The organism is Haemophilus sp. Marseille-P9675 (genome assembly GCF_916862695.1).
GTDB lineage: Bacteria > Pseudomonadota > Gammaproteobacteria > Enterobacterales > Pasteurellaceae > Haemophilus > Haemophilus haemolyticus_K.
The window spans coordinates 57,672-106,469 of sequence record NZ_CAKASP010000004.1 but is presented as its reverse complement, the minus strand read 5'-3'; the positions used below and the strand labels follow the sequence as shown (position 1 = coordinate 106,469).

Sequence of the window (48,798 nt, the reverse complement as noted above, 5' to 3'; positions counted from 1 at the left end):
TGATTTGTTTTTTACCAGCATCGGTAATATTGCTTAAATTCTTATCCGCTGCATTATCAATTTTATCTTTAGTGGCATCATCCAATTTAACGGTTACATCTTTACCACTTGCGGTTGTGGTTAAGCCGTTTTCACCTTTGATATTAAACTTCATCCCACCTGCATTGGTTAATGCCTGAGTATCTGTACTACCTGAATCACTTCCTAAAGAGATGTTATTGTCGCCGATTTTACTATCAACTGAATCTACTTTAGCTTTTGTCGCATCATCCAATTTTAATGTAACGGTATCACCTGACGCAGATGCAGTTAATCCGTTGTCACCTTTGACCTTAAACTCAATGCCTCCCGATTTATTTAAATCTTGTTGATCGGTTGAAGTTGAATCATTTGTCGCGGATAGTTTGATTTTGTTATTTTCAATTTTATTCGCAATTGAATCTACAGCTGCTTTCGTGGCATCATCTAATTTAACTGTTACATCCGTACCGCTGGCTGTTGTAGTCAAGCCATTTGTACCTTTCACATTAAACTGTAAACCACCAGTTTTATCTAACTGCTGAGCATCAGTGTTCCCGGAATCACCACCGAGTTTAATATTATTATTTGCGACTTTATCTAACTGTGATTTATTAACCGCATCAGTTGAATTTGTTCCCGCTGCTAAATTTGTGATTGGTTTATTGCTCATATCAATGCCGCTAGCATTGGTTACAATGCCGCCAACAGTGGTGCTATTTAAACCTTTCAAATCTTTAGCTAATTTAACCCACAATTTGCCGTCTTCATTGTTTACACCAATGTTCTCATTAGTTAAAGCAGCTTTATCTGCACCACCACGAATATCTAAACGATTGTTAGCTATGCTTTGTTTGATGACCTTAGTATCATCCACATTTGGTTGGACTGCATTATCACCCGCATAATTTAAGAACGCGCCTGTCGTTAAATTACTCAAAACACCATAAAGTTGTGAACCATTAATTGCATCAGTAGATACATTGCTCACCTCACCTGCCGCAACGTTTTTTATTTGACGCTCAAAGCCAGCAGAACCTACAGAAACAATATCTCCTTCTGCAGTATCTGCACCACCAGCCCATGAATAAGTAATCCCATTCACCACTGTTTGAGTTTGTTTAGTTCCTACTTTATCTGTAATTGAACCGCCACCTAATGCTACTGAGTTATCTCGATTTGCTGTAGCGCCAGAACCGATAGCAACAGCATTTACTTTACTTGCTGTAGCTAATGTCCCCATACTTACACCAAGCTCAGCTGCAGTTGCTTTCATACCTACAGCGACAGCAGCATCCGAAGCTTGTGTTGGCGTCCAACGAGGAGACAAAATATTTTTCCCTGTTAAATCAGTAAAAGCATCCTTTATAGTCGCTTTTTTAGACTGATCATTTTTAGGATTAGTATATGTAATTTCTTTTGTTACAGCCTCATCTACATCATCCCCACCAATTGCTATAGAAGAATCACCATAAGCATAGGCATTACCACCAATAGCAACAGATTGAGTCCCTCTAGCCCAAGCACCATCAGGTTTATTTTCAGAGCTACCATTTCCACCACCAATCGCTACTGACTGAGAAACTTTTTTACCTTTCTCACCCACTCGACTATTGGTACCGATAGATATATTAAAACCACTGTTAGTTAGATCAGAACCATATAATGAACCATTATTTTCTGTTCGTCCTGCACCTCTACCTATAACAATCTCATCACCACCTAATGCATTCGCTTTAGAGCCGATAGCAATAGAGTTACCTGAGGCTTTTGTACTACCTGAGTTGACATTAGAACCTGAAGTAGACTCAATATTCACCGCAGCTTCAACCCCATTTAAACTGAATAAAAGTGCGGTTGCTCCCAAGAAAGTCTTAATAGTATTACTTGAACTTGCTTTCTTATGTGCTTTAGTTAATTCAGAAACGGCAACCCAAGATTGTGTTGAGTGATTCCAGACTACACGGAAAATTTGATTCATAGATGTCTTCCCTATTAAAGATTAAAAGGTCATAAAAACTGAGGGCGATCTATTTATCATAAACCGTCCCACACCTGAAAAATACGCGCGCATAGTAACAGCGAAAAAATATAAGTCAAGTAATTTAACCTAATGTTTACATATGTAAACATTTTCACACTATATCACTAATATAGTGTGAAAAATAATTACTTATAAAAACAAAAAAGCTCGTCAAATTTGACGAGCTTTTTTTAACTTACATAAAACTGTATAAATACAAATTACGCGCGTTTGAAGTCAATGTGAACCAATTTCAAAACACAAAAATTTTATAAATAAAATCATACTATTAAAAATCTATAACGCCTGTAATTTCCGAAACTGTACACGTTTTTCCGAAATTAAAAAAGTTACAGGGCTATAATAATGCTATTTTTAAATTAAAATTTGAGAAACAAAACGCCCTTTAAACTATCATTAAAGGGCGTTTAAATTAGATATAAGAAACAGCGGAATTACCCGCCGTTTGTCTTAAACCCTCTCAGGCCAAGGATCGGATGTTGTCCACATCATAGCGGGCGGTCTTAGATTTTTTGGGCCAATGTCAGGTATTGCATCATTGCCTTTTACTTTAGGGTCGGCGTGGTATGGGGTAAATCTCATAAAATTAGCATCGCCTACCCCTCCCACATAAATACCTGCAACTGCTCTGTTGGTGTCATCATCAAACAAGCTAAATCCACAAGAGTCATCTGATCTAAATCCAAGAGGAATCCCACTTGTACCAATAACTTCAACTCGACCTGCTTGTCTAGGTTTAAAATCTTTTTCGTTTTTACCCAAATAACCAAACAGCCCCCAAGATAACCCGCCCATGTGGCAGGTCACAAAGTTTCCTTGACGACGAAGTTTAATATAAGCACCGGGTTTTAGGTTTTTGGTTGCAACAGTAACTAAACCTGTATCACCATCGATAACCACCCATTTCTTATTTCGTTTTTGCCATTTCCAAGCTCCGACTCCACCGCCATCTGATGACTCATAGATAGTCCCGTTAGGCTCATTGCCTTTTATTTTGGGCTCCTCTCCTGTTATTTTGTCACCTGTTGTATCGGGCTTATCAGGGCGACCTCTACCAAGCACAACGGTTATGGCTTTAATATCTCGCCCGATTTGTTCAATCACCTCGGGCAGTTGTTGTAAAAGGCTCATTAGCTATTTTTCCCTTTTTGATAAGCCGCTTTTAGGTCCATTCCATTTAGTGCATTAATTTGCTCAATCACGCCATCTAAACTCTGTTTAAACTCCGTGAGTTTAGTTGTTAATGCCTCAGGGGTACTGCTCCCGCTTGCTTTAAGTTTGCGTAGTTCTTCTGCGAGCTCACGGAATGTATCTAAATCTGCTGATACCTCACCGCCTAACAGGTCATTTTTAAGCTGGGTTATCTTTGTCTCAATTTGAGCCAAAATATTTTTGTCTTGCTCGCCTAAGTAAGTTGCAAATTCGGTTAATAATTGCTGGATTGTTTGTGTTGTCATAGTCGTCCTATTTTGTAGTTGAGTATTAGATCATTGATATTAGGGATTACAGGCATGTATTGTTGGTTGGTTAATTTAACCCTGAATACCTTCTTGCCTATTAGTTTCACCTTTATTTTGGGTTTATCTCTAACTTTGATCGTTATTGTTTTATCCACTAACCCACCTCTCTGGTCACATCTGCTAATAGAGCAAAATCTCCCCCAGCTAACGTGCGTACTAGTTGATTGCCGTCAATGCTTTGCAAATCCCATTTAGCATTTTCCCAAGTGGCATTTTCGGTTTTGTCGTGGCTTATACTGACCTTAATCAGGTTATTCTCGACAGTAATATCACCAGTTTTAGTGGAGAGTTTGATGATTGGCTCACCTTTCTTAGTTGGCTTAATATGCAAATCAAACCGATAACCACTAAAATCGACCGCACTTTCATCTTCGTGCGTGACTTCAAACGCCCACCCTTCATCGTCTCCACGGATCATTTCCAAGTCGATTGTTTCCATTTCCCCTCCAATAAAAAACCGCCCGTAGGCGGTATCTCTAATAATTAGATGATTAGATAACAATCTGTCCTTGCTCTTTTAAGTAAGCATAGATGCGTCCTAGATCGATTTCCTCCGTTGTTTTGCCAATGTCATCTTGAGTTAATGGCTGTCCAAAAATGCTTTTTGCTGCGGTTGGATCAATCCATTTATATTCCGAGATGATCGGAGTAAAGTCTGTCACTGCACCATCATTGTCTGTGCCAGTACCAAGTACATATTTAGCATTAATTGAGCCGTCCTCTTGTCTTGAGTATGCAGCAATCACTGAATACATTGGGTTTAAGATTTTGTTAAATGTTGTCATAGTTTTGTCCTTATTTAGATAAAAATAAAACCCAATCGATTGACTGGGTTACGGTTGCTTAAAATTCGGCTATAAGCAGGAGTGGGTTAATTATGCTCAGGTTTGAGTAATATTCGCTAGATTGCGACGGGAAAGAATGTTTTCTACCAGGGATGGGCGCAAATTCAGTTGTGGCTAAAATTTTAACAGTTCCATCTTCTTTTACGACAGGAATAACCTCTCCGGCTTCAAACGTGGCTCGCTGATTCCACGATCGGCATAAATCATAATATCCAAGAGGTGAAACTAGGACAAACTCATTATCCCCTAATTTTGTTGAACTGCCCTTTTCTATATTAGACTTAACATGATTAAGATCACCATAATTAATTTTAGATGAACTTAAAGCTGTATTATGGATACGCAAACGCTTTGCATAACCTTTACTGCTATTACAATACTTACAATTTCCGCTCTCATCATAAACTGCAATACCATATTCTGGCACATTTTTTATTCGTTTTAGAGGGACTACTATTTTTAATCTTATTCGAGCGCTTTTTAAGCTTTGATTATTAAAATATCTCCCATCTAACCAGTGGTAAGTATAAGGATTATAAATTTTAACTCCCTCAAAGTTTTCATAGCTAGAAGCAATGGTAGAGACTATTCTAATTTGAAATTTACCATTATATTTTCTAATAAATGGTCGGTAATAATAAAAAAAGCCATCTATATTAAATTTATCGTAGTGCTCCCCACTAGTTTGTTTCTGACCATCAAAATATTTAATAAAACTTCGATTAGCGAAAACAAGAATCTCATCTTCCGAATAGTCATTCGCATTAAGAATATCGCCATTTGGAATGTCCCACCATCCTTGTGTTAATTGACCACTTACGTCAATGTCATGAACGCAAACAAGTAGCTTTTCATCTGTCATTGAAAAGTTTTTCCCAAAAAGTTGAATCCCAAACTTATCCATAAATCACCCCATTACAAGAACGGTTATATTATTGCCGTATGGTTTATTTCGGCAGTGTACCCACTCCCAGTGCAGTACTTTACCTTCAATGCGGAATTTTGGTAGCAAGCTATCGTTACCAAATGTATAACCGCCTGATACAGTATAGACCGCAGTTAAAATATTATCTTCATAAGACTTACTGCCATTTTGTCCGTAAGGAATTGTGAATTTATCTACTAGTAAAACAGTTTTACTCGCAAGATCGAACGTTTGACCGTTTTCATATACTTCAATCCCATACATTCTGTCACCGCCTTTTGATTTTTTCTTTTTTCGATAAAAGAAAGCCACGGCAATAACCGTGGCGATAATTAAAACAAGAATTAAATAGATCATCTTAGTTTTCCTATTTTTAGTCTCGGTCTCCCACTAGTGTCATAAACAATGATGTTTTCATTGTTCATCACAAGCCCTACATTGCCTTGATTAGCCCTCATCTCGACTTGCCCCTGGTTACTCACCTTGAACCGATTGTTAATATTAATCGATCCGCCTGTAATATCACCAAGATCTGCACTAATTGCTGATAGACTAGTTACGTTTAATTTATCGGCAGTAAGCGACCGTGTGGCAACGTGGTTTGCACCAATACTGTTAGCCGCAACGTGTTTAGCCATCACCGCCCCAGTTGCAATCTCATTAGTGGTAACACTATTAGCCGCTAATAGCTCGGTAGTGATTGTTCTGGTTATGATAGAGCCACCATGTATTGAGGTTACACCTGCATTTTGCCAAGGACTTGGTTGAGTTGTGTATTCTGTACACTCTTCAAGCATTGGACGGGCAACTCGAAGATGTTTATTTGTCTCATTGCTATTTGAAATAATCCAGAATATTGGTATTACTTTAACTGCATTATCTGGGACTTTAAACTTAACAGATGCCCTCTTTGTATAGCCCGTTAAACCGCCATTAAAAGAGTAACCGTTGATAACACCTGTATCAAAATCCTTATAGCCCCCATCTTTGTAGAGACATCTAGCCGTTAGTTTTGAGCTAGCTCTATGTACACCAATGTAGGCAGATAACATATACCAACCGCCACTATTAACAGCCACAGATTCCATTGCAACAGTCGCCTGTGCCGATAAATCGCCATCAATACTGAATATCAACTGGTTTTCGTTTTGCAGGTATGATGTCAAACCCCAAGCATCATTAGCCTGTTTTGAGCTTGCTCTAAAATTTTTACCATTTGAACTCATCCATGAAAAGCAACCATGTGGCAATCCATTATCCTGCACGTTTGCGAAAATTGGGTTATAGAGCAAATTCCCACCTAACCCAATTGCTAACTTATCCGCTGTAACTTCGCCTGCCGCTAAATGATTGGCTCTTACTGCTCCAGCTTGCAACGCTCCAGCTCCAATTGTGTTTACACCAATCTGATTAGCTTGCAACGTGCCAACTAATTGAGTTGTATTGATTCGTATGCCGTTTACATCAACCCCATTTTCGATGTATTTACTTCCGTTCCAAGTGTATAGTTTTCCGTCGGCCGTATTATAGACTTGCTTGTAGCCTATAAATTTATTGACGTTTAACCCTGTTACGGTTTTAGTCATTTCAAGGTTTCTAGCTGGCAACGCAGTATCAATTACCTCATTTACAATGTTCTGAGATAGCTTTTTATTCAGCACCTCTAATTCGGCATCAATATCTACCGCACTTTCGCCTTTAATCCCTGATTGCTGATTAAATGGGCCAACATTCACACCACGAGCATGTCGCAACCAGTAATATCTAACCTGTTTTGCGCCAACTTCGTGCGTGTACATTCTTGCTGTGACTTTCGTCAAACGTTTGGCTATTTTAATGTCATCTGTTTCACTGGTAAAAATTTCTGTTGCCGTCGCATCATCAACCCAATCCCACTCAAGCGTGATATTACCCAGACCACCAGTTGTTCTTACGCCTGTTGGTGCTGGCGGTTTATTGATGGTAAAAGTCTGAGTTTTTTCACTCAATAACTGTCCATTCTCATTTTTAACTTGGATAAGGACGCTATAATCTCCGTTTTCGAGACCGTCTATATTAAGATTGTGAGATTGTTGCCCTAATCGCACGTCATATAGCACACCGCCTTTATAAATGCGGATGTCGTATTTTACGATGCCATTACCGCCAGTCACGCTACTGTCAACTGATACGCTACCATCTGCATTTACTGCCACACCAATGTTACTAATTTGCGGTGTAGTAAGTACGGTCGTTCCTACTGGCTCAAACTTGGCGCCATTATCAACAATAGCCTCTTTTTGTGGCTCGTGTTGTAACGCCATAATGGTGTACTTGCCTTTATCCTCCTCTTTTACAGATAACGCCTTAAATAATTGGCTTGTTACTTGTTGAGTAGTCAAAGACCATACGCCGTATAGCTCCAAACCTAATGGCGGTTGATCGAGTGTTACCTCTGCACCATTGACTGAGATAATCTTAATATTTTGATGTTTAGCATTGGCATTGATATAGCTAAGATAACTATTACCGCTAAGGGTGATTTCACGGTCTAATGTAACGGTCGTGCCATTAATAGCTAAAACTCGACCACCAATATTAGTACCTGCATAGTGCGTATCAGCGACTTTGATAATGTCGCCAGGGATATGCATTAACCCTTCTGCGCCAACAGTAAAGGTAACGGTTTTGGTTTCTAGTTTTTCTGTTTGCAACAACCATAAGGCAGTGCGGTGCGCTTGCCCTCTTGATGTACAGCCAAAAGCCGTGATTTTCTTAACGTTTAATCCGTGCTTACGAATTTCTTCGTCATCAGAAACATATTCAATCGCTTTCTCGTAGCTATTCTCTTTATCCGCGTATTCTACTTGGATTGCATTATGGCGGGATTTTCGAGCCGAAAATGTATAACTAAATCCGCTCTCATCCACATTGGCATTTGTATAAGTCCAAACTGGATCTACAGGTCTATCCATTACCACGGTTAGCTGCTGACCATTCCAAACTGGCATTGCACGGAAAATTGAGCAAATATCATTAATAACTTGATAAGCGGATCGTTGCTCTGTCAGCCAAACATTACAAGTAAATCTTGGCTCTTGCCCACCAAATCCATCTGGCACTAATTGGTCACAATATTGAGCGACTTGATATAACGCCCATTTATCCGCACCAAACTCACCAAGTCTTCCGCCCAAGCCATAGCGTTTATTTGTCACCACATCATAGAGCACCCAAGCGGGATTATCCGTCCAATCAACCTTAAATGTACCATCCCACATACCGGTATATTGACGAGTACGAGTATCATAATTGCTTGGTACTTTTACTTTTAAGCCAAGTAGGTCATAGGTACGAGTAGGGATATTGCTAAAATATTCAGAGTCAAATTTAACCCCCATTAAAGCTGTGTTTGGGTAAGTAAACTCCGTATCAATAATCTCTGTATAGCTAGACCAAATGGTATTATTTTGCAGTCTCTGTGTTGTGCTATCGTCTGTAGTCCGTTCCACCTTGACAATAAATGGTACGCTAGGCAGATTATCAAAAGTATGATGTTGCAAATACTGAGAGCTATATTTGCCGCTAATTGACACAGGGTAAGTTCTTGAGCCAATAGTAATGATAAAGTTTACGGATGTTCCGTTAGTGTCACCATTATCTTCTTGTTTAAAAAGCGATTGGACACCAATGGTCAAGCGTAATCGAGATACTTTGCTATCGGTCACGGTTCTTGTAAGCGGTAGATTTTTCTTAACTAGAGTGCCTACACCCACCTCTTTTTCTGAGGTGTTAAACCCAGCCATTAAATCCTGTACTTGGCCACCTACACGCCCCTCTACCTGCACATTTTTAAAATTATAAGAGCCGTCTTTGTTTTGTACTGGTGTTTTGTCAAAATAGATGGATTTCATTCCATCGGCTAAACCGTAAACTTCGCCCTCTGAAATTACTTCAACAATTTTGACAAGTTGCTTACTTCTTCCGCTCTCTTTTGCCTCGACTGGAGTATGACCACCGCCGCCACGACCTTTACCCATTGAAAACTCCTTAAATTTCAGTATCCATCGTTTCTACACCCTGAGATATGATGAGAGAGCCTACTCTCATTCTCCCATACGCCAATGGCATAGGTTTTCCCTGCGCTGTCATATTCGACAGATTTGAAAATGCCGTAGATTGTTTCTTTTCTTTTTCAGTGCCCATTTTCATCTCAGGCATTTTTGTGAGCATCTGAGCAACGCCACCCAATAATAGAGATGCCCCAACAGAGCCAACTATCCAAGCCGCATTGGTACTAATAATGCCAGCAAGCGGACCTAAAGCGATTGCACCCGCAATAATTGCGACACCCGCAATCACACCAAATAATCCGCCACGTTTTGAGCCTTTTAAAACAGGTGTAAAATGGACTGTTGCATCATCTTTTAGTTTGTGACTCAGCCCTTGCTCGAGATAGCGATTATCAAAGTAGTCTCGCCCTACTCGCACGGTAAACAATCCTTGCTGGATGAATTGGCGCAATTTAGGGATTTGGCTCGTTAAGGCTTGGACTATCTCTGCCGTAGTCTGGCAATCTAGCCTAAATTCAGATCCAAACTGTTTAAGGCTACCGTAAAATCTAACGTTGACCATGCGTTATATCTCCAAATACTATGAGTGTGTTTAAGCCAATATCCATCATATAAATCACGCTTGGATAATCGTTTTGGTGCATGATGAAGAACCATTTGATTACCGACATAAATTGCTGCGTGATTGGGTACATCAGCCCCGATGTTGATTAAAATAACATCGCCTATTTGTGGCTCTTTTACCTGCTCAAAACCGTGTTTTGCCATGTTATCTAGGTAGAGATTAAAGCCATCTTCCCACCAGTAATCGTCTCGTTCAAAATCAGGCAAGTTACAACCAGATAAGCGGTAAAAATCTCTAAATAATGTGTAGCAATCCATTTCACCGTGTTTAAAATCACGGCCAATTAAAAATGGGATTTTCGGAAAAATATGGATTTGCTCATCACAAACTAACCAAAAATCTAACTGGCTATAGAGTTGTGTTTGTAAATCTGCTGGTGATAGTTTTGGCTCGCCTTGTGGGTGTGAGTGGACTAAGGCTAAAACCTCGCCTTTATCACTTGCTGCAATGTAATCTTCTGGCGAGATTTCAAAGTGGCTCTCTTTATCTTCTGATACGTTTTCGCAAGGTATAAAGACTTTTTCACCACCCACTAAAACAATAAAACCGCAACTTTCTTGCGGTTCTTTTGATTTTGAGTATTTAATTATCTCGTTATGTAATTTGCCGTCCATTGTTACCCCAACTTATCAACGCTAACAAATCCACCATAGTTATGCGTATTGTTTCTCAACTTGCATCCAGTCAATAATCCACTGCACTTATCCTTTTTAGGATCTGCTGTCGGTTGGTCTTTTTCATCTGCAATCGCTCTGCCTGTATAGCCACACTCAACGCTACGATATAGCCAACTACAAGTAGATGTAATCATTCTTGCACCAATTAATGCGTTGTCGGTTTCAGATGGCAAAGCCAGTGTAAATTGAGCAATATCTCGATTTAATGAGGATAATTGCTCAATCACAAAGTAACTTAACGCCTCTTGCGTTGGATCTGCTTTTTTATTGCCGTTTGTAAAATTAACCGCATCAAGATAGTGCATATAGACTAATCTGCGTCTGACAATCCCACCCAAACATTGATCAAAGCGGTTACAAAGTGCGGTAATAAATCCGTTAATATTTCCCAGAGTGAGAGTTGGTCGATTACTTGGGCCATTACCTGACATTTCAAAACCATCTGCTTTTACGGCAAATGGCTCAAATGTTTTGCTTTGCCATACGATAGATTGTGATTTCTCATTGGTGCCAGCATAAAAGCGATATAACTCGCCATTCATGCCGTCATTATCTTTCAATCCTCGCAAATCCACTTCAAACAGCTCAATGAGCGCATTTTGTTCGAGTTTGGCGAGGTCGAGTTTGAATTGGTTGCTGATGAGTTGTGGCATTTTTACCTCAATAAAAAACCGCCCATAAGAGCGGTTGTTTGTTAATATTGTTGTGTCTGTTCGGTGTGACAGATTTTGCCGTCACAGTCTTGATTAAGATTTAGGGCGTGCGCCATATACACCACAAATGCACACACAAGCGTAATGATTAATTTGTTCATTTTCTGTTCCTTTTGTCGGATTTTAGGTGTGAGAATCCGCCGCAGGCTTAAAAAAAGTGCGGTCGGATTTTGTGGTGTTTTTAGAAATCGATTTTGACAGCTTTCTGGTCAAACTGGCGCAAGTGTTTTAATGCTCGCCAATTTGTCATTGGGTCAATCTCAAACTCTTGTGTAATGCGATTTAAGATTTTGTTTGTTGAGCGTAACACGCTTAAATATTCGTAAGCCTGTCCATAGATTTGCCCGCTCATGTTCGAGCCTAAAACGTTAAAGGCTTTTTCAATATGTTGGAAAGTGCCGACGCCACGTTTGAAAGCGAACCATAACCAAATAAGCTGTTGGAGTTCGTACTCGGTAAATTCAAAAGAGAATTTCTTTTCACTGCTAGGTAGTTCAGGATCAGTGATTAATTCCCCTTCTAAAATTATTTTGTGAACATACTCTACTGCTTCAGGGAGTTGTTCAAGGGTTAAATCTTCGATTGATTCCACATTAAAGCGTTGATGGACTAAATGATAAGCATCAGAATAAATTAAGCCTTTCTTACTCACCAACATATTTACGGCATTGCGTAAGCCTGTGCGATCATCTACCGTAGTTTTACGCTCTGCTTTACCATTAAACCAATAATCATGTAACGCTTGATAACACTCTTTTTTGTATTTGATTAATGTGTCACGGATTTCTGGGTTACAACGATTAATATCAATACCAAATAGCCAGCCGTTTAGGTATTGAATAGGAAGACATAGCATTTCACGATTTTTCCCATCTTCTGCAACCGTGGTTATGATAACCACAGTTGAACATAATACTTCATCTCTCACTATTCTTTGGCGTTGCGCGCGCCAGTCAATGCCGATATTTTCACAAATAGGCTTCATAGCAACATAGTGATTGCCATTTTGTTCAACGGTAATTAATGACTGATTGTTGAATGAAATTGTTTGGGTTGAAATTTGATTAGACATAGAATGTCTCCTTTGGATTTTTTTTACGAAATTAAGATTTACCCTAAATAGGGTGCCAAGAGGTTCGTAAACCGTCCAAAGTCGGCTGGAGTTATTCCCCGAAGGTCTTTTATTCCTCGCCCTCTCGGCATAGATAAGATGTGGTTATGCGTAATGAATGTTTAATGGCAATAAACAAACAAGGTTACTAAATTTCACGCATAAAAAAACCGCTATGCTTTCGGGAGCGGACTAACCGCTTTGGATTTAAGGCTACGACACCTTGAGCAGATAACTATCTGCTTGATAAAAATCATAATGAAAAAGCCCCTTGGGTGTCAAGGAGCTTTTTGTAATTATTCACTTTTAATTTTGGGCGTTCGTCTATGGATTACAACTACTTTACTTTTTTCAGGATTTTTCTGCTCAAGCAATTCAACTTTCTTATATTCAATCTTCGTTTCTCTTGCGAGTGCAATAGCAAAACGATATTCAGCATTGGCTTTGGAATTATGTTCGTTAATTTGATTTAATCTTTCTCTCGCTAGTTGCTTTTCTTCCGCAGTAATTAACCTCACTTTTGAACCATTAACATCTCTGATCCATTTTCTACGAACAAAACGTTTTAAATAGCTAGGTGAATCTAAATAATATCGCATAGCACTTCGAACCACTTTTGATAATTCATCATCACCAAGTACGGCAAGCATATCATCGATAATTGTAGGAACTAATGGTTTAGTATCGAAAAAGACATTTGGGAACCGTTCTTTTAACTTAGCTAAATTTGCTTTGATATTATCTTTTCGACCCATATCTTACCCCATAAAAAAACAGCTTCTATTGGGAAGCTTTTTAGTTAAGGTTTCTGACGCCTATTGAGAGAATGTTACTACGCTGATTTCCTGATATCAATTAGAATCCTAATAGAGGCTGATTTAATGCTACCATCTCTGTCTCAGAAAATGAAAATTCAATCCGGTAATAAGTAAAAAAGTTTGTCAATTGATAATCTCCACTATAGGTAAAATGAACTTCATTAGACTTTTCAAACCCATCATAACAAATGACATTTGAATAATTCCTACTCAATTCTTCTATAGTTATCAAAAATTGTTGGCTTTGTACATCAAACCATTTTCTCAATGAAAATTGAGGATAATTCTTGCATAAAAGCTCCAATGCCGATTTCTTAACAATTACAACGCAATTTTTCATCATTTACCCCTTATAAAATTTTGTGCTTGCCTCTATGTGGGGATAAAATATGAAAGTTCAATCTACAATTGATACAATAATTCTGTTTATTTATTTTTAGTAAAAACTATTTGAATGCCATAATTACATCAGGCAGCTTCCACCAAATCACCGCTATAAATAAGCAAATAATCACTGTATAAGCGAATCGGCGTGCAATAGGTTCTTTTGAAATTACTTCTAGCATTTCATAGAATAAAGCTAATTCCGAAGCACGCTGCGCCAATGGCAAAACCAACCGCTGCAATAATTGCTGCACTTGCTAGCATTTTCCCTGCAATGCCTGCATCTTTTTCACTCATTTTTCCACCTACCTTAACTTGATGTTTTGGTGTATACTTAATCAAAATTGCTCCTTAGTTGGTTAAACTTGGAATAAGGGGTAAATAAAAACCCCGAACATTGCGAGTGTTCGGGGTTTGTTTTTTTATCTAAAAACTACACCACTTCTTCAAAGGTGCAGCTGATTTCCGTGTGTCTTTTAGTGACGGTTTTTGACCATTTCGGGCAAACGACTTTGATTAAATCGCCATTTTCGTATTCACGAAAGAAAAATGCCGTGACGCCACCATGCGATGTTAAAAAGCGGTCAAATTCGACCGCACTTTTGTGATTGAGCTTGTATGTCAGGTTAAATTTGCGAAGCAGCGGATTTAGTCCGTCCACCATCCGCTGTTGATAACCATCGCCAAAATTAATCACTTTTCGTCTAGGTTCTTCCTCTACAGTGTATTTAGGCTGAGGACACCAAGATAATGTTTTTAATGCCATGTTTACTCCTAAGATAACAATCCACCAGGGCGCATATTCTTCTGCAACATTGTTCCCGCTTCTGCTTGCGCAATTTGTCGTACTAATTCCACGGTGATTTCAAGCTGTCCATTTCTTGATTGTTGGCTTACCGTTGCATCCATCGGTTCACCGTTATTAATCACCTTAACCGCTATATCCCCTGATGATTTAGGTTGATAAGCCATAGTTGGCAATCTTGGTACGCCGACTCCACCACCATTAGCAAAACCACGACGCACAGAACCGTAATTAAGATGATCTAAAAAGCCACGGCCCAAACGAGCAGTGGCTTCTTTTGTTATGACGTATTCGCCCTTATGTACAATACCAGCTGGCGTATATTTTCCACCATCACCAGTGTAACCACCAGTGGCAAAACTCATCGTTACTGATTGAATATTTGAAACGATACTGGCAGTTTGACTTGCTACCCGTGCATATTCAACTAAATTTGCTGGATAAGGTAATTTTGCTGCTTCCGACAAAGCTAACTGGATATTGATAATACTTTCCGCAATAGCGAAAGCTTTACTTGCAGCAAACATAGCTTTATAAGCAGATGACTGTTGGCCTGCAGCATTAGCCATTACACCAGCCATCGTGTCAAAAGCTGAACTCATCATCTGCGTCGATTGCGCATAATAATCTGATTCCTTCTTCTGCCGCTCCAAATCATACTTATCTTGAATTTCTTTTTTGCGACGCTGATATTCTTCCTCCGACAATAATTTCTGCTCATTGCCGCTTTGCATTGCCTCCAGCAAGGCTAAATCGCGAGTGCGTTGATTCTCGATCTCCTGATTCGGATCGAACTGAGCACGAAATTGTGCCAATGGATCGACCGCACTTTGTGACATCTGTTGCGCATAGTCAAACTGTACTCGATTCGAGGCTTTCGCCGCTTCACTTTGGTTGATCTGCCCTTTCTCGTATAATTCCTGAATAGATTTTAGTTCATCATCACGATTAGCTTTCAACAACTTTTCTGGCGCATATTTGCCAGCAAGCTCTAAACGTTGGCGAGCAAAGCGTTCTGCAATAGCCGTTTTTGCGGTTTCATATTCTTGATACGATACCACACCTTTTTTATTGTGTTCTTCCAACCGCTGGAACATTCGCGCTTGCTCTAATTCAATTTCGCCTAAACTAGAACTGTTTTTCTTGCGAATTTCATCGTAGAAATTAAGCCAGCTGTCGCGTGCATTTTCACCTGATTTGGCAGATTTTCTTTGTGTTCTGTTTTGTCTATCGTCCCACTGCTTTGAATATTTTTCATCCAAAGCATTGTAAGCCTCCATATAACCATCATTTTTGACGGTAATCCCTGCACTATCCAAATCTCGACGAGTATTTAATGCAACCCAATCTTTTTTGGATTTAGCATTATTAATTTCATTCTGCAATTTTGTGCGGTCTATAAAAGCTTGGGTTTTATCATCAATATTTAAGGCTTGCGGAGATTTTCCAGATAATGCGTCACGATAGGCTTGATTAAAAATCAATAACCCATCTGCGCCCTCTCTTGCTGCATCGCCTACATTTAACAACTTACTCATCATTCCCGCTAATGGTGGCTGAACATTAGCGGCATTATTCGCCACAATGAGCATTGATGAATTAAATGTTTGTACGTTTTTATCGGTGCGCAATAACTCAAACCCAAGATTGCTTAAAACCGCATTAGTTTCATTTTCAGTTGTTGTTGCCAACTGTGATGAAATAGTTTCACTCACCCCCATTGCGTCATTGAGTAGGCGTTGTTTTTCTTCCAAATCTGCGGTAACTTTGGCTTGTTCTCGCATTGCAGAAGCAATTTTCTCACCGTAATTTACTAATGAGAAACCTTCGTTGTTTTCACTTTGCGCTTGATAGGTTTTTATGGCTGCCGTTAAATTGTCATAACGTTTTTTTAGTTCTTCAATTTGTTGTTTTCGGGCGATAATGTTTTCTTCAAGTTTGGCTTGCTCTGCACGAAGCTGCACACCGTTCATTTTCTCTAAAGATTTCGACACTTGCTCAAGATTATCTGAGTAAGCTAGTGCCGTTTCTTTGGCTCTTTCTGCTTCTTGTCGCCACTCTAATAAATAGCCAGCCCCCAAAGAAAGCCCAACCGCCAACGCACCAATAGGACCACCAACTAATCCTAATGCACCACCTAATAAGCGCCCTGCTGCACTGGTATTGCGTTTTGCAATGGCAAGGTTTTTATTCGCGGCTGCTTCCGCATTAATCGCAATGGTTAATTTTTTTGCCTGTGCTTCTGCCAATGTTTTAGCCGCAAGCAATTCCGCTTCTGTTCGTGCGTGTGTGATTTTAAGTTGGATTACGCTCATTTCCGCTTGAGCTTCTGCGCGTAATGCTGCTGTTCGTTTTACTTCAGCTTGCGCTACTTCTGATGCAACAAGCGCTTGTTTACGACTTTCGGCAATAAATCCGTTAAGCTTTGTTGCACCGACCGCCGCGCCGAATGTCCCCATTACGGTTGCCGCTACTGTTAAATGATGACTGAATCCATTAATGATTTCGGCTGCAGTTCGGCTGACACCTATCGCATTGTCTGTTTCACCCACCCATTTAACTGTTGCCGTACTTAAATTTTCTAACGCAGCAGAAATTGTTAAAATACGTGAGCCAAATTGACTATCTACGCTACTTTTTGCTCGCTCTAATGCTGGAATAAGTACATCTGTAGTCAATTTCCCTTCTTCCGCCATATTGCGAAGTTCGCCAGTTGTAACGCCTAAACCGTCTGCTATCGCCTTTGCCAATCCTGGTGTTTGCTCCATAACGGAATTAAATTCATCACCACGAAAAACGCCACTACCGAGAGCCTGTCCAAATTGCATTAGTGCCGCTTGTGCAGATTCTGCGCTTGCACCAGACATTGCAACAGCTTTTGATACAGTTTCTGTCAAACTTGCGACCTGTGCTTGGCTAATTTTTAAGGCTTCTGCATTTTGAGCAAAGCGTTGATATACACCAGATGTCGCTTGGATACTTTGGTTTGTTTTAAGTGAAATATCAAAAACAGATTCTAACCCGCGCGCACTGTTAATTGATGCGCTTTCAACTAAACGAAGTTTATTTTGAATTTCAGTGTAGCCATCAGCATAATTTTTTAGTTGAGCAATTCTTCCACCAGCAAAACCAGCCCAAAAAGTACCTCGAGTGAAATTATTTAAATTTTGTGCTGCTTTCTCAATATTATTGAGATATTGAGATGAGCGAACTGAAAATTGTTTCGCTCTATTTTGCGCTTTTCCTAAATTTTGCTGAAAGCGCGCCTGATCTAACGTTAACTGAATATTTAATTGACCTAATAAACCAGACATACTTTATCCTTTAAAATAAAAAGGCCCACCGAAGTGAGCCTTTTCAAAAATGTAACTTAATTATCAAACAGAACTTTATTATTTGGACTGAATGCCAAAAAGTTTATTCCATTTATCTTCCCGAGTCAGTTTTTTATCTAAAACAATTCGAATGCAGTAAATCAAAGGAATCAACGATACTGCAAAAGCGAATACTGCTCCCCAAGGGAAAGAAGGAGTATTCAAATAACCACAAAAACCAGCAAAACCAATAATTAAAGCAATAACAAAAATAATACCCATAGAATCAAACAAAAAATCAAAAAAACTATCAATAAGCCATTTCATATTCTCTCCTTGGTTATTTTTTTATCATCGTACGATATACACATATAGATTTCTTTAGAAACTTATAATTTAATTAATAATAACATATTTCACACGATTCTTATCTTGTTCAGCTATCCTTAGTTTATTAATACGATTATTTTCTTTAATAATAGCTACAACAAGACAAGTTGCGAAAATAGCAACATATACACCCAAAAAAGCGAGAATATAAGTAAAATCAACGTCAAATAAAAGGAATAATGTTCCTAATGCAATAAGCAGTATAAAAAAGCATTTTGCTGTAAATTGAATGAAATCACACAATATGTTTACCGCCTTCTATAGGTTGAAAGTAACTGTCTTTCCTGTGGGTAATTCAACCGATAAATTTAACACGCCACCCATTGCTTCAATGTAACGTTTAACTGATGATAATTTAATGTCATTTCCACGTTTTTCAAGGGCAACAACTGAAGGCTGAGAAATACTTAATGCTTCTGCCATTTGCTTTTGTGAAAGCTCTAATTCTTCACGAATACGGTAAAGTTGTAACTCCATTCGCATATCGTCTGCCATAGCTTTCACTTTCTCTTGCTTTTCAGCTGGAAGATTATTCATCAGATCTTTAAATTTCACGCTCATTTTCTTGCTCCTTAGTTAATTCAGAAAGGTAATCATCATAGGTTTGTTCCGCTAGGGCAATCATCTCTTTGTAAAAGAGTTTTTCTTTCTTGCCTTTTTTATCTCCACCACATAAAACAATCGCTTGTCTGACAGGGTCGAAAATATAAAATAAACGGAATACCGATAATTTAGACTGTACTCGCAATTCTTTTAAATTGGTATATTTAGAGCCTTGCAGCGTATCCGCATAAGGTCTGCTTAATTGTGGACCTTCTGTTGATAATAATTCCAACGCCGCATAGATTTTTAATACGTCATCTTCTGCCAGCGTTTTTAACCAGTTAAAAAGTGGGTCTTGTAAAATTACTTCCCATTCTTGTTTCATGCAGCTATTACCTTTCTTATTATTTATATAGATTTTAATCTATATAAAATACAGGAGCAATAGATAATTTAACGATTTGCTAAATAATCAGCCACTCCATCATCATCCATTTTTTCTTGGTAAAACGGCATAAAATCAGATAATTCTGGAACCTTAGATTTAGAGGCTCGATTTATCATAGCAAGCAAATGTGAAACTTGTGCAGTACGATAATCCTCTCGCCATAATCCAAAAGGCTGTTCCTGATAAAACATTTCGTATTCTTGAAGATGATGCTCTGGCATTTGTTCGATTTCCTCAAGAGTTTTGCCGAGCGAAAGAGAAAGGTTTAGTTGGAACTTTCGTCGGCTGGTAAGTTTTTTGGCTCAAGCTCCGCAATGGCTTGGCTTAATTGTTCAAATACCGCCTTATCAAGTGCCGAAAGTGCGGCCAAATCCTCAGGATTTTTAGCATCAAATAAATTATTGCCTTGTTCATCACAAAGTCGAGTAGCTAATGTTCGAGTTAATCGATTAGGATCGTAGATTTTTGATAGTTGCTCAGTGAGAGTTATTTCATCGTTGAAAGCTAATGTAATGCCCTGCTCTTCAGCGATGCGAATTAACTCTTGTTGCTGTCCATAAAGGGCTTGATTCATTTCACCAACAGTAAACTCACGGATATAATAATTCTCACCATTAATAATGATTGGGGTAATTTTAGGCTTATTGGCTAAAAGTTTTTCACGTAGATTCATTATTTATCACCTTTGTTTTTAATTGAATTAATAATATTTGGGAGTCGCCAAGCGATGATGAAACATACGCCTAACACTAAATAAGCTAAGATCGTTTCCCATAACCCATATTGCATAGCTTGCTCCTTGAATAAAGGAAGAAAGTTAGTTATAATTTCCAATGAAGTTTATTCCTTTTAAGTATGGTTTAATTGGAATGAAAAACCCCGAGAGTTCGCTGCTTTCGGGGTTTTGGTTTTTATAAGGTGCGGTCAAAATTCACCGCACTTTGCGGCTATGCTGGTAAGTGATAATCGCGTTTTGCTTTTTTAATCGTTACACCAGATTCAAATTTACCTTTGACTTCACCGCTAAAATTAGGTGAGGTTTGGATAAATCCTGTGCCGTAAAGAGAACCTTGACCATTTTTCAATATCATCATCCAAGGGAAGGTTTCTTTCGCATAAAACTTCTTGCGCAAGTCAGCTTGCATTGCGGTAGCTGGCGCGTAGAAGAATGTTAATTTAATTGAGCCATACTCAATCTCACCTGCTTCTGTTTCAGTACCTTCAGAACACATGGTTGTAATATCTTCTTCACCTAATGTGTCGCCATCACCCTCAATCTGTTTAATCGCACAGAAATTAGATGACCATTTCACGATAGCCACTTTAGCTGTTGCGTAACTGGCTGGCGCATCTTGGCTTGTCCAATCTACTTCATCTGCAAGTGTAATTAAGTCGTTGGTAACGACTTTTACAGGATAATATCCATCAAGCGCACCTAAACCAGTTAGCTTAATAAAATCCCCTACTTTGGCACCATGCCCTGCTGATGTAATGGTTGCATTAGGCTTAACCGTTACGGCTGTGACTGCTTTGCCTTCGGTTAGACCAGTGCCTAAATAAAATTTAGTGCCTTGAAAAGGTGTTGTTTGTGTAGGCATATCTAGTCCTCATACTTAATTTGATATTTAAGGTTAGAAACGAACCAAGTGCGATTCGTCGTATCTTGCTCGTATTCGTAGCTAATAAGAGTCATTTCGGAAATGTTTTCCGATAATTCATCATGAGATATAGCTACGCTTAATCGCTCTTTGATTTTGTCTGCAATATCATCTAATGCGTCGTCGCCTAAAGCAGTTTTCAGATAAATTGCGATGTTTAAGGCTGCGGTATATTCGTGATGACAGAGATCTACCTCTTCGCACGAAATCTCATCAAGAAAAACTGCAATAGCTGTTTTTTCTTGGTCAATATCAATAAATAAAGGGCGCCCAGAATAAATATTCTCAACACCCTTTATACTGCTTTTGAGCATATCCGACACTTGATGTCGAATCTTCTTATGAATTAGCATTTAATCCTCTATTTTTTAAAAATGTCACTCAACTCTCTTGTCAGTTCGACTTTGATCTGACTTGAATAATCTTTTAACTCATTATGGAAAGCCGTTGTTAATGGTCTAGATAACGGAATCTTAACAACATCAATTGAATACCGCTCTTTACCTTGTCGCTGCATAACGTGTTTACGACCATTTGCTAGAGTTTGAATAAAACCGCGTTGTATTTGATATTTGCCTATTCTAATTTGCCCTTTACTCGCTCGCATGGTTCGTCTAGGGTTTTCCAATAATCGAATTAACGGTAAATTTCTTCTATCAACTCGTATTTTTGCAACTGGTCGATTCGCTGTTGCTTTTTGGGATAATCGAGCTCGCTTGCGGATTAATTTAGCTGGCACATGAATCTCTTTGGATACATTTTTTGTTCCATTTTTGATTGCACTTCTCGCTACCTTATTAATCGCTTTTGCTGCCGCTTTAGGCGCGACTTGATTAGCCAGTTTTTGGATATTAGCTTGTAATGCCGCCATCCCTTCAATTTTCACCGCCATATTTACTCCAATTGCAGTACGATCTTCTTATCTTCAAAGCTAAACCCTCGCACAACATATTCCTCTGTTGAAGAAATAATGATATCTCCAAGTTTTGGCTTATATCCTGATGCTTTAAAAAGAGTGAGAGTACGCGTCGTGCCATTAATTAAGTAATCATCGGTGTAATTGCCACTCATTAGTTTTGGGCTTTCATCAAGCACAGCTTTGTATTTTTTGCCGTTGATAACATAGACGGACATCATCACATCTGATATGACTTTGTCCGCCTGTGCGAGTGCGTCATCAAACGGACTAAGCGTTGATCTTGACATCTACAGTGCCCATCGATACGCCACTAGCATACCAAGCAATACCTAAACGCTTGTTACTACCTGCGGTAATAGTTGCACCATCGGTTGCGGACCAGTAAACAATTGCACCTTGTTTAATGTCATCTTCCGCTTTTGCTTTCACAGTGAAAACGCCTGTAGTTAAGCCAACGCCTGTTTCATTTTGTGCAACATCAGATACTGAGATTGCAGCAAGGTTTTCTAACATTACTACATCACCGCTTTTTACGTCTGCAGTAGCGGTAAAACGCACGGTGTTTCCGTCTTGTAGGTAATTTTTAGACATATTTAATGATCCTTTAATTTTGATAATAAAAAACCGCACTTTTAATCGAAGTGCGGTCGTTATTTATGGGATGTTAAGTTACTTATTGGTAACTTTTACAATTCCTCGGTAATCAATCACGTTAACACCTGCATCAATGCGCACCTTAGTAGATACACCATCAACAGTGAAACCTTGTTGTTGCTCCATATATGGCGTATCAATGCCGTCAAGGTAAGAAACTTCAATTGCCTCTTTGTTGATTAAGTACCAAGATTTTGGATCGGCAACTTGTAAACGAGCGGATTTAACTGTCGGCACAATGTCACGGATTGGATTGATAATACCAGAGTTAATATCAGCTCCCTCAACACTTGCTGAACCTAGAACTTGTTTAGCGCGAGTATAAAGTGAGGTTGGTAACAACATAAAATCAGGCTCAATTGCTAATGGTTCACCACGAGTATTGACAAATCCATTCATCATTTGAATTGCTTTATCAATATTGGCCACATCTAATGCAGCATTATCAAATGAGTTTTTGTGCGAGCCATCAAATAATTTTTTGCCATCTTGTGCAATCGCGTTACCGGTTAATAACGCAAACACTAATTTAGCGATTGTTGCACGTGCAGCTTGTCCCATTTTTTCAGGGATTTTTGTCAACAAGTGCATATCGTCATTGATGATTGCTTGACGAGTAATGCTAAATAATTGTCCGTAAGTCGCTAATGCAACGCTAGCGCCCTCATCGCCGATTGTGCCGTAGGTGTACTCTTCCCCCTCACCGACTTGCGGTAAGTAACCAAAATCACCTAAACCAACACGTTTCGCCGCGCGGAAGTCGGTTAATGTGCCGCGAGAGGTAAATTGATCAAAGTTTTCTGCTGCGGTTTCCCAACCTTTGAGCAAGGATTTGTGCGCCACATCAATTAAGATTTGACCAAAGTCAGAGCTTGAGTGGGTAAACGCCAATCCAACCATGCTCATTGCATTTTGGCCTGCAACACTAATACCACGATCGACCAATGACGCACGAGCAAGTTCGCGCAAGGTCATTGCGTTGTAGGCATTGTCTTTGGCGTCTGCTTTGTCTTTATCGATGCCTGCACGAGCTAACAAAGATTGTTTCACGCTGTCGCCAACGATATTACCATTTCCAGCATATGCGGTAGGCGCTGCACTTGGCGTTGTGCCTGCACCAAGTTTTGCTAATAATTTGTCTTTGGCTTGATCAGGAGTAATTGATAAATCACCCAAACACTCCACCAACAAATCATTGTGCGTAGTACCAAACGGTGCAAATACCGCTTTAATGTCAGCGTTGCGTTTATTTAATTCGGCTTGCACTTGTGCGGTGTTATCTACCGGAGCTGTTGGTGCTTGATTTACTGGTACGGTTGGCGCCGGTTGTGCTGGAGTTGGTGTTGCTTGTGGTGCAGATGCGCCAGCGTTGCCTTGTGGCTTAAACAACATGTCTTTCATTGCTTTTGGCATATTTTCAAAGTCCTCTAATTTTCGTGATTTAATAGACGCCATCGCCACAAGTGGTTCGGCTAGTTTGTCTGCAAATCCTTGTTCAACACATTCTTTTCCGTTGAGCCAAGTTTCTGCTGATAGCATTTCTGCTAATTCTTCAGGTGTTTTTCCTGTTTTGTTTGCGTAAGCTGGGATTAGCGTATTTTCGACCTTGTCTAATAAGTCGGCATATTTGCGCATATCCTCCGCATCGCCGCCTTGGATGCCCCAAGGCTTATGGATCATCATCATTGCATTTTCAGGCATGATTACCTCATTGCCCGCCATTGCAATAACGCTCGCCATACTTGCCGCCAAACCGTCAATGTAAACCGTCACATTGGCTGGATGATTTTTTAGCAAGTTGTAGATAGCGATCCCATCAAATACATCGCCACCGGGTGAGTGGATGTGTAGGTTAATCTGCTTAATGTTGTTTCCGCAGTCTTTTAAATCCTGCGCAAAGCTCGCAGCAGATACGCCCCAAAATCCGATCTCATCATAAATTGATATTTCTGCCGTATCGTTGGCTTTGGCTTTGATTGAGTACCAAGACTGGTTATTCGTCTTTGTCACGTTCGCTGCCATCGCTATTGGCGCCAGAATCATCTTTTGTTTTTTCATTTGTCGTACCTGTGTTAGTTAAATCCGTATCAAACTTGAGACCAAATTTTCGGTTTTCCTCAACCTCAACTCTTCGTCTTCGTTTAACTTCTGCTGGATTGCTACCGCTTGCTCGTACAGCTTGGCTTTCCGTTGCCAACCCACCTTTAATGCGCTCTTTCCACGCTTGCGCCTCTTTGGTTGGATCAATCCACGGCATCACTGGGCCACTATAAACAGCGTTATAAAGTGACGCTGGATCAATATCGACTGGCACCTCAATTTCACCGCTGACAATCGCCATTTTTAGCCATTCTCGGTAAATTGGGCGGGAAATGTGCGCAACAAAGGTATCTTGTAAAACAGAGTAGCCCTCAAAGCTTTCCACCAACTCTTGGCGCTGGCTTGAGTAAGTGCCGTTATAGTCACGGGCAATGCTTGAATAACTTGAGCGAGTGCCTGCCGCCGTTGCTCTTAATTGACCATTCCTAAAGGTTTCAAGGTTCACATTTGGGCGATTAGAATTGATTAGCCCAATATCTTCACCAGGTTTTAAATCATCAATAATCGCACCGGGAGCAATCTCAAAATCTCGCTCCGGACTGTCTACGCTGTAATCCTCATTATCCCCGTAGAGTGCAGCATCACCTTTTTTGATGTACATCGTAAAGGCAGCGGCAATTCGTGCGGCCACACGCTCGCTCTCCTCGTAGTCTTTGAGGTCGGCAAGTCGGACGATTACGCCATGCAACATTGATACGCCACGCAACTGGTGTAGCCGCTTTTTAAACGCAAGGTGCAACATATTTTCCGCCGGCACTGTTTTAACTCGCCCGTAAGTGCGGTTATTTTCCTGCGGGTTATCCATGTACACACGGTAAGAGACAGGGCGCCGCCATGCGTTAAGCTCGATCCCTTGAATAAGATTTGCGGAATCTAACGTATTCATCGGCACAAAATCAGGCTCTAGTGCCTCAAGGCTAAATGCAATGCCGGTGCTGTGATTTAGTCCGGCTACACTGCCACGCACAAGCTGGATAAACACCTCGCCATCACGGAGCCACGTGCGTAACAACATCCGCTCAAGTTCAGGGCGAGTAAATTGTCCGGTAACTTCCGGACGCACAGACCATTCCGCCCATTTTTTGCGGATTTGCTCTGCTAACTCCTCATCAACATCACCTGTTAAATTAAGCGGCTGTGGCTCAATGTGGATGCCGCGTGAGCCAATGACCCGCTCCTCCATCTTGTCTAAAATCCCGATCACAATGTCGTGATTTTGATCTAATGCCCGAGCCTGTTCTCGCAAACTAACCGCACTTTGTTTGGTCGATACATTCGCGCCTTGGCTTTCGCGTTTTGCCTTATGTGTACGGCTTGGCATTGCTGCCTCGTATGCATTCATCACATATCGGCTTTTTGCTCGCTGTGCGCCCCATTTAGGCGAGATTGCGGCAATTGTTTTATCTAATATTCCCATCGTTTAAAATCTCGCATATTTGATTCTGTGGCGTTTAACGCGCTGTCTTGTTTCCGCTAATAACTCATTAAGCATTTGTTGATAGCGGTCACGTTGTTTTGTCCATTCGGACACTTGGTAAGATACCGATCGCCCATTAAAGCTAACTTGGCTTTGGGCGTTTTCGATTTTTTCATCAAGCGTTCGGATTTTTTCTTCAAGCTCTTCTTTATCGTAAATCACAGCCACCCACCTTTTTTCTTGCTTACGCCACCGTTTAGCCAATTACTTTTTGTTTTGGGTTTCGGTTGCGGTTTTACTTGTTCAATTTCTACCGCACTTTCTGTTTTTTCTTCCGGTGCAGTTATCTCTTTTCGGATTACATCAGGATTTAATCCAGGTAGTTTTGCCCAGTATGGGACATTGTCCTCATCGCCCCACTTAATACGTTCATAACCACGCAAAATAGCGATCGCATGGGTATAGCAAAATAAGTCAAACGCCTCATTGTTGCCCTTACCTGGTTTACGCCATTTACCGTCTTGTCCACGCTCCTCGTATGTCAGCTCATCAAAAAACCATTCGCCAAGCCACGACGGAAAATGGATATAGTTAGCCCCGATAGTCTCACGGCTTAATGCGTTACTAATGCGATCTTTGAGTTGGTCTGTTTGAAGTAGGTATAGTGGCACATCACCTCGTGCTTTAGCGTGTCGGTCTGAGCGAGAGGTGTTATCTGGATAAGTGCGCGTAATAAGTTTTTGTCGCTTGGTACTATCACCTTTAACGAGATACACTCGTTTTGATATGCCATCACGCTTGCATCTACGCCAAAACTTATAGGCGTTATCTGTTACACCGTCCTCACCGCCACTATCCACCGCCATTGCAAGGATTGGCATGAATCCGCCATCTAATCCATCAATACGATATTGCTTATTAAGCACATCACTGATGAGTAAATCCCAATCCTCAGGGTAGGCGGACGGATCAATTGGTAGGCTTTCCCCTTCTGAATTGCTCCGCATTGATGATTTAATGTTGTATCTATCAATGAGCCACCGTTCGCTATTTTCACCATAGCCCACAATTTGGACGACAAAACGGCGATTCCGCCCACCCTGTACGTCAACCGCAGCCAATAAAAAACGGCACCCATAAGGTACCGTTCTTTTTTCGGTTTCTTCGCGCCGCTCCATCAGCTCATCACTTCGGCGTTGCTCAAGTGCGGAGCGTGGTAAATAAGGCAATCCCCAGTCTGTATTTGTTACTGCCTTTAGCGTTTCTTCACTGCCAGTCATTTCAAATTCATGTTCAGCAGTGAGTAATTTATAAGTTAATTGCGCCCATGTTTGGTAAGCGGCTGCAGGACCTTCTAGCCAAAATGATGCAATACGTGAGTTTCTTCCCTCACCATGGATTACACCATCTTTATCTATTGTTTGCCCCTCTTTTAACCACTTGCCACCGATGTTTAATGCGCGTTTCTTGTCAGGATCTACGAGAGATTGACAATGTGGGCATTGTAAACGAGCGTTCTCGCTTGCCTTAACATAGTCAGTATCATTACGATAACCAACCATATTTGCCATTGATGGCTCAAACCATTCTTTGCAATGTGGGCATTGCCAATAGAATCTACGTCTATCGCCACGGTTATATAGTGACAAAATACCTGTTGTTGGCGGTGCCTCATGAGTCGTTTTGGGATGATGTTTTATATCAACAATATCTTTGCCTGGAGAACTCTCTACAAGTGTCATTCCAGCACTCATAAATGTAGTTGTCCGTTTTGACGCTAAACTAAATCCATCCCCCTCACCGTCCACATCATCGGGCCATCGGTCGTAATCTGTTAACGCAACGTATTTATAATCGGATGATGACAATACGTTAATTGACGGCCAGCCAATCTTTAATAAATTACCTGCCCTAAAATATTTATCGTGGACATTGTTATCGTTTTTACGCGGGCTTAATCTTTTTGCAATCTCAGGTGAGCATCTAAAAGTGCGGTCTAAACGTTTACGACTATGCTCACTGGCTTTCTCTTGTGTAAGTTGCACCAAGAGAAAATCAGACGGATCGCAAATAATCGCATAAGTGATCCAGCCATCAATCAATCCGATTGTTTTACCAGTACGAGCTGGCCCAACAAAAATTACTGCGTCATACTCACGAGAGTTTAGGCAGTCCATTGGATCTAGCATATATGCAGCAGTATCTTTATCCCATTTAACTGAGTTACCACCTCCAACAGGCACGCGCATATATTCTGCTACGGCTTCCGATACTTTCATTCGGCGAGGAGGTTTAAGTAGATTTGCAATATCTCGCCTAATATCTTTAGCTGATGCAAACATGGCTACTCCTCTGATTTATTATCGCCATCCTGTATATGTAATGACATTTGCGATTTAACGTCATCAATCACCTGTATTACACGAGTTAATTGTGTGGGAGTTAATGCGCAATCACGCTCTAGAATATCTGGCAATGTATCAAGTGACTGCACAACAGCTTTAGCCAAAAAGCCCATCTCTTGAGCCACTTCAAATGATGGCACCAGTTCGCCAGTATCTCGCTCGTATTTAAGTCTTTCGTTTTCCGCTTGCCAAAATGCTCGTCTTTCAACAGGTGATAAGCTATCAACATCTGCCGTCATTTTTTCAGCAAGTCCGATTTTGATTAAATCAGATAGTGCGTAGAGCTTTAATTTGGAATTACTGCCAATGGCTGGCGTTAGTCCTGCAAGCCTTTGTGATACGGTTTGTCGATGCATTCCGACCAGTTCGGCGATCTGATTTATATTGAGTTTTAAGTCGTATAAATTATCCATAGCCGAGACCGTTAAAATGCCCAAAAAGAAAAAAGATGATGATGCCTAAGATGTCAAAAAACTGTCGAAAACCGCGCGCCCGAAACCCCGTGGAAAGGGGTATCCCCTCAGGAGTACCTTTTTAATTCGAATTATCTGTGCAATTCCCATTGATATATTCGTATTTACATCACATAACTTAGATATAATCCCAAAAGACTTGATGTTTCCCTTAGGGGCATAGCTGAGATATGTAGCGCATATAAAACAAAAGCGACTGTTATCAGCCGCCTTTATTGAAGATTTAAATATTAAAAACCGTCTTACCTTGCTCATTGGTAACGTAGATGTGGTCTCCATCCCCAATTAATCTGTATGCAATCTCTTTCTCAATGCCTTGATCGCCGTACTCATCGTCCGGTATAAAATCAATTATTACACCAAAGATTGATGTTGGATTGTTTCTTGCCGAGCAGTAGATTGATTCCTCACGGATAACCTCTTTACACTCTTGGTCTCCATAGATTGGTTGAGTGTAGTAGATGCCGTTAAGTGTGATAGGTCTCTCTTTTAATTTGTCTGCCAATCTAGTCATCTCCTCGAACTCACGAGAGGTCTCATCGTAAAATACAAAGCTATTACTCTCGGTGATTGACGTTACACCATCTTGGATGATTTTTATTGTTAGCATAATTGCTCCTGTTGTTTTTGTTGATAAAAAAAAGACCGCACTTTAATTGGCGGTCTTGGTTTGGTTAATCCACTTATTGAGATTATCTACTTGGCTTGCGCACTTATCTCGCTCTGCGGTTACCTTGACTAACTGTATGACTACATCACCGTATGTCTCACCAGTAAACGCTGTTTTAACACAAGGTGCAGTGTAGGCTTGAGGTGGGTAAATATATTCTGCTTTGGTCGTGACTTTATTTGTACAAGCGGTCAAGAGCAGACTGAGGCAAACGAGTGTGAGCACAAGGTTGTGTCTTAATGATTGTTTTAACTGATTCAGCATTTTCTGTTGCTACCCTTTCTATTTCATCATTACGTTGCTGTTGCTCAATGACTGCATCACGCTCTTGTTGCAGTGCAATGTTCAATGCTTTATTAGCATCTTCTTGTTGCTGAATGGTTTGGGCTTGTTGTTTTGTGGTTATGTTCAACTCATCTATAACACTTGATTGGTAACGCAATGCGCCAAACAAAACCACTACAACAACCCCTAACGCTATGTAAATGTACTTAGTCATTATCAGTTACCATTAATGCTCGATATAGCTTGCAACGCTCATCAATGCCATTTAGTCCACCATTAATTCTTCGAGTCACTTTCTCTACTGAATTAAGATCAGCTAATTCACAGAGTTTCCAATACCAAACAGCAGCTTTAACTGATAAGTCTAAATTACTTGCTATATCTTCTGGCTCAATATCTCTACCTAACCATTTTCTAAACGCGGCATAATTATCCTTACCTGTGATCTGAATCAGTCCACGACCACGATACTTCCAACCATCTCCACTTTTCTCATCTCCATTACCCAAACGATTAGCATAAACACGATTAGCTATTAGCTCAGGTTTGCGCTCATATCTCTTGGCTGTAAGTGGATCGGGAAAATATTTGCGAAAAGTTTGAGAAAGCCCAGACCAAGAATAATTTAAGTTTTCTTTAAATCTTGTGAACCCTTCACTTTCATGCCCGCATTGGGCTAAGAACATAGCTTGTTGCATCTTATTTACACAACCTGCTTTTTCTATTTGTTCTGAAATGGCTTGATAAACACCCTTAACTGCATGAGGGAAAATTTTATTGAACGTCACTTCGGAAATCATCATTGTCATCTTTTTCAATTCTCCGATTAATGAATTTAAATAAGAATTCGCGAATTTTCTCAGTGCCAACAAAACCAATCATCGTGCCAAGAAATGAAGAATATTCACTATGCCCAAAAATATGAGTGCAGATCGGCACTGCTACGCCAGCAATAGATGCACACATAGCTGCATCAATGAACACATATCGGAAACTTGGTTTTTTACGCATAAATCCAAGTCTTAAAATAGAAATAAATAATGCCCAAAGGGCGCTTTGAATAGAGCTAGAACTCAAATTAATTTGTAACCAAGACCATATTAACGCCCATACATCAGGCTCTTTAATTGGCATATTTCCCCCTAATTATTTTAGGCAATAAAAAAGCCCACCTGTTACAGTGGGCGTTAAGTTCTGTTAAGATCTAGGTTACCACACCAAACTTAACAGAGGTTTAATTAAAATGAATGAAGCAAGAATATCTCGTCAGCAAATTCTAAATAACATTCCTGAACAATATCGACATTATTTCAACATCGTTATTTTAGACATCGCCCAAGACATATATCCGCTTTTCAAAAACTTTACTGACGCCGTTAATATCTTATGCAAGCACGCACAAATTAACAAAAAGGTTGATATATTCTTCACATCATCAAAGAGTAACGGTATCGTTTCCTCAGATTGCTTAACTCTCCAATATCAAATTCACCCAGAAGCAGTCCACGTTTACTATAACAGCTGCATATTTTACGATCTCGCCAAAGCCAATTTATACCCTCGTGAAATACAAATTGCGGCTTTCCTAGAAGAATTAGCACATACTTATATGAATATCAGCGATGAGATCTTAGTTAAAAAGGTGGTGGCGTGGATGTATGAGGGCATTCATTACAATGAAAATACTGAACAGTATGAACCTATTTATTCCAAGGATAAGTAATCGCGTCTAATGGGATTTTCAAACCATTTACTGACAGTCTCTCAGCTTGAGTAACACCAGAGCAAATAGAATTGTTAGCTAAAAATGCATATTTGTTTTTCAAACATTCATAAAGTGCCTTGAGCAAATACTCTGGCACTTCCTCACCATCAATCTTAATTGTATCGCCTAATGTAATGTTCATATTCCACCAACAAAAAAGCCCCGACCGTTTCCGATCAGGGCTGTAAAATTCTCTTGTGCGTTTGCTATGCGCTAAAACCTCAACTTACACATAATGATACATTTTTAGTGCGCACTGTCAAGCACTTATGCAACAAAAATACATTTTTGGCACTCAATCATCAAAAGCAGTGATGTTTTGGCAGTTTTGAGGCGCTGAAAATACTCACGTCTTGATAAGTTTAAGTGTCGGCAAATATCAATGTTATCCCACCGCTTAACGTAAGTGAGCATAAAGACATCGTAAAGCTCCGGCGACACACGTTTCATTGTCTGCATATGCCCGTCAATCTGCATGCCTAAATCATCTGTAATCGGCTGCACACGGTATTTTGGCAAATAGCGTACATCACATTTAAGCTCTGCAAATCCTGCTGATATTCGTGGATATTCTCCCTCATAACGAGGAGTAGCCCAATATCCCCACTGCACCGATACTTTGTTGATGTTAATGCTCATTTAAGACCTCTACGCTTTTCAATTAATCGGCATTTTTTATTAAAAATCTGTTTAATTCTTTTCAAATCTTCTTTTGAGTAGTTTCTTATTCGCTGATCTGCTTCAACTTCCTCAACCTTTACCAATCCAATTCGATCTATTAAACCAAGCCTGAATTGCTGATAGTTTCCACCCAAATACCGGTTGCACTTTTTACATTGCCCAAAAATGTTTAACGTATAAAATCGCAAATGTGCCGCACTACCACGACTACGATAATGCCCCGCATCAAAACCGCCACCAAGCAGGTCGTTTGTAAGAGGTCTTCCACAGGATATACAAGGCTTATTTTCGTCACGCAACCGAATATATCGATTCACCGCACTTTGCGCTTCTGACGTCAATTCCCCCTTGGTTTTAGCTTTTTCTTTAAGTACAGCCATTCTTTTACGAGATTCAATACGCTCTTGCTTATCTTTCTTTTCTCGCTCTTTGCGGGATTGTTCACGAGATAATTTAATTGCACATTCCGGCGAACAAACCTTTTGCGTACTACTGAACGTTTTTACAAAGTAGCTCCCGCATGCCTTGCATTTATGCTGTTTTGGTGCCTTAACCATTAAAACACCCCTAACTTATAAGCGATTTTGATTAAAACCAAAAAGATAGCAAACTCAATTACCTTGTCTTTATAGTTACCAAATAAAAATCCAATTATCGCAACAATCCAAATAAACCAAATCACCGTCTCACCCCATTAATCAAACTCTTATATTTACCGCCTGACTGTCTCCATTTGCGCCAGTCGTTGCGCTCTTTTGTTAATCCTTGCATTAACTTAGCCTGTATATCTTTTTGCGTTCTTTCGCTTTCAATTTCGGATAACAGCGCCGATAATGCTGCCGTTACTGCTGCCGTGAGTTTTGTTTTGCCGTGATCAACATGACCTATAGTGCCAACATTCACAACTGGCTTTGTGCGTTCAAATTTCTCTTTACTCATCAAACCACCATCCATCACCAATAAACCAATCCAAAACCACAACCACCACGGCAACAAAAATCATCGCAATGAGCAAGAGTAAAATTACCTCTAACATTATTTACCCTCGATAGTTTCAATTTTTAAGCATTGATAAACGTTTTTGCCAACGTAAAACTTTCCCAATCTCTCGCACTCTGTTGCAACCGTACTATGAGCAAAATACCAACCAGAAAGCCAACAAGCTCCACACAAGACAAGGGTGGCAGCAAGGGGCTCGTCGAAAAGAAAAAACAACATAGCCGAAAATGCAATCAAAAAGAAAATCATAATTCCTACCTCAATCATCGTCCGTAAAATCCCCATCTATCGTTAAATCTCACACCATTTTGCACGCCCCAACTGGTCACATACTCGATAAGGCTCGCCATTCTGCTAACACTCATTTGAGCCGAACTTTCACGGATATTCACAAATTCCCCTTCGAGACCTGGCACCACATCCGCTTTTTGATTTGTGGCGATTGCGTGACCCGAAATAAATAATACTTTCCACTGCTCCATTGTGAGCTTACGCCCCATAAATTCCGCCTGATTTGCAACGTCTTGGCACATAGCGTGGAACTTGGCGTTTTGCTCAAGGTTTCGTGTTATTGGTTGGATTTTTACGACTAACGGCTTTTTATCGTCCGTTGGCAAATCTTGGATAAATGACTGACAATTTGATCGCACTTGCTCGTTACGTAAGAAAAACGTTTGTTTGTCAGTCATCGCTATACTCCACACCTAAATCCTCTAACCCAAAATAACCGCAAGATTTTGTTCGATTTACTGCGCTGTATTTGCTTACCTGCGGAAACGGTATTGGCTCAATTAAGTGACCGTTACAGCGGAAACGATCGTCATCCCATTCGCTACTCGATATAAAATAATCTGGCGTATAAAAATCCTCTAATTCCGCACCGCACTTTGGGCATTTGTAGCTTGTCATTGCAATGCTCCTTTCCCATAACTTTTAGCCGCATAGGTTTTGGCTTGTTGCTGTGGTTTCTCGTTGATGAATTGATACGCTTGTGCCTGATCACAATCGAGGAAGTGGCCTCTATCAAATTTCATATAGGCCGTGCCTAATCCACCAAATCTATTCTTAGTCACAATGGCCTCAGAATAAGGATTATCACAATCTGCCTTGTATGCGCCCTCACGGTAAAGCATGATGATTTGGCTTGCATCTTGCTCGATTGAGCCTGAATCACGTAAATCTGAATTAGCGGGACGTTTTACTGCACGACTATCCACATCACGATTAAGCTGACAAAGTAAAATGATTGGAATGTTGAAGTTTTTGGTAAAGGCTTTTAGCTTGCTCATGGAATTTGCGATAGCTTGGGTTAGATTTACACCACGCTCTTGCTTGTGATTCATCAAGCCTAAATAATCAATCACAACCACAGATGGTGCGCCTTTCTCGCTAATATGGTTTTCGGTAATGGCGCAAATTTCATCGGCTGACAACCCACCGCGATCGACAAAGTAAACATCTTGCGACCGCACTTCTTGCAATGCACTTGTTAAGCGATGATAGTCGCCCTCATCAAGCTCGGTAGGATTGCGCAATTTTTTTACGCTCACGCCGCCAGTAGCACTCAATAAACGATCGACTAACTGGAAGTTACCCATCTCAAGGCTGAAAAATAAAACTGAGCCATGATTTTTGGCAATATTACGAGTCACTGTCAGACTAAATTCTGTTTTCCCTGTTCCTGGGCGACCAGCAACAATGACAATATCGGTAGAATTTATGCCGCCAAGAATGTTATCGACTGCCTCAATGCCTGTGTAAAGCAAGCGTTCTTTGAAATCGCTTTTTGAACGTTTTTCTAAAACATCCACGTAAGAATCGACCAGTTCACCCATCGCAATTGGCTTAATTTCCGTTTTGCTGACAAGCAGTTTTTGGATTTGGTTAAGTGCATTTTGAGTGATTTGGTTGACTTGCTCCTCTTTTGCGTTGGCTAACTCCCCTGCCATTTTTAACAATGCCTGTTGAGCAGTGCGATTTACCCAAGCAGAATGGACTTTCTTCGCATACCCTAAAATGTTTCCGCTGTAAGCATATCCGCTTGCTAATTCCGCTAAATTGGCAAAGTTTTCGCCGTAGTCTTGCGCAAGTAACAAAATATCAATCAAATCATCTTTGCGAGCCTGTTTGCGAATGTTTCCGTAAAGTGCGCCAAGTTGGAATGTGGCAAACATTTCTGGTTCTAACCAACTCATCACTTCACGAGCTTGTGAAGTTAATCCTGCAGCTAACATTGAGCTGATTAACCCATATTCGATTTCATACATTGAATTGCTCATAATGAATTTTCCCAAGTATTTAAAAAAGTTTTAGGTTTCATGATGTAATCAAACTTAGCCACCCATCCATCTCCATTTGGGCCGCCAAAGAAGAATTTATTGGCTCGACTATTGGCTTGACTAAGAAAGTCTTGGAAATACCCTGTAAACACTTCAACAGAACAACTTTCAACATCTGGTGTTTCTAACATTGCTTTAGCAACCTTGAGAATTGCCTTTTGTCTTTCTTGGCTTAATGTTTTTAACAAGTGAATTGGTGAACCATTAAAAACTTTATTCCAGGCATCCATCACTCCTTGATAATCAACTGATATTTTTTCACGCTTAGATGTTTTTTTATTTTCCTCAGTGCGCTCTGCGTTAGCAGAATTTTCATCGTCAGATACACGGTTAATTGATAGGTTAAAAGAGTGACTGGTTATGGGTGCAGATTTTTCACTACCCCCTAGTGCAAAATTTTCACTACCTAGTGAAATATTTTCACCCCCTGGTGCAGATTTTTCACCACCCTGCTCAAGGTGTAAAAGATATAAATTTGCATTTGAACCATCTTTATTTTTTCGTGCTTTCTTGGTGACAAATCCCATTTTGATTAAATCATCAATGTGACTAATTGCACTACGTTTTGACATTTCGCATTTATCGGCAATGTATTGATAACTAGGAAAACAAATTCCATCATCATTGGCATTGTCGGCAAGTTTTAAAAGCACAAGTTTTCTAGCAGGATTGCCAACCTCACAATTCATTGCTTGAACCATTAATCGCATGCTCATATTTCCAATTCCTCAATCGCTTGTTCTGTTATACTGTCGTATATTTCTTTACTTACGCCCTGCGCTATTAATTGTTGTTTTATGCCTTCATAAGCTATGAATTTTTCTCTATCGCTTAAACTAGCTACAAATTCGGGGTCAAATAGTCTTTCCATATCAAACCACCAATCTATATTCAGCTACACGTTTTCCACTGGCCACAACCACCATTTGCTTTTCAATTTTGTGCCCTAGCTGCTTTATGTCGTAAATCCTTGCTCCTAGACGGGTGCAATTAAATCGGGTGTAAGCATCAAGCTGAGTCAATCGCTCGCCATTCAACAAAGCCTTTAGAATCTTGCCGTTTTGCGTTTGACTTGTTTTTTCGTTTGGATTAATATTTTCCATATACATAATTCCTATACTGAAATTGCCACGGTGTCCGTCGTGGCTTTTTTATTAAAAAAAACTCACAACCACAAAAAGAATGGCAATCGCCGTAAAGTAACGAAACTCGCTATCCTCTCGCCAGATTTGTGCAATAATGCGCAATCTACTTTTCAATTTACTCATTCTTTTTATGTCCTTTGTTACATTCCGTGATTTATTCGTCGGGTTATGTTTTATTGTCTTTCTATTACTTCCACGGCTAATTATTGGAAGTGATATTCCGTATTGGCTCATTGGAATACTTGTAAACGGCATCCCTCTGGGATTAGTTTTATTTGCACAAATGGGGAGTAAGGAAATATCAACAAACTTTAGATAACTACGCCTACATTCCATCAATGATGTGCATTGCCGTTCTAACTACACTTGGTTCATTTAGCAAAGAAGAACTTATTGAGTTTGGTTTTAAATTTTTGCTAACTGAGTCAAGTTGGCCTTACTTTGTACTCAAATTGTCATTTTTCTTTTGGAGCCTTACTCTTCTGCCTGTTGTGCTAGATAAGTTTTTTAATAAAAATCAAAAATAAGCCTTGGTTTTTTTATTGCCCTTTTGAATTACGTAACACACCCCAATTCACATCAGGGCGTAACTCTTCGCAAGTTACCTTGCCTTCTGTGATGCGTTCGATATCTGGACAGCGATTAGTTGGCACTTGGCGTTGACCGCCAAACCAAAATGAAACAATCGAAGGCTTAATGCCAATTTGTTTAGCTAAAGTAGCGATAGATCCTCGTCCTTCTACTTTGATATATTCTTGTAGCGTCATAATATCTTTTTTCTGGTTAATGAATATCTAAATGCTATCTTAATTTAAGTATCTTTTCAATATCTTTTACCAAATTAAAATCGTATCATTATGATATTAAAATAAGGGTTTAATAGACTAATTGAGGAAAACGCTATGAATACCGTAAAAGAAAACAGATACAACAATCTCTTAAGATTGGTGGAAGAAGCTGGAAGTATGGTAAGACTTGAAGAGAGAACAGGCGTTACTGCAAATTATCTACGCCAAATTAAAAACAAAAATGTTATTCAAAACGGCAAGCCGAAAGGCATTGGCGATAAAATTGCTGCAAAATTAGAAGATGGAATGGGTAAGCCAAGAGGCTGGTTAGATCAACAGCATCAAGCCATTGAAGAGAAACAGCCTGTCCACCTGCTGGATAACGTCAAATTCTTAATGCGTAAAAAAGGCATCTCACTCCCACTTTTGGCAGAGCGAACCGAGATTGAAGAAAGCCGTTTATTAGAGTTATTGAATTCCGACAACGTGGAAAATGAAAAGCTCTTTTTAAACACCCTTGAGCAATTATTCCTCGTGTCTGCAGACTGCTTGCTTTATGACGACCTCAGCCAAAATCCGAAAGGCGTGAACTTCCTGAAAATGCGTTCCATACCCGTGAACCATGTGCCTATTCGCGGCCACGCCCAATTAGGTACTGAAGGGCATTGGATCGATTTAGAATACCCCATAGGCGAAGGCGATGGCTACATCTGGTGGCCAAGCCGTGATGAAGATGTATATGCCCTAAAATGTCAGGGCGATTCAATGACCCCACGTATCAAGCACGGTGAATATGTGATTATTGAACCTAATCACGAAATTAAAAATGGGGATGAGGTGCTTGTTGTTACCGATGAAGATCAGGTAATGGTTAAAATCTACGCCTACGAACAAGGTGGCAGACTCACGCTCTATTCCGTGAATGAAAACCACGAGCCAATCAACCTTTACCAAGAAAATATCCGCAAAATGCAATATATAGCAGGCATTGCCAAAGAGAGCTTGGTGTTGGATTTGTGATAATAAGGAAAAAATATGATAACGAAAGAACAAAAAGACCTAGCTGAAAAGGCAATTATTGAAAAACAACGAGAGATTTCATTCGGGTTAAGAGAATGGTCTATCCAGACTATTTTAGATAAATTTGGGAATGGCGGTGATCCTGATTGTGATAGCGAATTATTTATCCCAGATTACCAACGCGATTACAAATGGGATGAGCGTATAGCCTCTAGATTTATTGAAAGTATCTTACTCACTTTACCTATCCCTTATATTTATATAGCAGATAGTTTTAATGAAAATCCTGACTTAGATGGCCGAGTAGAAATTATTGACGGCTCTCAACGAATTAGAGCTATTTATTACTTTGTTCAGGATGAATTTCCATTATCAGAATTAAAAGAATTAACCGAATTGGAGGGTTTTAAATTTTCTGATTTACCCGCAGGAAGACAGCGAAGATTCTTACGGGAATCTTTACGCATTATGGAATTAAGGTCAGATGATAGCGAATACAAACGCGATTTATTTGAACGCATCAATTCAGGTATTAAACCATTAATTCCAATGGAACAACGACGAGGCTCTGAAAGTGCTACATCAGCTTTTTATACAAAAGTGATTGACCCTTGCTCAAAGAATGAGTTGTTTAGAACATTGTCACCTCTTTCAAGAAGTAGAAGAAGCAACGAAGATTACGCAGAATTAGTGTTACGCTTCTTTGGTTACGGAGATAAACTTAAAGACTATAAAAATAGTGTGAGAACATTCCTTGATGAATACTTTAATGAGATGGCAAGTATTCCAGAGGAAAAATTAAATATTCAAGAGTATTTGGATAGATTTCAACAAGTTATGAAGTTCGTTGATGAATATTTTCCTTTTGGCTTTAAAAAATCAGAAAATGCAAGCTCTACCTCAAGAACATTTTTTGAGTCTATTGCTTTAGGTACATATTTTGCAATTAAAGAAAATAATGGGGTTGAAGGATTAGATACTGACAACATCTCAAGCTGGTTTAATTCCGAAGAGTACCGTAGTGTTGTTACAAGTGATGCAGCGAATAATAAATCAAAATTAACTGCAAGAATTGATTTTGTAAAAAACAAATTATTGGGTCAAGCTTAATGGTATTAGAGTCACTAAAAGAAGATTTGAGAAAAAGGGATGAGGATATAGACAAGTTATATACTCATCTTCTTTCCTTAGGGGATGAGCAACTTTGTAATATTGTAAAGGCAAACATACTTGTTATGTTATACAACAAGGTAGAGTTTTTCTTTAGGGAATTTATTTTTAGTATTTATGATGATATCCATGATCAGGAAGTCTCATTTTTTGAGCTAAAACCATATATTCAGAATATAATCTCAGGTTATCTATTCCCTAAAAATAGCAATGCTGAGCAAAAACATCAAACTTTAAAAAATTTGTTTGAAGATAAATTCAAAATTTACAAACCTGAAAAAACAGATATTGCTAATGGAAATGTTGATGGCAGGATGTTTAAAGATATATTGAAGGAATACCAGATATCAGACATCCAATTTCATTTCCAAGCAGAAATTGACTTGCGTACTTTGAAAGACATTAGAAACCAACTTGCACATGGAGAAAAAGATTTTAGCGAGATTGGGCTAGCGTATTCAGTAGAACAGTTAATGGTATGTAAAAAGGAGATAGAAAGGATATTTCTAGATATTCAAGATAAGCTAGAAATATCCCTTAATGATAGATTTTATCTTAATGATAGATTTTTAAATGATGCTGTAAACTTAACCCAATAACCTCTCCTAATCGGACAGGAACTGCATTACCAATCATTCTACCCACGTCTTTAGTTTGCATTTTACTATCTACTGGGTAGAATTGATAATCATCAGGGAACGATTGGAAAATTGCAGCCTCTCTTAGTGAAATAGCTCTATCTTGCTCAGGGTGTCCAAAACGACCGTTACCATATCCGTAACATTGTGTTGTCATTGTTGGACTTGGTTCATCCCATTTCATTCGCCCATAAATACTTACATAGGTAGAGCCAGAGGACTTTTTATGGCACGCCAACTGTAGCTCTTCTGGCCAATCTTTCCAAGAACCACCTTGCTTGGAAGCACGGATACGTTTTAAATTAAGTGTATTTAATGAAACTGCACGATGCAGAGGATCATCAGGGTGTTGTTCCCCTGCGTTAATAGCAGGAAGATGTCCGATAACTTCTTTAATGTTTATCCATTTCTCTTTGTGAGTAGGGTCAATTAAGTGGATAGGCCCTAACCGCGAAGCAAGTAATACATGACGACGGCGGCGTTGTGGCACGCCGTAATCCGCACAAACCACCGTATCCGCCCAAGTATGGTACCCGAGGTTTTCCAATTTTTTCACAAAATCATGATAGACCTGGTGCTTAACCACTTCAGGCACATTTTCCATTGTGACCAATTCAGGCAGATTTCCCTCAATTAAACGAGCAAAAGCATATAACAGTGGCCATTTCTTATCGGTTGTTGTGTCTTTTCCTTGGTTATACTTTGAAAAAGGCTGACAAGGGGCACAACCGGCTAATAATCGAATTGCTTTTTTTGAGAAACGGCGAGCAATCTCTTCATTATCTACTAAAGAAACATCTTTATTGACAAACTCAGTGTGATTATTAAATTCAAATGCATAGCGACACTGCTCTTCAATATCATACCCTGCTTTTACTTTAATGCCAGCTTGTTGTAAGCCTGCGGTTAAACCACCTGCTCCGCAAAATAAATCAATTGCTTCAATCATAATTACTCTCCTATTGTGGGTATTATACAAAGATTTTTTATAATAATCGATACTTTTTAGATGATTATCGGCATTTAAATTCTATTGCCTTTGAATCTAATCTCACCCAATTTATTACCAAATCTCTAACTTTCTACAACTTTCGGCAAACAAGCCGCTCAAAAAACCACCACCCAAATCACCTCGCTTAAAATTTATTTCCTTAAAAATCAAATAGATATTATTTAAATATCAAAATAACGCGAAATCATATCAAAAAGATATTGCATATAAGATAGCATTTAGATATTATATCCCCATTAAAACGAGATACACAAAAACAAGGAGCCTTAAATGACAAATCTTCAAAACTTTAAAAAACAGCTTAACTCAGTCGCACCGATTGAGTGCAGTTTAAAAGTTGGCGACCGAGTTATTTATAAAAACGACTTTGGGGTCAAATTCGGGCCGTTTGAAGTCATTGGATTTGAAAAGAAAGAAGATATTTCAGTCGGAAGATTTGTTTACTTAAACAAAGATTGTTACTGGTTCCCAGTAAAAGCGGAACAACTAACAAAACAATAAGAATCTTTACTAAGCCCTTGTGGTGAGGGCTTGAATAAAGGTTTTACAACCAATCCGAAAGGCAACGCTCTTTAACAATTTATCTTACAGAATCACAGTGCATAACGGTGCTAGGCGGTCGTTAGATTGAAAGCCCTAACCTACTTAGCAACACTGTGTTTTGAATATCTGTCCAAGTGGAAGCCAGTGAAAAACGGTGCAGTTGCCGAAAGTGGAAACAGACAGGTAAACCGAACCACACCTTTTGGTCTGTTTTCAAGTTGGTTAAAAATGGGAAAGCGACAGACAGCAAACGTTAGCTAAAGGCGTGACATATCGGAGAGACGGTAAACTGCCGCGGTAGCTTAATAGGTAAAAGCGACCGGCTCATAACCGGAGGATAGTTGAGTTCGAATCTCTCCCGCGGCACCACTTTAAAGCACATTTGAAGTACAGAGACACAACGGCACGTGAAACCGTTGCGAATGATAGATGAAGTGTGTTTTGAAATGGCAGACATAAAACAAACGAGGTTAAAAATGGAAGAAAAAAAAGAAAACAGCCTATCTGATAACGATAAAGAACTAATCAAACAGGCTGTATTGGAAAGTGCAGCAAAAAATACTAATTTTCCCCCAGATAAACTAGCCAAATCAATTTGTGATGCTATTTATCTGATTGATTCTTATAAGCATTGAGAATATGAGGAAGTGATACGCTATCATCTAATGCTTCAAAGCGTTTTGATAACATCTCAACAAAATCAGCAATGCTCTCAGCTGAATCTCGATTTAAGTAGGTAAATGGCAATGCTGTTGATGAGCTAGATGTTTTAGCAATATCTCTCGCCAAAAGCAATGCTAATGTATCGGCTTTTGCTTTATTCATAATTTCTCCTTATTTGTGTTGTGGTTGGGGAAATTATATTCCTTATGTGTTGTGGTGACAATAAGGAGCTTGAGCCTTACAAGCATAAAGAAAGGCACTATACGGGCTTAATTATGGATGATTAAGCTGGTTGCACCGATTTAGTCACGGTGGACACTGCTCAAGATGAGCTTATTCGCTAGGGATGACTACCCAAACTTTTGGTTACTGTCTTAGCCGAGCATGAGGGCTTAAAACTTATGCGGTTCCTTAGGTTTGCCCTCCGTAAAACGAGGGCTTTTTTATCCCGAAAAATTACCTTACAATCAAAGTAATTTTTAATATATAAAGGGAATACTATGAAAACCGTTAAAGCAAGACTGACTGAGTTAAAAAACTTAATTAATACAAAAATCAACAAAGACTATGAGTGGATGGGAGAAATAAAATCACCCGAAATCATCAAAGAAATAGAGAAACTTTATCCCTTAATAGAGAAAATAGAAAAATCTGGAAAAACCCTTGAAATTTCCTATGCAAAATATATTTCTCTTCAATTAATTAAAAAAATAATTCGTATCCTTAATAAAAAAAGAACGAATAATAAATGGGATGAATATGATGTAAATTCATTTATTTTATCTCTAGTCAAACTAAGAATGACAATCAAGGAATTATATTTAATTGAAGTTAAAGGTGAATTAAGAACAGAAGAAGAACTCAATGCTATTGCTGCTGATATATCCAAAGCAAAATTGAATTTAGAAGAACATATCTCACTTGAAGAACAGTTAGTAGAGGATAAAAAGGAGTTCGAAAATTTAAAAAACTCGCTGATTACACTAAAAAAATCTTATAACGATGCACAAGAACAAATAACTGAAATTTCTCAGTGGCACGAACAGTCAGACACATTAAGTAACAATATTTCGACCTATGCAATCACCGCACAAAATAATCTTACTAAAATCACGACATTAGCAACCACGGCGGAAACCAATAAACCCAAAATAGAAAGATATCATGAAGATATTGAAGGTATGATTAAATTATTCAATAAACAAAAAGAGGAGATTCAAATGATTATTGAAGACGCCAACCGAGCAAGCATGGCAGGTTCGTTTAAAACTCAATCTGAAAATATCGATAGTAAAATGAAAGCTGTAGATAAAATTTTGCTTGGCTCACTTGTTGCAACATCTGCTATTTCATTTATCAATTATTCAACAAGCCTGAGTGCAACAGACAGCCTTAATATTTTACAATTTCTTGCTAAGTCTATTGTGACAATCCCGTTACTTGTCATCGCCTGGTTAAAAGCTAAAGAACGGGCTTATCTCTTTAGATTAAGGGAGGATTATAACTACAAATATTCCTCAGCAATGGCATTTGAAGGTTATAAGAAACAAGTACAAGAACAAGACCCTAAATTACATCAGCAACTTCTGCAAATTGCCGTGGATAATTTGGGGATAAATCCAACCAAAGTCTTTGACAAAGATTTAAAAAGCACACCACTTGAAACGATTATCGATGGCGTAGGAAAACGCCTAGATAAAGCTGTTGATGGTATTAAAGGAGAGGTGAATGACATTCCAAAGAAAACAAAAGAATTAATTGATGATGAATAACTCACTCCCTCAAATTCTCAGCGCTTTTTATTGACACCGCCCCCACATCAGATTAAGATATTCTCACTTTCAACAGAAAGTCGGGATCGCAGTCCTGAATGATTAGAGCGGTGAAAAAGACAGTCGCTCAAAAGCGACTTTTTTTATAGCCGCAAAACAGCAAATCTACCTTTTCCCCAAATTTGGTGAAAAGTCCAATGATGAACTGTTTAGGAGGATCGAAAGATCCGCCGTTTACTCTAATCAACGGTACTGCGAATCCTATTCAGTTCATCACCAACTATTCGCAGTGGTTCGTGATGAGTTCTAAAACTTTGATTAGAGAATCACACAATGACAAACTCAAACTTAATTCCTGTTTTTAACGGTTTAATCCAAAATCAACCTGTTCAACTTTGCAATGCTCGTGAACTTCACACTTTCTTAGATATTGGCAAAGATTATTCTACTTGGATCAAAGACCGCATCAACGAATATGGATTCATTCAAGATGAAGACTACTTCATCATCACCGAACGCACCAACGGACGCCCACGCAAGGAATATCACATCACCCTAGATATGGGCAAAGAACTCGGTATGGTCGAAAGAAACGAACGAGGCAGACAAATCCGCCAATACTTCATCCGTTGCGAAAGAACATTAAAAGCCTTGCAACAACCGCAACAGCTTGAATTATCGGAAACCAAAGGCAAAAAACAACGCGGATTATTACCGCCGAAAAATCCCTTTGGCTATATGACTTACGAACGAGAATTCACCGCACGCGAACTTGAATGGCTTGTGCTCTCGTGGTATCAAGCCTATGAATATCGCGAGCTACTCAAACAGCTTTTCCCCATGCTGGAAGCGGCGCAATCCGCCTTACTCACACCAATCAAAAATCGTATCGCGTCATCCGATATGGATTTCAAATTATCTGCCGATGTGCTTTTTAGAATCACACGCGGCACAGATGTGATGCGCCTTGCGCCCCTCATCACGTTAGAAAACTACGTGCAATAAAACTCACGAAAATCTACCGCACTTTTGAAAAATCGTGCGGCGGATTCTCACACCCTAAATTCACTAAATCGACTAAAAAGGAAACAAAAATGCAAAAATTTACTGACGCATTCGTCGAAACTATTCCATTTCTTTGTAAAACAGCCATCGCCTTTGCCCTCGCTTTTTTAATTGGCGGTATCGCCTACTGTTTTGCCGATGAACCCACCGACTGGCACGACAACACACTAAGCCAACAAATCCAACAAGAGGCACGTGCAAAAGCCAAAGCGCAATGGCGTGAAGAAAACGGCATCTATCAAGCGAATCTTACCCCACAAGTTAATGCTGATATGTATCGTTATGTCGAGCAAAAACAAGAAGAAATTAACCGCACTTTAGGAGTAAAACAATGAAACGCACAACGCTATCTCCTTGGCAATGCGATAACCCCTATGATTACTACGCACAATTTGAAAGCGAAAGCATAGAGCAAGATGAACCAGAAGAAGATTGGCGTGAACCTGAAGATGCTGATTGTGAATATTGGCAATCCAATTGTTATGGGAGAGGTTAAAAATGGAAGAAACACCACGTGAACGCCTAGAAAGCAAGGCGGATTTGTTAAATGCAATTAAAAACTGGCTTTGGCAAGAGCGAATTGCACCGGAAGAATTGCAAGAATTAATCCAGCAAGTAAAAGAAAATCCAATACCATTTTGAGGTGATTTATGAAAATTTATATCGACATTGAAACTATTCCAACACAAAACGATGAATTGAAATCATATGTGTGTGAGAACTTAAAAGCTCCGGGTAACTACAAAAACGAAGAATCCATTGCAAAATGGCTGGAAGAAAACAAGGGCGATGCGGTGAATAAAACCTCTCTTGATGGCGCTTTCGGTGAAATTGTGGCGATTGGTGTTGCGATCAATGATGAAGACCCTGTGGTGTTTTATTGTGATGATTGGCAAGCTCCGAATCGTGAGGTAGATATTTTAACTCGCTTTAATGATTATTTGCGTGAGCACGCCAGTAAATCCAAGGAGGTGCCTCAATTTATTGGGCATAACATCACGAAATTTGACGATCGATTTATTTTTCAACGCTCCGTCATTAATGGTGTAAAACCTTATTATACGGCAACACGCCAAAATACTTACGACACGATGACGGAATGGGCTGGCTACGGCAATACGGTATCACTCGATAAACTTTGTAAGGTGCTTGGCGTTGAGCAAAAAGGCGATATTGATGGCTCGAAAGTGTGGCAATGCGTCCAAGACGGCAAGATTGCCGAGGTGGCGGAATATTGTGCTAAAGACGTTGAGCGCACTCGCCAAATTTACAAGCGCATGAATTTTATGGGGTGATGGAATGAGTATTTATGCAAAGTTGTCGCAAGCGCGTGTGAAGTTGCAAAAAGAAAACCTGAAGAAGACGGGCAATAATAGAAGTTTTAAATACTTTGAGCTAAAGGATTTTCTTCCGAGGGTTAATGAAATCTTTGATGAATTAAAGATGTGCGCTGTTGTTCGATATTCTTCCGAGCTGGCTACATTGACAGTCTATGACTGCGAAAAGGATGAGAGCATTGAGTTTACCTCGCCAATGGTTCAGAAAGCCTTGCCATCAGGTACGGAAATCCAAAATCTTGGTGCTATTCAAACTTATCAACGACGTTATCTATATTTGACGGCGCTTGAAATTGTTGAAGATGATTTGGTTGATAGCATGCCACCAGAAAAGGCAGAGCAAAAAAAGCAAGAATCTCAAAAACACTACAACAAATCAACGCCGCCGAGTACGAGCTCTATTCCGGCAAAACCCTCTCAAGCTGACCAAAAAACAGTGATTGAAAAGCTGAAAGATGGCTTGCAGGAATGCAAAGACAAGCAAGAGCTTGAACAACGATATGCGAAACAGCTTCCGTGGCTTGAGCAAAATCACTCGGAACTGATTGATGAATATAATTCGTTTTATGACGAATGTTTATTTAATTTAAATATGTAGGTGAAATATGGCAGGAATAAACAAAGTAATTATTGTCGGCAACTTGGGCAACGACCCTGAAATCCGCACTATGCCAAATGGCGAACAAGTAGCGAATATTAGCGTAGCAACCAGCGAAAGTTGGACAGATAAAAACTCAGGCGAGAAAAAAACTCAAACCGAATGGCACCGCATTGTGTTCTATCGTCGTCAAGCTGAAATCTGCGGACAATATTTACAGAAAGGCTCTCAAGTGTATATAGAAGGTCGCTTAAAAACACGCAAATGGCAAGATAATAACGGCCAAGATAGATATACAACAGAAATACAAGGCGATGTTTTGCAAATGCTAGGAGGTCGCCAAGATGAGCCAAAGTCGCAAAGTAAATCACAATCAAAACCAAATAAACCTGACCCATTAAGCGCAGCAGCAGAACAAGATGGGTTTAATGATATTCCGTTTTAGCGGTTAAAATTAATTAAAAGTGAGGTTAAAAATGAGAAAAATTATTCAAATTGCTGTGTCTGAATCTATGGGTTATGACAATGACTGCGGGGGTTTAGAGCAATCAGAAACAATTGTTGCACTGTGTAATGACGGGACATTATGGCGTAGATGGTTAAACACTGTTGGTACTAATAGAAACGAACCTAAATGGGTAAAGATCGAAAATGTTCCGCAGGATTAGAAACTATGACACAACCAAATGAAATTAACATCAAAATACCCTTACATAAATTCCAAACATTAATGCTCTACTATGTCCGTGAAACACTCAACAAAAGTGGGAAATCGGTTTTAATCTGCGTCAAAGATGTCAAAGAATATTGGCTGGTGTTAAATAGTTACACGAGAGAATGCATTGAGCACAATGTTAAATCTTATGTAAATGATAATGGCTATTTGCTCAAAAGTGATTATTTTAAAGATGACTTAACCGCTTGGAGTGAGTTAGCCGACTGGATAAATGAAAACCGCAGTAGCACATCAACAACGGCCACAACAGCAAAACCGCTTGTGCCTGTGTTACCTGTGGTAAATCTTGGTAATCAAAAATAGAAATTAGTATTTAACAAACCCAATAGGCGTTCCAAGTGAGCGCCTATTGTTTTAATGGAGAAAGGAAATGAAAGAATTTAACTTAGATGCAGCTTTAAATGGCGAGCCTGTAAAGCTCGCTTGTGGAAGAAAGGCATATATACTCTACGATTTAAGTAGATACCCTGAATTATTAAAACACGCAAACAGACGACCTTTAAACGGACTTGTTATGTCTGATTGTGAAGAGAATGACTGCTACCCAGCTAGCTGGCTTTCAGATGGCAAGAATTCGTTTGATCAAGATAACGTAATCGGAATGTGGGAAGATCCAAAGATTAGTGCTAAAGATTTACCTAGACCGTTTTATCCAGAAGAATCTAGCGATTATTTTTACATCTTAGACGGCAAAGTGATTTATAACTCAAATTA

Annotated in this window: 66 protein-coding genes and 1 tRNA gene (1 of these 67 cut by a window edge); 17 read left to right on the top strand and 50 right to left on the bottom strand. The window is 39.5% G+C overall.

What is annotated here, in order from left to right; genetic code table 11:
• The 37 genes from LIX50_RS07490 to LIX50_RS07305 all read right to left on the bottom strand — a co-directional run.
• Positions 1-1,999 (bottom strand): ESPR-type extended signal peptide-containing protein (locus LIX50_RS07490; RefSeq protein ID WP_264177126.1); only part of this gene is annotated, 1,999 nt, incomplete at its 3' end.
• 513 nt (positions 2,000-2,512) lie between these two features.
• On the bottom strand, positions 2,513-3,193 hold the full coding sequence (locus LIX50_RS07485; protein ID WP_048953032.1) for a hypothetical protein: 681 nt from the start codon (positions 3,191-3,193) through the stop codon (positions 2,513-2,515).
• Positions 3,193-3,519 (bottom strand): hypothetical protein, encoded by a 327-nt coding sequence (locus LIX50_RS07480; protein WP_048953031.1) that lies wholly within the window; start codon positions 3,517-3,519, stop codon positions 3,193-3,195. The genes LIX50_RS07485 and LIX50_RS07480 overlap by 1 nt, the downstream gene beginning before the upstream one ends.
• A 157-nt stretch (positions 3,520-3,676) precedes the next feature.
• Positions 3,677-4,021, bottom strand: a complete 345-nt coding sequence (locus tag LIX50_RS07475) for a hypothetical protein (RefSeq protein WP_048953030.1) — start codon at positions 4,019-4,021, stop codon at positions 3,677-3,679.
• Between the two features lie 52 nt (positions 4,022-4,073).
• Complete coding sequence (locus LIX50_RS07470) at positions 4,074-4,367, bottom strand: hypothetical protein (RefSeq protein ID WP_048953029.1); 294 nt, start codon at positions 4,365-4,367, stop codon at positions 4,074-4,076.
• Between the two features lie 58 nt (positions 4,368-4,425).
• Positions 4,426-5,331, bottom strand: a complete 906-nt coding sequence (locus tag LIX50_RS07465) for a hypothetical protein (RefSeq protein WP_048953028.1) — start codon at positions 5,329-5,331, stop codon at positions 4,426-4,428.
• Positions 5,332-5,334: 3 nt separating this feature from the next.
• Complete coding sequence (locus tag LIX50_RS07460) at positions 5,335-5,709, bottom strand: hypothetical protein (protein WP_048953027.1); 375 nt, start codon at positions 5,707-5,709, stop codon at positions 5,335-5,337.
• Entirely contained in the window at positions 5,706-9,371 is a 3,666-nt protein-coding gene (locus LIX50_RS07455) for a host specificity protein J (RefSeq protein ID WP_053087828.1), read from the bottom strand. Before LIX50_RS07455 ends, LIX50_RS07460 begins: the two co-directional genes overlap by 4 nt.
• 10 nt (positions 9,372-9,381) lie before the next feature.
• Positions 9,382-9,966, bottom strand: a complete 585-nt coding sequence (locus LIX50_RS07450; RefSeq protein ID WP_048953042.1) for a tail assembly protein — start codon at positions 9,964-9,966, stop codon at positions 9,382-9,384.
• The gene (locus LIX50_RS07445) at positions 9,909-10,643 is read right to left on the bottom strand and encodes a C40 family peptidase (RefSeq protein ID WP_048953026.1); all 735 of its coding nucleotides are present in this window, start codon (positions 10,641-10,643) and stop codon (positions 9,909-9,911) included. Before LIX50_RS07445 ends, LIX50_RS07450 begins: the two co-directional genes overlap by 58 nt.
• A 2-nt stretch (positions 10,644-10,645) precedes the next feature.
• Positions 10,646-11,359, bottom strand: a complete 714-nt coding sequence (locus tag LIX50_RS07440; protein ID WP_048953025.1) for a phage minor tail protein L — start codon at positions 11,357-11,359, stop codon at positions 10,646-10,648.
• Between the two features lie 241 nt (positions 11,360-11,600).
• Positions 11,601-12,491 carry a phage antirepressor N-terminal domain-containing protein gene (locus tag LIX50_RS07435; protein ID WP_048953024.1) on the bottom strand — a complete coding sequence of 297 codons (891 nt, stop codon included), beginning with the start codon at positions 12,489-12,491 and terminating at the stop codon, positions 11,601-11,603.
• A gap of 335 nt (positions 12,492-12,826) precedes the next feature.
• Entirely contained in the window at positions 12,827-13,285 is a 459-nt protein-coding gene (locus LIX50_RS07430) for a ProQ/FINO family protein (RefSeq protein WP_048953023.1), read from the bottom strand.
• 100 nt (positions 13,286-13,385) lie between these two features.
• A complete protein-coding gene (locus tag LIX50_RS07425) occupies positions 13,386-13,688 on the bottom strand; it encodes a hypothetical protein (protein WP_048953022.1) in 303 nt (100 codons plus the stop codon).
• A 227-nt stretch (positions 13,689-13,915) separates the two neighbouring features.
• The gene (locus LIX50_RS07420; RefSeq protein ID WP_005651234.1) at positions 13,916-14,074 is read right to left on the bottom strand and encodes a hypothetical protein; all 159 of its coding nucleotides are present in this window, start codon (positions 14,072-14,074) and stop codon (positions 13,916-13,918) included.
• A gap of 91 nt (positions 14,075-14,165) precedes the next feature.
• The gene (locus tag LIX50_RS07415; RefSeq protein ID WP_048953021.1) at positions 14,166-14,498 is read right to left on the bottom strand and encodes a phage tail protein; all 333 of its coding nucleotides are present in this window, start codon (positions 14,496-14,498) and stop codon (positions 14,166-14,168) included.
• 8 nt (positions 14,499-14,506) lie between these two features.
• Positions 14,507-17,851 carry a tape measure protein gene (locus LIX50_RS07410; protein WP_048953020.1) on the bottom strand — a complete coding sequence of 1,115 codons (3,345 nt, stop codon included), beginning with the start codon at positions 17,849-17,851 and terminating at the stop codon, positions 14,507-14,509.
• Between the two features lie 78 nt (positions 17,852-17,929).
• The gene (locus LIX50_RS07405; protein ID WP_015701502.1) at positions 17,930-18,178 is read right to left on the bottom strand and encodes a hypothetical protein; all 249 of its coding nucleotides are present in this window, start codon (positions 18,176-18,178) and stop codon (positions 17,930-17,932) included.
• Positions 18,179-18,499: 321 nt separating this feature from the next.
• The gene (locus tag LIX50_RS07395; RefSeq protein WP_369751017.1) at positions 18,500-18,736 is read right to left on the bottom strand and encodes a helix-turn-helix domain-containing protein; all 237 of its coding nucleotides are present in this window, start codon (positions 18,734-18,736) and stop codon (positions 18,500-18,502) included.
• A gap of 49 nt (positions 18,737-18,785) precedes the next feature.
• The gene (locus LIX50_RS07390) at positions 18,786-19,169 is read right to left on the bottom strand and encodes a type II toxin-antitoxin system RelE/ParE family toxin (RefSeq protein ID WP_053087827.1); all 384 of its coding nucleotides are present in this window, start codon (positions 19,167-19,169) and stop codon (positions 18,786-18,788) included.
• Between the two features lie 68 nt (positions 19,170-19,237).
• Complete coding sequence (locus tag LIX50_RS07385) at positions 19,238-19,453, bottom strand: DUF4035 domain-containing protein (protein WP_048953018.1); 216 nt, start codon at positions 19,451-19,453, stop codon at positions 19,238-19,240.
• A gap of 44 nt (positions 19,454-19,497) precedes the next feature.
• Positions 19,498-19,905: a hypothetical protein gene (locus LIX50_RS07380; RefSeq protein WP_048953017.1), complete on the bottom strand. Its 408-nt coding sequence runs from the start codon at positions 19,903-19,905 to the stop codon at positions 19,498-19,500.
• Between the two features lie 274 nt (positions 19,906-20,179).
• The gene (locus LIX50_RS07375; RefSeq protein ID WP_048953016.1) at positions 20,180-20,830 is read right to left on the bottom strand and encodes a hypothetical protein; all 651 of its coding nucleotides are present in this window, start codon (positions 20,828-20,830) and stop codon (positions 20,180-20,182) included.
• A 2-nt stretch (positions 20,831-20,832) separates the two neighbouring features.
• The gene (gene gpU / locus LIX50_RS07370) at positions 20,833-21,243 is read right to left on the bottom strand and encodes a phage tail terminator protein (RefSeq protein ID WP_048953015.1); all 411 of its coding nucleotides are present in this window, start codon (positions 21,241-21,243) and stop codon (positions 20,833-20,835) included.
• Between the two features lie 8 nt (positions 21,244-21,251).
• On the bottom strand, positions 21,252-21,782 hold the full coding sequence (locus LIX50_RS07365) for a phage tail protein (protein ID WP_048953014.1): 531 nt from the start codon (positions 21,780-21,782) through the stop codon (positions 21,252-21,254).
• Between the two features lie 2 nt (positions 21,783-21,784).
• Positions 21,785-22,096 carry a hypothetical protein gene (locus tag LIX50_RS07360; protein ID WP_048953013.1) on the bottom strand — a complete coding sequence of 104 codons (312 nt, stop codon included), beginning with the start codon at positions 22,094-22,096 and terminating at the stop codon, positions 21,785-21,787.
• Positions 22,077-22,400 carry a DUF2190 family protein gene (locus tag LIX50_RS07355; protein WP_048953012.1) on the bottom strand — a complete coding sequence of 108 codons (324 nt, stop codon included), beginning with the start codon at positions 22,398-22,400 and terminating at the stop codon, positions 22,077-22,079. Before LIX50_RS07355 ends, LIX50_RS07360 begins: the two co-directional genes overlap by 20 nt.
• Positions 22,401-22,478: 78 nt before the next feature.
• Entirely contained in the window at positions 22,479-24,521 is a 2,043-nt protein-coding gene (locus LIX50_RS07350; protein WP_180372978.1) for a ClpP-like prohead protease/major capsid protein fusion protein, read from the bottom strand.
• Positions 24,457-25,980, bottom strand: a complete 1,524-nt coding sequence (locus LIX50_RS07345) for a phage portal protein (RefSeq protein ID WP_048953011.1) — start codon at positions 25,978-25,980, stop codon at positions 24,457-24,459. The genes LIX50_RS07350 and LIX50_RS07345 overlap by 65 nt, the downstream gene beginning before the upstream one ends.
• Positions 25,981-25,983: 3 nt before the next feature.
• A complete protein-coding gene (locus LIX50_RS07340) occupies positions 25,984-26,202 on the bottom strand; it encodes a hypothetical protein (RefSeq protein WP_048953010.1) in 219 nt (72 codons plus the stop codon).
• The gene (locus LIX50_RS07335) at positions 26,199-28,322 is read right to left on the bottom strand and encodes a phage terminase large subunit family protein (protein ID WP_048953009.1); all 2,124 of its coding nucleotides are present in this window, start codon (positions 28,320-28,322) and stop codon (positions 26,199-26,201) included. Before LIX50_RS07335 ends, LIX50_RS07340 begins: the two co-directional genes overlap by 4 nt.
• A 2-nt stretch (positions 28,323-28,324) precedes the next feature.
• Positions 28,325-28,798, bottom strand: a complete 474-nt coding sequence (locus LIX50_RS07330; RefSeq protein WP_048953008.1) for a DUF1441 family protein — start codon at positions 28,796-28,798, stop codon at positions 28,325-28,327.
• 283 nt (positions 28,799-29,081) lie between these two features.
• The gene (locus tag LIX50_RS07325; RefSeq protein ID WP_048953007.1) at positions 29,082-29,468 is read right to left on the bottom strand and encodes a hypothetical protein; all 387 of its coding nucleotides are present in this window, start codon (positions 29,466-29,468) and stop codon (positions 29,082-29,084) included.
• Between the two features lie 42 nt (positions 29,469-29,510).
• A complete protein-coding gene (locus LIX50_RS07320) occupies positions 29,511-29,792 on the bottom strand; it encodes a hypothetical protein (protein ID WP_032827955.1) in 282 nt (93 codons plus the stop codon).
• The gene (locus LIX50_RS07315) at positions 29,704-30,027 is read right to left on the bottom strand and encodes a DUF2570 family protein (RefSeq protein ID WP_048953006.1); all 324 of its coding nucleotides are present in this window, start codon (positions 30,025-30,027) and stop codon (positions 29,704-29,706) included. The genes LIX50_RS07320 and LIX50_RS07315 overlap by 89 nt, the downstream gene beginning before the upstream one ends.
• Positions 30,020-30,622, bottom strand: coding sequence for a glycoside hydrolase family 19 protein (locus LIX50_RS07310; protein WP_048953005.1), 603 nt, complete (start codon positions 30,620-30,622; stop codon positions 30,020-30,022). Before LIX50_RS07310 ends, LIX50_RS07315 begins: the two co-directional genes overlap by 8 nt.
• Positions 30,588-30,947: a phage holin, lambda family gene (locus LIX50_RS07305; RefSeq protein WP_032827954.1), complete on the bottom strand. Its 360-nt coding sequence runs from the start codon at positions 30,945-30,947 to the stop codon at positions 30,588-30,590. The genes LIX50_RS07310 and LIX50_RS07305 overlap by 35 nt, the downstream gene beginning before the upstream one ends.
• A gap of 109 nt (positions 30,948-31,056) precedes the next feature.
• Here LIX50_RS07305 and LIX50_RS07300 point away from each other — a divergent pair, with 109 nt between their 5' ends.
• Positions 31,057-31,536: a hypothetical protein gene (locus LIX50_RS07300; protein WP_048953004.1), complete on the top strand. Its 480-nt coding sequence runs from the start codon at positions 31,057-31,059 to the stop codon at positions 31,534-31,536.
• Here the strand turns inward: LIX50_RS07300 and LIX50_RS07295 are convergent.
• The 11 genes from LIX50_RS07295 to LIX50_RS07245 all read right to left on the bottom strand — a co-directional run bounded on the left by LIX50_RS07295 (position 31,514) and on the right by LIX50_RS07245 (position 37,509).
• Positions 31,514-31,720, bottom strand: coding sequence for a hypothetical protein (locus LIX50_RS07295; RefSeq protein WP_048953003.1), 207 nt, complete (start codon positions 31,718-31,720; stop codon positions 31,514-31,516). The two genes, LIX50_RS07300 and LIX50_RS07295, sit on opposite strands and share 23 nt — an antisense overlap.
• Before the next feature lie 125 nt (positions 31,721-31,845).
• The gene (locus LIX50_RS07290) at positions 31,846-32,217 is read right to left on the bottom strand and encodes an antiterminator Q family protein (RefSeq protein ID WP_226385929.1); all 372 of its coding nucleotides are present in this window, start codon (positions 32,215-32,217) and stop codon (positions 31,846-31,848) included.
• A complete protein-coding gene (locus tag LIX50_RS07285) occupies positions 32,214-32,816 on the bottom strand; it encodes a recombination protein NinG (RefSeq protein WP_048953002.1) in 603 nt (200 codons plus the stop codon). The genes LIX50_RS07290 and LIX50_RS07285 overlap by 4 nt, the downstream gene beginning before the upstream one ends.
• Before the next feature lie 121 nt (positions 32,817-32,937).
• Positions 32,938-33,198: a GTP-binding protein gene (locus LIX50_RS09515; protein WP_053087826.1), complete on the bottom strand. Its 261-nt coding sequence runs from the start codon at positions 33,196-33,198 to the stop codon at positions 32,938-32,940.
• 323 nt (positions 33,199-33,521) lie between these two features.
• Positions 33,522-33,947, bottom strand: a complete 426-nt coding sequence (locus LIX50_RS07275) for a recombination protein NinB (protein ID WP_048953000.1) — start codon at positions 33,945-33,947, stop codon at positions 33,522-33,524.
• The gene (locus LIX50_RS07270; RefSeq protein WP_048952999.1) at positions 33,940-34,167 is read right to left on the bottom strand and encodes a hypothetical protein; all 228 of its coding nucleotides are present in this window, start codon (positions 34,165-34,167) and stop codon (positions 33,940-33,942) included. The genes LIX50_RS07275 and LIX50_RS07270 overlap by 8 nt, the downstream gene beginning before the upstream one ends.
• The gene (locus LIX50_RS07265; protein WP_048952998.1) at positions 34,164-35,537 is read right to left on the bottom strand and encodes a replicative DNA helicase; all 1,374 of its coding nucleotides are present in this window, start codon (positions 35,535-35,537) and stop codon (positions 34,164-34,166) included. The genes LIX50_RS07270 and LIX50_RS07265 overlap by 4 nt, the downstream gene beginning before the upstream one ends.
• Entirely contained in the window at positions 35,534-36,313 is a 780-nt protein-coding gene (locus tag LIX50_RS07260; RefSeq protein WP_065422545.1) for a helix-turn-helix domain-containing protein, read from the bottom strand. The genes LIX50_RS07265 and LIX50_RS07260 overlap by 4 nt, the downstream gene beginning before the upstream one ends.
• A complete protein-coding gene (locus LIX50_RS07255; RefSeq protein WP_161798465.1) occupies positions 36,310-36,468 on the bottom strand; it encodes a hypothetical protein in 159 nt (52 codons plus the stop codon). The genes LIX50_RS07260 and LIX50_RS07255 overlap by 4 nt, the downstream gene beginning before the upstream one ends.
• A 1-nt stretch (position 36,469) precedes the next feature.
• The gene (locus LIX50_RS07250; protein WP_048952997.1) at positions 36,470-36,700 is read right to left on the bottom strand and encodes a helix-turn-helix domain-containing protein; all 231 of its coding nucleotides are present in this window, start codon (positions 36,698-36,700) and stop codon (positions 36,470-36,472) included.
• Positions 36,701-37,281: 581 nt separating this feature from the next.
• Complete coding sequence (locus tag LIX50_RS07245; protein WP_105905513.1) at positions 37,282-37,509, bottom strand: transcriptional regulator; 228 nt, start codon at positions 37,507-37,509, stop codon at positions 37,282-37,284.
• A gap of 198 nt (positions 37,510-37,707) precedes the next feature.
• On the opposite strand from LIX50_RS07245, the gene LIX50_RS07240 reads away from it, so the two are divergent.
• From LIX50_RS07240 to LIX50_RS07230, 3 genes are read left to right on the top strand one after another with little or no spacing between them, the layout of a single operon-like run.
• Positions 37,708-38,550, top strand: coding sequence for a helix-turn-helix transcriptional regulator (locus LIX50_RS07240; protein ID WP_226385928.1), 843 nt, complete (start codon positions 37,708-37,710; stop codon positions 38,548-38,550).
• 15 nt (positions 38,551-38,565) lie between these two features.
• Entirely contained in the window at positions 38,566-39,660 is a 1,095-nt protein-coding gene (locus LIX50_RS07235) for a DUF262 domain-containing protein (protein WP_226385927.1), read from the top strand.
• Positions 39,660-40,319, top strand: coding sequence for an MAE_28990/MAE_18760 family HEPN-like nuclease (locus tag LIX50_RS07230; RefSeq protein WP_226385926.1), 660 nt, complete (start codon positions 39,660-39,662; stop codon positions 40,317-40,319). Before LIX50_RS07235 ends, LIX50_RS07230 begins: the two co-directional genes overlap by 1 nt.
• On the opposite strand, the gene LIX50_RS07225 is transcribed toward LIX50_RS07230, so the two are convergent.
• Positions 40,276-41,307 carry a DNA cytosine methyltransferase gene (locus LIX50_RS07225; protein ID WP_226385925.1) on the bottom strand — a complete coding sequence of 344 codons (1,032 nt, stop codon included), beginning with the start codon at positions 41,305-41,307 and terminating at the stop codon, positions 40,276-40,278. The two genes, LIX50_RS07230 and LIX50_RS07225, sit on opposite strands and share 44 nt — an antisense overlap.
• A gap of 333 nt (positions 41,308-41,640) precedes the next feature.
• On the opposite strand from LIX50_RS07225, the gene LIX50_RS07220 reads away from it, so the two are divergent.
• From LIX50_RS07220 to LIX50_RS07210, 3 genes are all read left to right on the top strand, one after another.
• On the top strand, positions 41,641-41,871 hold the full coding sequence (locus LIX50_RS07220; protein WP_226385924.1) for a hypothetical protein: 231 nt from the start codon (positions 41,641-41,643) through the stop codon (positions 41,869-41,871).
• 333 nt (positions 41,872-42,204) lie between these two features.
• Positions 42,205-42,282, top strand: a tRNA-Met gene (locus LIX50_RS07215).
• Between the two features lie 53 nt (positions 42,283-42,335).
• Positions 42,336-42,548: a hypothetical protein gene (locus LIX50_RS07210; RefSeq protein WP_226385923.1), complete on the top strand. Its 213-nt coding sequence runs from the start codon at positions 42,336-42,338 to the stop codon at positions 42,546-42,548.
• Here the strand turns inward: LIX50_RS07210 and LIX50_RS07205 are convergent.
• Positions 42,517-42,738, bottom strand: coding sequence for a hypothetical protein (locus tag LIX50_RS07205; RefSeq protein WP_046949788.1), 222 nt, complete (start codon positions 42,736-42,738; stop codon positions 42,517-42,519). The genes LIX50_RS07210 and LIX50_RS07205 overlap by 32 nt on opposite strands.
• Positions 42,739-43,076: 338 nt before the next feature.
• Here LIX50_RS07205 and LIX50_RS07200 point away from each other — a divergent pair, with 338 nt between their 5' ends.
• The 10 genes from LIX50_RS07200 to LIX50_RS07155 all read left to right on the top strand — a co-directional run.
• Positions 43,077-44,348, top strand: coding sequence for a hypothetical protein (locus tag LIX50_RS07200; protein WP_048952991.1), 1,272 nt, complete (start codon positions 43,077-43,079; stop codon positions 44,346-44,348).
• A gap of 333 nt (positions 44,349-44,681) precedes the next feature.
• The gene (locus tag LIX50_RS07195) at positions 44,682-45,353 is read left to right on the top strand and encodes an antA/AntB antirepressor family protein (protein WP_080351530.1); all 672 of its coding nucleotides are present in this window, start codon (positions 44,682-44,684) and stop codon (positions 45,351-45,353) included.
• A gap of 89 nt (positions 45,354-45,442) precedes the next feature.
• Positions 45,443-45,748, top strand: coding sequence for a hypothetical protein (locus LIX50_RS07190; RefSeq protein ID WP_048952990.1), 306 nt, complete (start codon positions 45,443-45,445; stop codon positions 45,746-45,748).
• The gene (locus tag LIX50_RS07185; RefSeq protein ID WP_193388685.1) at positions 45,745-45,909 is read left to right on the top strand and encodes a hypothetical protein; all 165 of its coding nucleotides are present in this window, start codon (positions 45,745-45,747) and stop codon (positions 45,907-45,909) included. The genes LIX50_RS07190 and LIX50_RS07185 overlap by 4 nt, the downstream gene beginning before the upstream one ends.
• A gap of 2 nt (positions 45,910-45,911) precedes the next feature.
• Entirely contained in the window at positions 45,912-46,055 is a 144-nt protein-coding gene (locus tag LIX50_RS07180; RefSeq protein WP_161798464.1) for a hypothetical protein, read from the top strand.
• 8 nt (positions 46,056-46,063) lie between these two features.
• Positions 46,064-46,708: a ribonuclease H-like domain-containing protein gene (locus LIX50_RS07175; RefSeq protein ID WP_048952989.1), complete on the top strand. Its 645-nt coding sequence runs from the start codon at positions 46,064-46,066 to the stop codon at positions 46,706-46,708.
• 4 nt (positions 46,709-46,712) lie between these two features.
• On the top strand, positions 46,713-47,348 hold the full coding sequence (locus tag LIX50_RS07170) for an ERF family protein (RefSeq protein ID WP_048952988.1): 636 nt from the start codon (positions 46,713-46,715) through the stop codon (positions 47,346-47,348).
• A gap of 7 nt (positions 47,349-47,355) precedes the next feature.
• The gene (gene ssb, locus LIX50_RS07165; protein ID WP_048952987.1) at positions 47,356-47,793 is read left to right on the top strand and encodes a single-stranded DNA-binding protein; all 438 of its coding nucleotides are present in this window, start codon (positions 47,356-47,358) and stop codon (positions 47,791-47,793) included.
• Positions 47,794-48,021: 228 nt separating this feature from the next.
• Positions 48,022-48,387, top strand: coding sequence for a hypothetical protein (locus LIX50_RS07160; protein WP_048953034.1), 366 nt, complete (start codon positions 48,022-48,024; stop codon positions 48,385-48,387).
• A gap of 67 nt (positions 48,388-48,454) precedes the next feature.
• Positions 48,455-48,798: the 5' portion of a hypothetical protein gene (locus LIX50_RS07155; RefSeq protein ID WP_048952986.1), read on the top strand. It continues 109 nt past the right edge of the window; 344 of the gene's 453 nt are visible here — the first part of the coding sequence; the start codon lies at positions 48,455-48,457; its stop codon lies beyond the right edge, outside the window.

Coding starts and splice junctions, on each gene's coding strand:
- LIX50_RS07295 (WP_048953003.1), bottom strand. CDS start 31,720: ATGAACATTACATTAGGCGATACAATTAAGATTGATGGTGAGGAAGTG.
- LIX50_RS07465 (WP_048953028.1), bottom strand. CDS start 5,331: ATGGATAAGTTTGGGATTCAACTTTTTGGGAAAAACTTTTCAATGACA.
- LIX50_RS07350 (WP_180372978.1), bottom strand. CDS start 24,521: ATGAAAAAACAAAAGATGATTCTGGCGCCAATAGCGATGGCAGCGAAC.
- LIX50_RS07385 (WP_048953018.1), bottom strand. CDS start 19,453: ATGCCAGAGCATCATCTTCAAGAATACGAAATGTTTTATCAGGAACAG.
- LIX50_RS07485 (WP_048953032.1), bottom strand. CDS start 3,193: ATGAGCCTTTTACAACAACTGCCCGAGGTGATTGAACAAATCGGGCGA.
- LIX50_RS07425 (WP_048953022.1), bottom strand. CDS start 13,688: ATGAAAAATTGCGTTGTAATTGTTAAGAAATCGGCATTGGAGCTTTTA.
- LIX50_RS07305 (WP_032827954.1), bottom strand. CDS start 30,947: ATGCCAATTAAAGAGCCTGATGTATGGGCGTTAATATGGTCTTGGTTA.
- LIX50_RS07410 (WP_048953020.1), bottom strand. CDS start 17,851: ATGTCTGGTTTATTAGGTCAATTAAATATTCAGTTAACGTTAGATCAG.
- LIX50_RS07180 (WP_161798464.1), top strand. CDS start 45,912: ATGGAAGAAACACCACGTGAACGCCTAGAAAGCAAGGCGGATTTGTTA.
- LIX50_RS07270 (WP_048952999.1), bottom strand. CDS start 34,167: ATGACAAGCTACAAATGCCCAAAGTGCGGTGCGGAATTAGAGGATTTT.
- ssb (WP_048952987.1), top strand. CDS start 47,356: ATGGCAGGAATAAACAAAGTAATTATTGTCGGCAACTTGGGCAACGAC.
- LIX50_RS07235 (WP_226385927.1), top strand. CDS start 38,566: ATGATAACGAAAGAACAAAAAGACCTAGCTGAAAAGGCAATTATTGAA.
- gpU (WP_048953015.1), bottom strand. CDS start 21,243: ATGCTAATTCATAAGAAGATTCGACATCAAGTGTCGGATATGCTCAAA.
- LIX50_RS07395 (WP_369751017.1), bottom strand. CDS start 18,736: ATGGCAGACGATATGCGAATGGAGTTACAACTTTACCGTATTCGTGAA.
- LIX50_RS07315 (WP_048953006.1), bottom strand. CDS start 30,027: ATGACTAAGTACATTTACATAGCGTTAGGGGTTGTTGTAGTGGTTTTG.
- LIX50_RS07265 (WP_048952998.1), bottom strand. CDS start 35,537: ATGAGCAATTCAATGTATGAAATCGAATATGGGTTAATCAGCTCAATG.
- LIX50_RS07405 (WP_015701502.1), bottom strand. CDS start 18,178: ATGAAATGGCTTATTGATAGTTTTTTTGATTTTTTGTTTGATTCTATG.
- LIX50_RS07460 (WP_048953027.1), bottom strand. CDS start 5,709: ATGATCTATTTAATTCTTGTTTTAATTATCGCCACGGTTATTGCCGTG.
- LIX50_RS07250 (WP_048952997.1), bottom strand. CDS start 36,700: ATGGAAAATATTAATCCAAACGAAAAAACAAGTCAAACGCAAAACGGC.
- LIX50_RS07245 (WP_105905513.1), bottom strand. CDS start 37,509: ATGACGCTACAAGAATATATCAAAGTAGAAGGACGAGGATCTATCGCT.
- LIX50_RS07195 (WP_080351530.1), top strand. CDS start 44,682: ATGACAAACTCAAACTTAATTCCTGTTTTTAACGGTTTAATCCAAAAT.
- LIX50_RS07455 (WP_053087828.1), bottom strand. CDS start 9,371: ATGGGTAAAGGTCGTGGCGGCGGTGGTCATACTCCAGTCGAGGCAAAA.
- LIX50_RS07160 (WP_048953034.1), top strand. CDS start 48,022: ATGACACAACCAAATGAAATTAACATCAAAATACCCTTACATAAATTC.
- LIX50_RS07310 (WP_048953005.1), bottom strand. CDS start 30,622: ATGACAATGATGATTTCCGAAGTGACGTTCAATAAAATTTTCCCTCAT.
- LIX50_RS07365 (WP_048953014.1), bottom strand. CDS start 21,782: ATGGCGGTGAAAATTGAAGGGATGGCGGCATTACAAGCTAATATCCAA.
- LIX50_RS07430 (WP_048953023.1), bottom strand. CDS start 13,285: ATGGGTCGAAAAGATAATATCAAAGCAAATTTAGCTAAGTTAAAAGAA.
- LIX50_RS07175 (WP_048952989.1), top strand. CDS start 46,064: ATGAAAATTTATATCGACATTGAAACTATTCCAACACAAAACGATGAA.
- LIX50_RS07440 (WP_048953025.1), bottom strand. CDS start 11,359: ATGCCACAACTCATCAGCAACCAATTCAAACTCGACCTCGCCAAACTC.
- LIX50_RS07290 (WP_226385929.1), bottom strand. CDS start 32,217: ATGAGCATTAACATCAACAAAGTATCGGTGCAGTGGGGATATTGGGCT.
- LIX50_RS07210 (WP_226385923.1), top strand. CDS start 42,336: ATGATAGATGAAGTGTGTTTTGAAATGGCAGACATAAAACAAACGAGG.
- LIX50_RS07330 (WP_048953008.1), bottom strand. CDS start 28,798: ATGGATAATTTATACGACTTAAAACTCAATATAAATCAGATCGCCGAA.
- LIX50_RS07170 (WP_048952988.1), top strand. CDS start 46,713: ATGAGTATTTATGCAAAGTTGTCGCAAGCGCGTGTGAAGTTGCAAAAA.
- LIX50_RS07205 (WP_046949788.1), bottom strand. CDS start 42,738: ATGAATAAAGCAAAAGCCGATACATTAGCATTGCTTTTGGCGAGAGAT.
- LIX50_RS07325 (WP_048953007.1), bottom strand. CDS start 29,468: ATGCTAACAATAAAAATCATCCAAGATGGTGTAACGTCAATCACCGAG.
- LIX50_RS07475 (WP_048953030.1), bottom strand. CDS start 4,021: ATGGAAACAATCGACTTGGAAATGATCCGTGGAGACGATGAAGGGTGG.
- LIX50_RS07445 (WP_048953026.1), bottom strand. CDS start 10,643: ATGGACGGCAAATTACATAACGAGATAATTAAATACTCAAAATCAAAA.
- LIX50_RS07240 (WP_226385928.1), top strand. CDS start 37,708: ATGGTAAGACTTGAAGAGAGAACAGGCGTTACTGCAAATTATCTACGC.
- LIX50_RS07220 (WP_226385924.1), top strand. CDS start 41,641: ATGACAAATCTTCAAAACTTTAAAAAACAGCTTAACTCAGTCGCACCG.
- LIX50_RS07190 (WP_048952990.1), top strand. CDS start 45,443: ATGCAAAAATTTACTGACGCATTCGTCGAAACTATTCCATTTCTTTGT.
- LIX50_RS07275 (WP_048953000.1), bottom strand. CDS start 33,947: ATGACTGACAAACAAACGTTTTTCTTACGTAACGAGCAAGTGCGATCA.
- LIX50_RS07360 (WP_048953013.1), bottom strand. CDS start 22,096: ATGTCAAGATCAACGCTTAGTCCGTTTGATGACGCACTCGCACAGGCG.
- LIX50_RS07285 (WP_048953002.1), bottom strand. CDS start 32,816: ATGGTTAAGGCACCAAAACAGCATAAATGCAAGGCATGCGGGAGCTAC.
- LIX50_RS07470 (WP_048953029.1), bottom strand. CDS start 4,367: ATGACAACATTTAACAAAATCTTAAACCCAATGTATTCAGTGATTGCT.
- LIX50_RS07480 (WP_048953031.1), bottom strand. CDS start 3,519: ATGACAACACAAACAATCCAGCAATTATTAACCGAATTTGCAACTTAC.
- LIX50_RS07225 (WP_226385925.1), bottom strand. CDS start 41,307: ATGATTGAAGCAATTGATTTATTTTGCGGAGCAGGTGGTTTAACCGCA.
- LIX50_RS07320 (WP_032827955.1), bottom strand. CDS start 29,792: ATGCTGAATCAGTTAAAACAATCATTAAGACACAACCTTGTGCTCACA.
- LIX50_RS07335 (WP_048953009.1), bottom strand. CDS start 28,322: ATGTTTGCATCAGCTAAAGATATTAGGCGAGATATTGCAAATCTACTT.
- LIX50_RS07255 (WP_161798465.1), bottom strand. CDS start 36,468: ATGGAAAGACTATTTGACCCCGAATTTGTAGCTAGTTTAAGCGATAGA.
- LIX50_RS07375 (WP_048953016.1), bottom strand. CDS start 20,830: ATGCCTACACAAACAACACCTTTTCAAGGCACTAAATTTTATTTAGGC.
- LIX50_RS09515 (WP_053087826.1), bottom strand. CDS start 33,198: ATGAGTAAAGAGAAATTTGAACGCACAAAGCCAGTTGTGAATGTTGGC.
- LIX50_RS07345 (WP_048953011.1), bottom strand. CDS start 25,980: ATGGGAATATTAGATAAAACAATTGCCGCAATCTCGCCTAAATGGGGC.
- LIX50_RS07300 (WP_048953004.1), top strand. CDS start 31,057: ATGAATGAAGCAAGAATATCTCGTCAGCAAATTCTAAATAACATTCCT.
- LIX50_RS07230 (WP_226385926.1), top strand. CDS start 39,660: ATGGTATTAGAGTCACTAAAAGAAGATTTGAGAAAAAGGGATGAGGAT.
- LIX50_RS07380 (WP_048953017.1), bottom strand. CDS start 19,905: ATGAATCTACGTGAAAAACTTTTAGCCAATAAGCCTAAAATTACCCCA.
- LIX50_RS07260 (WP_065422545.1), bottom strand. CDS start 36,313: ATGAGCATGCGATTAATGGTTCAAGCAATGAATTGTGAGGTTGGCAAT.
- LIX50_RS07450 (WP_048953042.1), bottom strand. CDS start 9,966: ATGGTCAACGTTAGATTTTACGGTAGCCTTAAACAGTTTGGATCTGAA.
- LIX50_RS07200 (WP_048952991.1), top strand. CDS start 43,077: ATGAAAACCGTTAAAGCAAGACTGACTGAGTTAAAAAACTTAATTAAT.
- LIX50_RS07415 (WP_048953021.1), bottom strand. CDS start 14,498: ATGGCATTAAAAACATTATCTTGGTGTCCTCAGCCTAAATACACTGTA.
- LIX50_RS07435 (WP_048953024.1), bottom strand. CDS start 12,491: ATGTCTAATCAAATTTCAACCCAAACAATTTCATTCAACAATCAGTCA.
- LIX50_RS07355 (WP_048953012.1), bottom strand. CDS start 22,400: ATGTCTAAAAATTACCTACAAGACGGAAACACCGTGCGTTTTACCGCT.
- LIX50_RS07390 (WP_053087827.1), bottom strand. CDS start 19,169: ATGAAACAAGAATGGGAAGTAATTTTACAAGACCCACTTTTTAACTGG.
- LIX50_RS07185 (WP_193388685.1), top strand. CDS start 45,745: ATGAAACGCACAACGCTATCTCCTTGGCAATGCGATAACCCCTATGAT.